The organism is Pseudidiomarina marina (genome assembly GCF_044807045.1).
Lineage (GTDB): Bacteria > Pseudomonadota > Gammaproteobacteria > Enterobacterales > Alteromonadaceae > Pseudidiomarina > Pseudidiomarina marina.
Genome location: NZ_CP085233.1, coordinates 2014975 through 2072645, shown reverse-complemented (window position 1 = coordinate 2072645; position 57671 = coordinate 2014975). Strand labels below are relative to the sequence as shown.

The 57671-nt window shown below is 46.8% G+C and carries 58 protein-coding genes and 7 tRNA genes (2 of these 65 only partly in view); 31 read left to right on the top strand and 34 right to left on the bottom strand.

What is annotated here, in order from left to right:
- Window positions 1–73, top strand: partial view of a M48 family metallopeptidase gene (locus LG272_RS09975; RefSeq protein ID WP_404408287.1) — the 3' end only. The gene continues 740 nt to the left of window position 1, outside the view; the window shows 73 of its 813 coding nt (coding positions 741–813); the start codon falls outside the window, past its left edge; the stop codon is at window positions 71–73.
- 102 nt (window positions 74–175) lie between these two features.
- Here the strand turns inward: LG272_RS09975 and LG272_RS09970 are convergent, their stop codons facing one another.
- Window positions 176–490 carry a multidrug efflux SMR transporter gene (locus LG272_RS09970; protein ID WP_126759168.1) on the bottom strand — a complete coding sequence of 105 codons (315 nt, stop codon included), beginning with the start codon at window positions 488–490 and terminating at the stop codon, window positions 176–178.
- Between the two features lie 287 nt (window positions 491–777).
- Here LG272_RS09970 and LG272_RS09965 point away from each other — a divergent pair, with 287 nt between their 5' ends.
- The 5 genes from LG272_RS09965 (at window position 778) to greA (ending at window position 7929) form a co-directional block, all read left to right on the top strand.
- Window positions 778–2019, top strand: a complete 1242-nt coding sequence (locus tag LG272_RS09965) for a dicarboxylate/amino acid:cation symporter (RefSeq protein WP_126759167.1) — start codon at window positions 778–780, stop codon at window positions 2017–2019.
- A gap of 23 nt (window positions 2020–2042) precedes the next feature.
- Entirely contained in the window at window positions 2043–2846 is an 804-nt protein-coding gene (dapB, locus tag LG272_RS09960; RefSeq protein WP_404408285.1) for a 4-hydroxy-tetrahydrodipicolinate reductase, read from the top strand.
- 243 nt (window positions 2847–3089) lie between these two features.
- Window positions 3090–4229, top strand: coding sequence for a glutamine-hydrolyzing carbamoyl-phosphate synthase small subunit (gene carA / locus LG272_RS09955; protein ID WP_126759165.1), 1140 nt, complete (start codon window positions 3090–3092; stop codon window positions 4227–4229).
- A 2-nt stretch (window positions 4230–4231) separates the two neighbouring features.
- On the top strand, window positions 4232–7456 hold the full coding sequence (carB, locus tag LG272_RS09950) for a carbamoyl-phosphate synthase large subunit (RefSeq protein ID WP_126759164.1): 3225 nt from the start codon (window positions 4232–4234) through the stop codon (window positions 7454–7456).
- On the top strand, window positions 7453–7929 hold the full coding sequence (gene greA / locus LG272_RS09945; RefSeq protein WP_126759163.1) for a transcription elongation factor GreA: 477 nt from the start codon (window positions 7453–7455) through the stop codon (window positions 7927–7929). Before carB ends, greA begins: the two co-directional genes overlap by 4 nt.
- Window positions 7930–7952: 23 nt before the next feature.
- Here greA and LG272_RS09940 read toward each other — a convergent pair whose 3' ends face one another.
- Window positions 7953–8222, bottom strand: a complete 270-nt coding sequence (locus LG272_RS09940; RefSeq protein ID WP_126759162.1) for a helix-turn-helix domain-containing protein — start codon at window positions 8220–8222, stop codon at window positions 7953–7955.
- Between the two features lie 151 nt (window positions 8223–8373).
- Here LG272_RS09940 and LG272_RS09935 point away from each other — a divergent pair, with 151 nt between their 5' ends.
- Window positions 8374–8853 (top strand): helix-turn-helix domain-containing protein, encoded by a 480-nt coding sequence (locus tag LG272_RS09935; protein WP_126759161.1) that lies wholly within the window; start codon window positions 8374–8376, stop codon window positions 8851–8853.
- Window positions 8854–8863: 10 nt separating this feature from the next.
- On the opposite strand, the gene yhbY is transcribed toward LG272_RS09935, so the two are convergent.
- Window positions 8864–9172 carry a ribosome assembly RNA-binding protein YhbY gene (gene yhbY / locus LG272_RS09930; RefSeq protein WP_126759160.1) on the bottom strand — a complete coding sequence of 103 codons (309 nt, stop codon included), beginning with the start codon at window positions 9170–9172 and terminating at the stop codon, window positions 8864–8866.
- Window positions 9173–9253: 81 nt separating this feature from the next.
- On the opposite strand from yhbY, the gene rlmE reads away from it, so the two are divergent.
- The 17 genes from rlmE (at window position 9254) to LG272_RS09845 (ending at window position 26287) form a co-directional block, all read left to right on the top strand.
- Window positions 9254–9880 (top strand): 23S rRNA (uridine(2552)-2'-O)-methyltransferase RlmE, encoded by a 627-nt coding sequence (gene rlmE, locus LG272_RS09925; RefSeq protein ID WP_404408281.1) that lies wholly within the window; start codon window positions 9254–9256, stop codon window positions 9878–9880.
- A gap of 45 nt (window positions 9881–9925) precedes the next feature.
- The gene (gene ftsH, locus LG272_RS09920; protein ID WP_126759158.1) at window positions 9926–11851 is read left to right on the top strand and encodes an ATP-dependent zinc metalloprotease FtsH; all 1926 of its coding nucleotides are present in this window, start codon (window positions 9926–9928) and stop codon (window positions 11849–11851) included.
- A 59-nt stretch (window positions 11852–11910) separates the two neighbouring features.
- The gene (gene folP / locus LG272_RS09915; protein WP_126759157.1) at window positions 11911–12729 is read left to right on the top strand and encodes a dihydropteroate synthase; all 819 of its coding nucleotides are present in this window, start codon (window positions 11911–11913) and stop codon (window positions 12727–12729) included.
- Complete coding sequence (glmM, locus tag LG272_RS09910; RefSeq protein ID WP_404408278.1) at window positions 12726–14066, top strand: phosphoglucosamine mutase; 1341 nt, start codon at window positions 12726–12728, stop codon at window positions 14064–14066. Before folP ends, glmM begins: the two co-directional genes overlap by 4 nt.
- 90 nt (window positions 14067–14156) lie before the next feature.
- On the top strand, window positions 14157–14921 hold the full coding sequence (tpiA, locus tag LG272_RS09905; RefSeq protein WP_404408276.1) for a triose-phosphate isomerase: 765 nt from the start codon (window positions 14157–14159) through the stop codon (window positions 14919–14921).
- A gap of 3 nt (window positions 14922–14924) precedes the next feature.
- On the top strand, window positions 14925–15251 hold the full coding sequence (gene secG / locus LG272_RS09900; protein WP_126759154.1) for a preprotein translocase subunit SecG: 327 nt from the start codon (window positions 14925–14927) through the stop codon (window positions 15249–15251).
- 26 nt (window positions 15252–15277) lie between these two features.
- Window positions 15278–15362, top strand: a tRNA-Leu gene (locus tag LG272_RS09895).
- A 65-nt stretch (window positions 15363–15427) separates the two neighbouring features.
- Window positions 15428–15504 (top strand) — tRNA-Met (locus LG272_RS09890).
- A gap of 159 nt (window positions 15505–15663) precedes the next feature.
- Entirely contained in the window at window positions 15664–16122 is a 459-nt protein-coding gene (rimP, locus tag LG272_RS09885; RefSeq protein WP_126759153.1) for a ribosome maturation factor RimP, read from the top strand.
- 24 nt (window positions 16123–16146) lie between these two features.
- Entirely contained in the window at window positions 16147–17646 is a 1500-nt protein-coding gene (gene nusA / locus LG272_RS09880; RefSeq protein WP_126759152.1) for a transcription termination factor NusA, read from the top strand.
- Between the two features lie 23 nt (window positions 17647–17669).
- The gene (gene infB / locus LG272_RS09875; RefSeq protein WP_126759151.1) at window positions 17670–20342 is read left to right on the top strand and encodes a translation initiation factor IF-2; all 2673 of its coding nucleotides are present in this window, start codon (window positions 17670–17672) and stop codon (window positions 20340–20342) included.
- A 6-nt stretch (window positions 20343–20348) separates the two neighbouring features.
- Window positions 20349–20768, top strand: coding sequence for a 30S ribosome-binding factor RbfA (gene rbfA, locus LG272_RS09870; RefSeq protein WP_126759150.1), 420 nt, complete (start codon window positions 20349–20351; stop codon window positions 20766–20768).
- Window positions 20769–21710 carry a tRNA pseudouridine(55) synthase TruB gene (truB, locus tag LG272_RS09865; RefSeq protein ID WP_404408273.1) on the top strand — a complete coding sequence of 314 codons (942 nt, stop codon included), beginning with the start codon at window positions 20769–20771 and terminating at the stop codon, window positions 21708–21710. It begins immediately after the preceding gene.
- Window positions 21711–21831: 121 nt separating this feature from the next.
- Window positions 21832–22101, top strand: coding sequence for a 30S ribosomal protein S15 (gene rpsO, locus LG272_RS09860; RefSeq protein WP_092855684.1), 270 nt, complete (start codon window positions 21832–21834; stop codon window positions 22099–22101).
- A 178-nt stretch (window positions 22102–22279) separates the two neighbouring features.
- Window positions 22280–24403 (top strand): polyribonucleotide nucleotidyltransferase, encoded by a 2124-nt coding sequence (gene pnp / locus LG272_RS09855; RefSeq protein ID WP_404408271.1) that lies wholly within the window; start codon window positions 22280–22282, stop codon window positions 24401–24403.
- 147 nt (window positions 24404–24550) lie between these two features.
- Window positions 24551–25447, top strand: coding sequence for a lipoprotein NlpI (gene nlpI, locus LG272_RS09850; protein WP_404408269.1), 897 nt, complete (start codon window positions 24551–24553; stop codon window positions 25445–25447).
- Between the two features lie 12 nt (window positions 25448–25459).
- Window positions 25460–26287 (top strand): hypothetical protein, encoded by an 828-nt coding sequence (locus tag LG272_RS09845; protein ID WP_404408267.1) that lies wholly within the window; start codon window positions 25460–25462, stop codon window positions 26285–26287.
- On the opposite strand, the gene LG272_RS09840 is transcribed toward LG272_RS09845, so the two are convergent.
- From LG272_RS09840 to LG272_RS09730, 23 genes are all read right to left on the bottom strand, one after another.
- Window positions 26268–26669: an MAPEG family protein gene (locus LG272_RS09840; protein WP_126759145.1), complete on the bottom strand. Its 402-nt coding sequence runs from the start codon at window positions 26667–26669 to the stop codon at window positions 26268–26270. The genes LG272_RS09845 and LG272_RS09840 overlap by 20 nt on opposite strands.
- On the bottom strand, window positions 26666–27631 hold the full coding sequence (lipA, locus tag LG272_RS09835) for a lipoyl synthase (RefSeq protein ID WP_126759144.1): 966 nt from the start codon (window positions 27629–27631) through the stop codon (window positions 26666–26668). The genes LG272_RS09840 and lipA overlap by 4 nt, the downstream gene beginning before the upstream one ends.
- Window positions 27615–28280: a lipoyl(octanoyl) transferase LipB gene (lipB, locus tag LG272_RS09830; RefSeq protein WP_404408264.1), complete on the bottom strand. Its 666-nt coding sequence runs from the start codon at window positions 28278–28280 to the stop codon at window positions 27615–27617. The genes lipA and lipB overlap by 17 nt, the downstream gene beginning before the upstream one ends.
- Entirely contained in the window at window positions 28270–28536 is a 267-nt protein-coding gene (ybeD, locus tag LG272_RS09825; RefSeq protein ID WP_126759142.1) for a DUF493 family protein YbeD, read from the bottom strand. The genes lipB and ybeD overlap by 11 nt, the downstream gene beginning before the upstream one ends.
- Before the next feature lie 3 nt (window positions 28537–28539).
- Window positions 28540–29388 carry an aminotransferase class IV gene (locus LG272_RS09820; protein ID WP_404408261.1) on the bottom strand — a complete coding sequence of 283 codons (849 nt, stop codon included), beginning with the start codon at window positions 29386–29388 and terminating at the stop codon, window positions 28540–28542.
- Between the two features lie 23 nt (window positions 29389–29411).
- On the bottom strand, window positions 29412–30584 hold the full coding sequence (locus LG272_RS09815; protein ID WP_126759140.1) for a serine hydrolase: 1173 nt from the start codon (window positions 30582–30584) through the stop codon (window positions 29412–29414).
- Between the two features lie 132 nt (window positions 30585–30716).
- Window positions 30717–31520 (bottom strand): septal ring lytic transglycosylase RlpA family protein, encoded by an 804-nt coding sequence (locus LG272_RS09810; protein ID WP_404408259.1) that lies wholly within the window; start codon window positions 31518–31520, stop codon window positions 30717–30719.
- Between the two features lie 3 nt (window positions 31521–31523).
- A complete protein-coding gene (mltB, locus tag LG272_RS09805) occupies window positions 31524–32510 on the bottom strand; it encodes a lytic murein transglycosylase B (protein ID WP_404408257.1) in 987 nt (328 codons plus the stop codon).
- Between the two features lie 20 nt (window positions 32511–32530).
- Complete coding sequence (rodA, locus tag LG272_RS09800) at window positions 32531–33640, bottom strand: rod shape-determining protein RodA (protein WP_126759137.1); 1110 nt, start codon at window positions 33638–33640, stop codon at window positions 32531–32533.
- Window positions 33627–35501, bottom strand: coding sequence for a penicillin-binding protein 2 (gene mrdA / locus LG272_RS09795; RefSeq protein WP_404408255.1), 1875 nt, complete (start codon window positions 35499–35501; stop codon window positions 33627–33629). Before mrdA ends, rodA begins: the two co-directional genes overlap by 14 nt.
- A 1-nt stretch (window position 35502) precedes the next feature.
- Window positions 35503–35973 (bottom strand): 23S rRNA (pseudouridine(1915)-N(3))-methyltransferase RlmH, encoded by a 471-nt coding sequence (gene rlmH, locus LG272_RS09790; RefSeq protein ID WP_404408253.1) that lies wholly within the window; start codon window positions 35971–35973, stop codon window positions 35503–35505.
- Window positions 35973–36296, bottom strand: a complete 324-nt coding sequence (rsfS, locus tag LG272_RS09785; protein ID WP_126759134.1) for a ribosome silencing factor — start codon at window positions 36294–36296, stop codon at window positions 35973–35975. Before rsfS ends, rlmH begins: the two co-directional genes overlap by 1 nt.
- Window positions 36297–36379: 83 nt before the next feature.
- The gene (gene nadD, locus LG272_RS09780) at window positions 36380–37009 is read right to left on the bottom strand and encodes a nicotinate-nucleotide adenylyltransferase (protein WP_126759133.1); all 630 of its coding nucleotides are present in this window, start codon (window positions 37007–37009) and stop codon (window positions 36380–36382) included.
- The gene (holA, locus tag LG272_RS09775; protein WP_126759132.1) at window positions 37006–38025 is read right to left on the bottom strand and encodes a DNA polymerase III subunit delta; all 1020 of its coding nucleotides are present in this window, start codon (window positions 38023–38025) and stop codon (window positions 37006–37008) included. The genes nadD and holA overlap by 4 nt, the downstream gene beginning before the upstream one ends.
- Before the next feature lie 5 nt (window positions 38026–38030).
- Entirely contained in the window at window positions 38031–38519 is a 489-nt protein-coding gene (gene lptE, locus LG272_RS09770) for an LPS assembly lipoprotein LptE (RefSeq protein ID WP_126759131.1), read from the bottom strand.
- A 3-nt stretch (window positions 38520–38522) separates the two neighbouring features.
- A complete protein-coding gene (gene leuS, locus LG272_RS09765; protein ID WP_198678573.1) occupies window positions 38523–41108 on the bottom strand; it encodes a leucine--tRNA ligase in 2586 nt (861 codons plus the stop codon).
- A gap of 43 nt (window positions 41109–41151) precedes the next feature.
- On the bottom strand, window positions 41152–41343 hold the full coding sequence (locus tag LG272_RS09760) for a hypothetical protein (protein ID WP_126759129.1): 192 nt from the start codon (window positions 41341–41343) through the stop codon (window positions 41152–41154).
- Between the two features lie 63 nt (window positions 41344–41406).
- The gene (lnt, locus tag LG272_RS09755) at window positions 41407–42924 is read right to left on the bottom strand and encodes an apolipoprotein N-acyltransferase (protein ID WP_404408249.1); all 1518 of its coding nucleotides are present in this window, start codon (window positions 42922–42924) and stop codon (window positions 41407–41409) included.
- A complete protein-coding gene (gene corC, locus LG272_RS09750) occupies window positions 42925–43803 on the bottom strand; it encodes a CNNM family magnesium/cobalt transport protein CorC (protein WP_126759127.1) in 879 nt (292 codons plus the stop codon).
- An 18-nt stretch (window positions 43804–43821) separates the two neighbouring features.
- Entirely contained in the window at window positions 43822–44304 is a 483-nt protein-coding gene (gene ybeY, locus LG272_RS09745) for an rRNA maturation RNase YbeY (RefSeq protein WP_126759126.1), read from the bottom strand.
- On the bottom strand, window positions 44301–45290 hold the full coding sequence (locus LG272_RS09740) for a PhoH family protein (protein ID WP_126759125.1): 990 nt from the start codon (window positions 45288–45290) through the stop codon (window positions 44301–44303). The genes ybeY and LG272_RS09740 overlap by 4 nt, the downstream gene beginning before the upstream one ends.
- A gap of 15 nt (window positions 45291–45305) precedes the next feature.
- Window positions 45306–46748: a tRNA (N6-isopentenyl adenosine(37)-C2)-methylthiotransferase MiaB gene (gene miaB / locus LG272_RS09735; RefSeq protein WP_126759124.1), complete on the bottom strand. Its 1443-nt coding sequence runs from the start codon at window positions 46746–46748 to the stop codon at window positions 45306–45308.
- Between the two features lie 103 nt (window positions 46749–46851).
- Window positions 46852–47736: a DMT family transporter gene (locus tag LG272_RS09730; protein ID WP_404408246.1), complete on the bottom strand. Its 885-nt coding sequence runs from the start codon at window positions 47734–47736 to the stop codon at window positions 46852–46854.
- Window positions 47737–47780: 44 nt separating this feature from the next.
- Between LG272_RS09730 and LG272_RS09725 the strand changes: the two genes are divergently transcribed.
- Together LG272_RS09725 and LG272_RS09720 are read left to right on the top strand one after the other, a co-directional pair.
- Window positions 47781–48134, top strand: a complete 354-nt coding sequence (locus tag LG272_RS09725; RefSeq protein WP_126759122.1) for a DMT family protein — start codon at window positions 47781–47783, stop codon at window positions 48132–48134.
- A 13-nt stretch (window positions 48135–48147) separates the two neighbouring features.
- Window positions 48148–49272 (top strand): FAD-dependent oxidoreductase, encoded by a 1125-nt coding sequence (locus LG272_RS09720; protein ID WP_404408243.1) that lies wholly within the window; start codon window positions 48148–48150, stop codon window positions 49270–49272.
- Between the two features lie 123 nt (window positions 49273–49395).
- Here LG272_RS09720 and LG272_RS09715 read toward each other — a convergent pair.
- The 8 genes from LG272_RS09715 to LG272_RS09680 form a co-directional block, all read right to left on the bottom strand.
- Window positions 49396–49482 (bottom strand) — tRNA-Leu (locus tag LG272_RS09715).
- Window positions 49483–49500: 18 nt separating this feature from the next.
- A tRNA-Gln gene (locus LG272_RS09710) sits at window positions 49501–49575 on the bottom strand.
- Between the two features lie 30 nt (window positions 49576–49605).
- Window positions 49606–49680: transfer RNA gene (locus tag LG272_RS09705), tRNA-Gln, on the bottom strand.
- A 28-nt stretch (window positions 49681–49708) separates the two neighbouring features.
- Window positions 49709–49793, bottom strand: a tRNA-Leu gene (locus LG272_RS09700).
- A gap of 16 nt (window positions 49794–49809) precedes the next feature.
- Window positions 49810–49886: transfer RNA gene (locus LG272_RS09695), tRNA-Met, on the bottom strand.
- 148 nt (window positions 49887–50034) lie between these two features.
- The gene (locus tag LG272_RS09690) at window positions 50035–50751 is read right to left on the bottom strand and encodes an SIMPL domain-containing protein (RefSeq protein ID WP_404408241.1); all 717 of its coding nucleotides are present in this window, start codon (window positions 50749–50751) and stop codon (window positions 50035–50037) included.
- A 34-nt stretch (window positions 50752–50785) separates the two neighbouring features.
- A complete protein-coding gene (locus LG272_RS09685; protein WP_404408239.1) occupies window positions 50786–51451 on the bottom strand; it encodes an SDR family oxidoreductase in 666 nt (221 codons plus the stop codon).
- A gap of 9 nt (window positions 51452–51460) precedes the next feature.
- Window positions 51461–52846, bottom strand: a complete 1386-nt coding sequence (locus LG272_RS09680) for a class II fumarate hydratase (RefSeq protein WP_404408237.1) — start codon at window positions 52844–52846, stop codon at window positions 51461–51463.
- Between the two features lie 119 nt (window positions 52847–52965).
- Between LG272_RS09680 and LG272_RS09675 the strand changes: the two genes are divergently transcribed.
- The 5 genes in view from LG272_RS09675 to LG272_RS09655 are tightly spaced (at most 27 nt apart) and all read left to right on the top strand, a layout consistent with a single transcriptional unit that may run on beyond the window.
- A complete protein-coding gene (locus tag LG272_RS09675; protein WP_404408235.1) occupies window positions 52966–53640 on the top strand; it encodes a hypothetical protein in 675 nt (224 codons plus the stop codon).
- Window positions 53641–55947, top strand: coding sequence for an EAL domain-containing protein (locus LG272_RS09670; protein WP_404408233.1), 2307 nt, complete (start codon window positions 53641–53643; stop codon window positions 55945–55947). It begins immediately after the preceding gene.
- Window positions 55940–56791 (top strand): DUF3034 family protein, encoded by an 852-nt coding sequence (locus tag LG272_RS09665; protein WP_404408231.1) that lies wholly within the window; start codon window positions 55940–55942, stop codon window positions 56789–56791. The genes LG272_RS09670 and LG272_RS09665 overlap by 8 nt, the downstream gene beginning before the upstream one ends.
- A gap of 10 nt (window positions 56792–56801) precedes the next feature.
- Window positions 56802–57218: a group 1 truncated hemoglobin gene (locus LG272_RS09660; protein ID WP_404408229.1), complete on the top strand. Its 417-nt coding sequence runs from the start codon at window positions 56802–56804 to the stop codon at window positions 57216–57218.
- Window positions 57219–57245: 27 nt separating this feature from the next.
- Window positions 57246–57671, top strand: the beginning of a protein-coding gene (locus LG272_RS09655; protein ID WP_126759113.1) for a YfcC family protein. 951 nt of this gene lie beyond the right edge of the window; 426 of the gene's 1377 nt are visible here — the first part of the coding sequence; the start codon lies at window positions 57246–57248; the stop codon falls past the right edge of the window.

Genomic DNA, 57671 nt, shown 5'->3' with positions numbered 1-57671 from the left:
GTATGCGCCTAAGGTTCAGGAGCTTTATCAGCAGGCAGCATCACAGCGCCGCAAACCGCTCTGCACCCTTTAAAAGCAAGTACGATATTAGCTATTAGATATTAGCTATTAGCGCCTATGTATCGGCTATTTTGGGTTAATCTAATATCCAATAGCTAATATCCCTTTTGCATTTTTAGCTCGCGAGTTTCATTAGAATTAAGCCTGCGACAATCAATGCGGCAGCTAACAGCCTCAGGGGCGTGACAGGTTCGCCGAGAAACCAGATACCTACTGCAAAAGCGCCTACCGCTCCAATTCCTGTCCAAATTGTGTAGGCCGTTCCGAGCGGAATAGTGCGCATGGCTACGGCAAGTAGCCAGAAGCTAATGAGCATCGCAATAATTGTGATGGTGGTAGCGAAGGGGCGAGTAAAGCCAAATGATTGCTTCATTGCAAACGCCCAAATAATTTCAAAAACACCTGCAGTAAAAAGATAGAGCCAAGCCATAGGGCGCTCCTGTTTTCCAGCGCCAGGTCGTCCTGGTCAGTTATCCCTTAGATAATTCGAGTGGGCCCAGATTGGGAGAGGTCGTCCTCTGCTGAGAATTCTATCACTCGGTTATAAGTCAGTCCAAAATGAACTAAAGCACGTCTGCCAGCGTTAGTACAATACAGCGCAAGAACGATATTAGCTATTGGATATTAGATATCAGAGCTCATGTATCGGGTATTTGTGTTTTAACCAATATCTAATATCCAATAGCTAATATCGAAATTGAATTTTCAAGAGGTGTTATGTTTAAGGCTTGGTTTGCAATTCCATTTTGGCAGCGTGTACTTGGTGCTTTTGCGCTAGGTGTAATCATTGGTGTGGCGCAGCCTGAAGCCGCGCAAGCACTGCGTCCGCTAGGCACGTTGTTTATCAACGCGCTGAAAATGTTGGTGGCGCCGTTAATTTTCTTCGCCATTGTGAGTGCTATTTTGCAGCTTGGTAGCGGCGAAAAGGCTGGCAAAATCGGCGTGCAGACCATTGGTTTGTTTCTGCTGACGGCGGTCATAGCCAGTTTAATTGGATTATCTGTTGCGCAACTGTTAGACATTACCCCATCGCCTGATTTGGTTGCTGACAGTAATTACCAGCCTAAAGATGTGCCAGGGCCCATTGACGTATTTTTAAATTTTATTCCGACCAATCCAATTGCGGCATTGGCTGAAGGTAATGTCATTCAGATTGTGGTATTCGCTGCTCTTGTAGGTGTAGCAATTAATCAGTTGGGCGACGCAGCGAAGCCGTTTGGCGATGTCATGAAGGCTGGCGCTCAGGTGATGTATCGCATTACCAAGATGGTGCTTGAACTAACGCCGTTCGGCGTGTTGGGCTTGATGGCTTGGGTTGTCGGGCACTATGGATTAGCCAGCTTGACGCCGTTGGCGGCGTTTATTGGTGCGATTTATCTGGCATGTATTCTGCATATTGTATTGGTGTATGGCACCATGGTTCGTTTAGCCGGTATGTCGCCTTGGTTTTTCTTTAAATCGGTGTTCTCAGCGCAATTGGTCGCTTTTACAACCTGCAGTAGTTTCGGCACAATTCCGGCGGCGCACCAAGCGATTACGGAAAAATTGGGTGTTCAGAAAGAGTACGCTAGCTTTGTACTGCCCCTAGGTGCAACCATTAATATGGACGGTTGTGGTGGGATATACCCAGCGATTGCCTCTATCTTTATTGCACAAATTTACGGTATTCCGCTAGACTGGGCAGACTACATGTTGATTACGTTGACAGCTACGTTAGCGTCAGTGGGTACGGCAGGCGTACCTGGAACGGCGATGGTTATGTTAACAGTGACGCTGAACGCTATCGGATTACCGCTGGAGGGTATTGCGTTCATTGCTGCGATTGATCGCATTATCGATATGGCGCGAACCGCAACAAACGTGACCGGCGACATGGCTGTATCTGTCGTTCTCGGTAGAAGCAATCAGCAAGCACAGCCATCATCAAGCAACGCTCAACAAATAACCAATAACGATTAACGAATAACGATTAACGAGGAATTATGAAGCTAGGGATACTAGGTGCCAGCGGACGGATGGGGCAAGCCGTGATTGCCAACGCATCACGCCTCAACGCAACGGTAACAGCTGCGGTTGTCGGCGACCAATCTAGCCGCTACGGCGAGCCCATTTATCCCAACGTAGCTGAAGCTGGCGTGCGTTTTCAGCATGCCGGAGAGGTAAAGCCCGAGCAAGTGGATGTTTTTATCGATTTCTCGCTACCACAAGCGCTAGAAAATAATATCGCGCTAGCCAAACGACTTCGCGTTCCGCTTGTTGTTTGTACAACAGGGTTAAGCGAGCAGCAACATACGTTATTGGCGCAAGCTGGGCAGTCAATGCCAATTTTATATGCGGCAAACACGAGTGTAGGAATCACCTTGCTGCGACAATTGGTACAACTTACGGCAGCGGCTTTGCCGGATACCGATATTGAAATTTTTGAAGCTCACCACAGTGCGAAGCGTGATGCGCCATCAGGCACTGCGGTGGTACTTGGTGAAAGCGCCGCAGCGGGACGTGGTAAACGTTTATCAGAGCTCTCTGCTGGGGTGCGCGGCGATGGCGTGCGGGAACCTGGCTCTATCGGTTTTTCGGTGGTGCGTGCGGCTGATATTATTGGCGAGCACACGGTTTTGTTTGCGCATCCAGGCGAGCGTATTGAATTAACCCATCGTGTCAGTAATCGTCAAATTTTCGCGCGTGGTGCCGTGCAAGCTGCAGAATGGTTGAAAGATCAGCCTTCGGGCTTGTATAGCATGGCTGATATGCTGCAATTAAAAACACTTTTGAAACAATTAATCTAGTCGAACAGGCTGGTGCTAGGTCTTTGTACAAATCACCAATTTTCAGTTTACGAAACGGCCGATTTTCTGTAGAATACGGTCAATTTGCCAGTAACATTTCGGGCAAGCTGAAACGCGCACTCCACTGGTACTCAGAAATGCGATTTTTAAATCACAATTTTTGAATATCCGACGCTGGTGCAAGGTAATCAACGGGGAAGTCATTTTTTGATTCACCCGTTTTTTTATGTACGGAGGTTAACCTTGAGTATTCTAGCGAGCCACTCAGCAAGTAAAGCCATTTTGGTACTTGCCGATGGGACTGTTTTTCACGGCACGGCCATTGGCGCCGGCGGTACCGCAGTTGGTGAAGTTGTTTTTAACACCGCCATGACCGGTTACCAAGAAATTCTCACCGACCCCTCCTACGCAGAACAGATCGTTACCCTTACTTATCCCCACATTGGCAATTACGGCACAAACCACGAAGATGAAGAATCTAATCGCGTGTGGGCGAAAGGATTGATTATTCGTGAAATGTCGTTGAAAGCGAGTAACTTCCGTCGTGAACAGTCACTGGGAGATTACCTGCGTCAACGTAACGTTGTGGGTATTGCGGACATTGATACCCGCAAACTGACACGCATTTTGCGTGAAAAGGGTGCGCAAAATGGTTGCATCATGGCTGGTGAAATTGACGTGGAAAAAGCGCTTGAACTCGCGCAGAACTTCCCAGGCTTAAAGGGCTTAGATCTTGCGAAGGAAGTCACGATTCGCACACCAGTTGAATGGACCAGTAAAAGCTGGAAGCTCGGTCAAGGTTTTAGCGAGCTAACGGACCCGAAATTCCACGTGGTTGCCTACGATTATGGCTGCAAACGCAATATACTGCGGTTGCTCGCTGATCGTGGCTGTAAAGTGACAATGGTCCCTGCACAGACACCAGCAAAAGATGTGCTAGCGATGAAGCCCGATGGTGTGTTCTTGTCGAACGGCCCTGGCGACCCCGAACCGTGTGATTACGCGATACAAGCGATTCAGGAAATTATTGAAGCGCAAGTACCTATTTTCGGCATTTGTTTAGGTCACCAGTTGCTGGCTTTAGCAAGCGGTGCGCAAACCGTAAAAATGAAATTAGGTCACCATGGTGCCAACCATCCTGTGCAAGACTTGGCAAGCGGACGCGTCATGATTACCAGTCAAAACCATGGTTTTGCGGTAGATGAAACAACCTTGCCTGATAATCTTAAGGCGACCCATAAATCACTATTTGACGGTACCTTACAGGGTATTGAGCGAACGGATGTGAAGGCATTTAGCTTTCAAGGACACCCAGAAGCGAGCCCTGGCCCGAATGATGCGGCCCCGTTATTTGACCACTTTATTGAATTGATGAGCCAGTAACTATGCCAAAACGTACCGACATTAAAAGCATTCTAATTCTTGGTGCTGGTCCGATTGTAATCGGCCAAGCCTGCGAGTTCGACTACTCTGGTGCTCAAGCCTGTAAAGCGCTACGTGAGGAAGGTTACCGGGTAATTTTGGTGAACTCGAATCCAGCTACCATCATGACCGACCCTGAGATGGCTGATGTGACTTACATTGAGCCGATTCACTGGGAAGTGGTTGCGAAAATTATTGAGGTTGAACGCCCTGACGCCGTGTTACCAACCATGGGTGGTCAAACAGCGCTTAACTGTGCACTAGAACTTGATAAGCACGGCGTATTGGAAAAATATGGCGTCGAAATGATTGGCGCTAATGCGGATGCCATCGATAAAGCGGAAGATCGCGACCGCTTCGACAAGGCGATGAAATCGATCGGTCTTGAAACGCCAAACGCGAAAGTTGCGCACAATTTACAAGAAGCCTTTGAGATTCAAGAAGAGTTCGGCTTCCCATTGATTATTCGTCCAAGTTTCACCATGGGTGGCAGCGGCGGCGGTATCGCCTATAACCGTGAAGAGTTTGAAGAAATTTGCCGTCGCGGTTTAGATTTATCACCGACCAAAGAATTGCTCATTGACCAATCATTAATTGGTTGGAAAGAATACGAAATGGAAGTGGTACGTGACCGTGCAGACAACTGCATTATCGTATGTGCCATTGAAAACTTTGACGCCATGGGCATTCATACCGGTGACTCCATCACCGTCGCACCATCACAAACCTTAACCGACAAAGAATACCAGTTGATGCGTGACGCAGCGATGGCTGTATTGCGTGAAATTGGTGTTGAAACCGGTGGTTCAAACGTTCAGTTTGGTGTTTGTCCTGATACTGGTCGTATGGTCGTGATTGAGATGAACCCACGGGTATCACGTTCATCTGCGTTAGCATCGAAAGCCACTGGCTTCCCAATTGCGAAAGTTGCAGCGAAATTGGCTGTTGGTTATACCCTTGATGAACTTGAAAATGAAATCACGGGTGGTGTGACGCCAGCTTCGTTTGAACCTGCGCTAGATTATGTTGTTACCAAAATCCCTCGCTTCAATTTCGAGAAATTTGCAGGCTGTAATGACCGCCTAACCACCCAAATGAAATCGGTGGGTGAAGTGATGGCCATTGGTCGTAACCAGCAAGAATCATTGCAAAAAGCGCTGCGTGGTTTGGAGATCGGCGTATCAGGGTTCGACCCGATGGTCGACATTAACGACCCTGAAGCCCGCGGAAAAGTGATTCGTGAGCTGAAAGAACCAGGTGCCGAACGTATTTTCTATATTGCCGATGCATTTCGCTTAGGCATGACGGTTCATGAAGTATTTGAGCTGACGCGCATTGATGAATGGTATCTCATTCAGATTGAAGAGATTGTGCTGCTTGAAGAAGAAGTACAAAAGCTCGGCATGGCAGGCTTAGATGCTCATGCCTTACGTTTATTGAAGCGTAAAGGCTTCGCTGACAAGCGCATCGCGGACTTACTCGACGTGGCCGAAACAGAAGTTCGTCGACGTCGTAATGAACTGGGGATTCACCCGGTTTATAAGCGCGTGGATACTTGCGCGGCAGAATTCCGCTCAGACACGGCGTATATGTACTCAACGTATGACGAAGAGTGTGAGGCTGCGCCAAGCGACAAAGATAAAATCATGGTTATCGGTGGTGGTCCAAACCGCATCGGCCAAGGTATTGAGTTTGACTACTGTTGCGTGCACGCAGCCCTAGCGTTACGTGAAGACGGTTACGAAACAATTATGGTGAACTGTAACCCTGAAACCGTTTCAACCGATTACGATACGTCGGACCGTTTGTATTTTGAACCAATTACTCTGGAAGACGTGTTGGAAATTGTGCGCGTCGAAAAACCAAAAGGTGTGATTGTTCAGTACGGCGGCCAAACGCCATTGAAATTAGCGCGTGAACTTGAAGCGAATGGGGTGCCAATCATTGGTACGTCGCCGGATGCAATTGACCGCGCAGAAGATCGTGAACGCTTCCAAAGTGCCGTACGCCGTTTAGGTTTAAAACAACCAGAAAATGCGACAGTTACCAAAGTTGATGAAGCGTTACGTGAAGCTGAACGTATTGGCTATCCGTTAGTTGTGCGTCCGTCATACGTGCTAGGCGGTCGTGCAATGGAAATTGTCTATGACGAGAGCGACTTATTACGTTATTTGACTGATGCTGTAAAAGTTTCGAATTCAGCACCAGTATTACTCGATCGTTTCTTAGATAACGCGATTGAAGTAGACGTTGATGCGATTTGTGACGGCAAAGATGTGCTCATTGGCGGTATTATGCAGCACATTGAACAAGCGGGTGTTCACTCTGGTGACTCGGCCTGTTCGTTACCGCCGTACTCATTAAGTGACAAGATTCAAGATGAGTTACGCGAGCAGATGAGTAAGTTAGCATTTGAACTCGGCGTAAACGGCCTGATGAACGCTCAATTTGCCATTAAAGATGACGAGATTTACCTCATTGAGGTGAATCCGCGTGCTGCTCGTACAGTACCGTTTGTGTCGAAAGCAACTGGGCTACCACTAGCTAAAATTGCGGCTCGCGTTATGGTCGGCCAGTCGTTGGCTGAGCAAGGCTACACCGAAGAAGTGATTCCACCGTATTACTCAGTGAAAGAAGTGGTGATTCCATTTGCGAAGTTCCAAGGTGTCGACCCAATTCGCGGACCCGAAATGCGCTCGACTGGTGAAGTTATGGGCGTTGGCGAGAGCTTTGAAGAAGCTTACGCTAAAGCGAATCTTGGAGCTGGTGAAGCTTTAGCGAAAGCTGGTAAGGCATTATTGTCGGTACGTGACGGCGATAAAGCGCGTTTGTTTGATTTAGCGCGCGGACTCATCGGTTTAGGCTTTAACCTCGAAGCCACTCGCGGTACAGCAAAATTGCTGAACGACGATGGCATCGCCTGTTCCGTCGTGAACAAGCTACAAGAGGGGCGTCCGAATATTGTTGATGCAATTAAGAACGGCGAGTACAGTTACATTATTAATACGGTTGAAGGGCGTCAGGCAATAGAAGACTCGGTTTATATTCGCCGCGAAGCGCTCTTGAATAAAGTAACGTATACCACAACATTAAATGCAGCGTTTGCCACAGTGAAAGCTAACACCGCCGATGATCGTGCGCGTGTGAATTCACTTCAATCATTGCACAAAAGGGTTTTAGAACGATGAATCAGATTCCAATGACCACCCGTGGCGCGGAGATGCTGCGGGAGGAATTGAAGCGCTTAAAAACTGAAGATCGACCGCGTATTATTCAAGCGATCGCCGATGCGCGTGAGCATGGCGATCTTAAAGAAAATGCCGAATATCATGCAGCGCGTGAGCAGCAAGGCTTTTGTGAAGGTCGAATTCAGGAAATTGAAGCGAAGCTTTCCAATGCGCAAATTATTGATGTGACCAAAGTGCCGAATCAAGGCAAAGTGATTTTTGGTGCAACGGTTACGGTGTATAACACAGTTACCGATAAAGAGATGACCTATCGGATTGTCGGTGACGACGAAGCTGATATAAAACAGAATCTTATTTCAATCAATTCACCGATTGCGCGTGCGCTTATCGGTAAAGAAATTGATGATGTTGCTCGTGTAAATACACCTAACGGCGAAGTTGAATATGAAGTTGTGAAGGTTGAATATATTTAGCGACCGGTACCAAGTTATATCAATTAGTCTTTTAACAGCGCGACCAGTTCGCGCTGTTTTTGTTTGCGCTGTTCCGCTGTCATCGGCTGGTGATGATACGCATCGATATCTGGAAATACCTCATCAATCTCCATACCCAATGCCTTCGCAATCGCTAATGCAACGGGCTGGGAGCGCGCTTTACGCGATGCTACCTTAGAGACCAGTGATGGGCTCTTACCCAACGCTTCTGCGATCATTGAAAAATCAAAACCGCGACGCATTAATTCCTTTTTGATTTGTTTACTGTCCATCAGGTATAGTGCTTATCTGTTCAAGTGTAGTGAATTACAAGTTCACAAAGAACTCTAAAAACAACTCAATTTAAGGTTAAATCTGTCATTTGATATTAAAAATGAAGCAAAACCACTCAAATGACAGGTTGGATAAAATAGACCACAGACTATGGCTAAAAGCAACTTTGATTTGCCAGACATTGATACCTGCATCGAGCGTTTAAAGCTGGTATCTAAACAGACTACAGCGAGCGCTGTTATGCGTTGGTTAGGGCTACCGGAAAGCACCTACAGTAATTGGAAGCGCCGAGGTTCAATCAATTACGATCGAGTCATTGAAGGTTTGTTGCGACAGAATGTGTCGTTAGATTGGTTGTTTGCACCCAATGTCGAATTGTTTTACCCCAATGTGAGTTTAACGGTCACAGAAAAGGATGGGGTGGCGTACTCGACCCCGTCGGTAGCTGATACTCTAAAAGCGCTGGAGTTTGTTGAACCGATAATGGAACAGCATCAGGTTCCAATGACCGAACAAAACCGTCAGTTCATGGCTGAAACCTTTTTTAAAAGGCGTGGTGATGCCATGTTATTAGAGACAGCGCTGCACCAAGTTGCATTAGCTCTCGCTACAGCGCAAAAAGAGAAGTAATAACAAAAAATTATGCGCGAGGTAGCTGAATTTTTGCAGCAGGACTTGGCTTATACATGGTCAGAATTTTCCCGACCACTTGTACTTTTGTAGCGCCGGTATGCGCGATAATCGTCGCATAAATTTGCTCACGCAATTCGCGATCTTCATCCGGCACCTTTACTTTAATTAATTCGTGGTGTTCGAGCGCCAACTCAATCTCTGCCATCACGCCCTCTGTAAGGCCATTAGCGCCTAATAACACCACTGGTTTCAGTGAATGAGCCAATGATTTTAAGTGCTGTTTTTGTTTATTGCTTAAGGTTACGGCCGTTGCCATGTAATATATCCCATCGAATGACTTGAATTTCCGCTATTCTACCGCCATCTGGGTAGAAGAAGCCAGTTTGGTAAGAGAAACATGACGAAAAAACGCTCCGCCAGCAGCAAACGTTGGCTCCAAGAACATTTTAGCGACCATTATGTGCAAAAAGCACAGAAAAAGGGGTATCGCTCACGTGCTGTATTTAAAATAGAAGAAATACAGCAGAAAGATAGAATTTTAAAGCAAGGGCAAACCGTGGTCGATCTCGGGGCGGCGCCTGGTGGCTGGTCGCAGTTTGTGGTGGATTCGTTGCACGGGAACTGTGAAGTCATTGCGTGCGATATTTTACCGATGGACCCAATCGCTGGTGTCGATTTCCTAGAAGGTGACTTTCGCGATGAGGAAGTTTTAAAGGCGCTATTGAGCCGAATCGGCGGCAAAAACGTAGATGTAGTCTTGTCAGATATGGCACCAAATATGAGTGGGAATGATAATGTTGATCAGCCACGTTCCATGTATCTCGTTGAATTAGCGTTGGATATGTGTCATCAGGTATTGAAACCAAATGGCAGTTTTGTCGTCAAAGTATTCCAAGGTGAAGGTTTTGAAGAATTTTTGAAAAACGTCCGTGCTGCATTTAAAACAGTGAAAACGCGTAAACCAGATTCATCGCGAGCCCGTTCACGAGAAGTGTATCTGGTAGCGACCGGTTACAAACTGTAGTACCCTGTAAGGCGTGCTACAAATGCAAACAAGAGGTAGTCAGCTTTGAGCGATATGGCAAAAAATCTCATTTTATGGCTGGTCATAGCCGTTGTTTTAATGACTGTATTCAACAATTTCAGTCAAAGCGGCGCTAATGGTCAACAAGTCGCGTACAGCCAATTCATTAACCAAGTTCACAATGGTGGTGTACGTTCGGTTGATATTGATGGGCGGATGATCACGGCACAATCGCGCAGTGGTGAACAATTTACCACGGTTGTCCCAACGCAGTACGATCCAAAACTATTGGATGACTTGCTCGAGAACAATGTTGAAGTAAACGGTAAGTTGCCAGAAGAACCAAGTGTATTGGCACAAATCTTTATTTCATGGTTCCCAATGTTGCTGTTGATTGGTGTGTGGATATTCTTCATGCGTCAAATGCAGGGCGGTGGTGGCCGTGGCGCGATGTCGTTCGGCAAGAGCAAAGCGCGTTTGATGAGCGAAGATCAAATTAAAACTACTTTTGCTGATGTTGCAGGCTGTGATGAAGCAAAAGAAGAAGTAAGTGAGTTAGTTGATTACCTGAAAGATCCAACCAAGTTCCAACACCTCGGTGGCAAAATTCCGAAAGGTGTCTTGATGGTCGGTCCTCCAGGTACTGGTAAAACATTGCTTGCGAAAGCGATTGCCGGTGAAGCGCGAGTGCCATTTTTCTCGATTTCAGGTTCTGATTTCGTCGAAATGTTTGTTGGTGTCGGTGCGTCACGTGTTCGCGATATGTTCGAGCAGGCGAAGAAAGCCGCACCATGTATCATTTTTATCGACGAAATAGATGCAGTGGGTCGTCAGCGTGGTGCCGGTTTAGGCGGTGGTCATGATGAGCGTGAGCAAACCTTGAACCAAATGCTCGTTGAAATGGATGGCTTTGAAGGCAACGAAGGTATTATCGTCATTGCTGCAACGAACCGTCCGGATGTTCTTGACCCAGCGTTATTGCGTCCAGGCCGTTTCGACCGTCAAGTTGTTGTCGGTTTGCCAGATGTGCGTGGCCGTGAACAAATTTTGAAAGTTCATATGCGTAAAGTTCCGCTTGGCAAAGATGTTGATGCATCGGTTATTGCCCGTGGTACACCGGGTTTCTCGGGTGCCGATTTGGCGAACTTAGTGAATGAAGCGGCGTTATTTGCAGCGCGCGGTAACAAGAAAGTTGTTGCCATGGAAGAGTTCGAGAAAGCCAAAGATAAGATTATGATGGGTGCGGAGCGCCGCTCCATGGTGATGACCGAAGAAGAGAAAGCGATGACCGCCTATCATGAAGCTGGGCACGCCATTGTTGGACGTTTAGTGCCAGAGCATGACCCTGTGTATAAGGTATCGATTATTCCACGTGGACGCGCGCTTGGCGTTACCATGTACCTGCCAGAACAAGATCGCGTAAGTCACTCCAAACAACATTTGGAAAGTATGATTTCGAGTTTGTTTGGTGGGCGAATTGCCGAAGCATTAATTTATGGCGATGAAAAAGTGACGACCGGAGCATCGAATGATATCGAGCGGGCAACGCAAATTGCACGGAAAATGGTCACCCAATGGGGTCTATCTGAGAAAATGGGACCGTTGCTTTACGCTGATGATGAGAACGAGGTATTTTTAGGTCGTTCGGTAACGCAACACAAACACATGTCGGACGAGACCGCACGAGCGATCGACCAAGAAGTGAAATTGTTTATTGATCGTAACTACGATCGAGCAAAACGAATCTTGGAAGAAAACATCGATATCTTGCATACCATGAAAGATGCGTTGATGAAGTATGAAACCATTGATGCGGATCAAATTGATGACTTAATGAACCGCCGCGATGTGCGTGAGCCACGAGATTGGCAAAAACGCGATAATAATAAGTCGGGCGGCGACGATGGCAAGGCTGAGGATAGCCAACCAGTGTCGACGAGTAAACCAGCTGGTGATACACCGGCAAGTTAATCAGTTGATAAAGCCCCGTCATGCGGGGCTTTTTTTTGAATAAAGTTAAGGTATGACTGATGGCTGACACACGCACACACATAGAGGTGATGGGCATTTTAAATGCCACACCCGATTCGTTTTCAGATGGCGGTAAATTTTATCACGTTGACCATGCGTTAAGGCAGGCTGAACAAATGGTTCAAGATGGCGCGGCTTGGTTAGACGTTGGTGGTGAGTCGACACGTCCCGGCAGTGAAGGGGTAAGCGTGGCGGAAGAGCTAGATCGCGTATTGCCCATCATTGAAAGATTACAAGCCAATTTCGATGTGCCAATTTCGGTGGATACTTGTAAAACGGCCGTGATGGCTGAAGCGCTGAAATTAAACATTGCAATGATAAATGACATTAACGCGTTGCGCGACGAGGGTGCAGAGCAATTATTAGCATCAGCGCCTGATGTAAAGGTTTGTCTGATGCACATGCAGGGTGAGCCACGTACAATGCAGCACGAACCGCGTTACGATGACGTTGTCAATGATGTGAAGCAGTTCTTGGATGGCCGCGTGAGAGCGTGTGTGAATGCTGGAATACAAAAAAATAACATATATCTCGATCCAGGCTTTGGCTTTGGTAAATCAGTCAGGCATAATTACCAGCTGCTACAAAGACTGCAGGCATTCCACGATATGCAATTACCATTACTCATTGGAATGTCACGTAAGTCAATGATCGGTCATGTGACTGGGCGTGAAGTGAGTGAACGCTTAGCAGGTAGTATTGCCGCGGCAACGATTGCCGCAATGAAAGGGGCACAGATTATTCGTGTGCATGATGTCAAGGAAACGGTTGATGCAATGAAGGTTGTTGCAGCAACCTTGGCGGGAGAATTCGCTTGAGTCAGCGTAAGTATTTTGGCACCGACGGTGTACGTGGTCGCGTCGGTGATTTTCCGATTACACCAGATTTCGCTGTGAAACTTGGTTGGGCAGCCGGCACGGTATTGTCGGCTAGTGGTAATCAGCGTGTATTAGTTGGTAAAGATACCCGTTTATCGGGTTATATGTTGGAGTCAGCGTTAGAAGCCGGATTATTATCGGCGGGCGTGAGTGTCGAGTTTCTAGGGCCAATGCCAACGCCGGCAGTCGCTTATTTAACACGTAATTTCCGTGCAGCTGCAGGAATCGTGATTAGCGCATCACACAACCCTTATTACGATAACGGTATCAAGTTCTTCTCTGATTCAGGGAGTAAATTACCTGACAGTGTTGAGGCTGAAATAGAGCGCCTCTTAGATGAACCTATTCGCTGCGTACCTTCAGAAAACATGGGGCGCGCAAGTCGAATAGATGATGCGCCGGGTCGATATATCGAGTTTTGTAAGAGCGTATTCCCATCTGATTTATCGCTAAAAGGGCTACGAATTGTTGTGGATTGTGCGCATGGCGCAACTTACCATATTGCGCCCGATGTATTGAAAGAGTTAGGTGCCGATATTTGGGAAATTGGGACCGAGCCGAATGGCGTCAACATTAACGAAAAATGCGGCGCGACCCATCTCGATGCATTGCGCGATAAAGTTATAGAAGAAAAAGCCGACCTTGGCTTTGCGCTTGACGGTGATGGCGACCGCATCATGATGGTTACAGCCAGTGGTCGCATTGTTGATGGTGATGATATTATTTACATTTTGGCGCGTGCAGCCCAGCAAGATGGCTTGTTACAAGGCGGGATTGTTGGCACCTTGATGAGCAATTTTGCACTGGAAAAATTCTTCACTGACCGCCGTATTCCGTTTGTTCGGGCGAAAGTTGGTGACCGTTATGTAATGGAAGAACTGGTAAAGCGCGATTGGCGTATCGGTGGTGAAAATTCCGGGCATATAATCAATCGTCAGTTCCACAGTACCGGTGACGGCATTATCGCAGGTTTGCAAGTACTAACTGCGATGCAGCGTGAAGGGCGCACCTTAGATGAATTGCTGGAAAACTTTGTTAAATTCCCACAGGCGTTGGTGAATGTACGATTTAACTCGGACTCTGATCCGTTAGAAGACGACACGGTGAAAGCAGTCGTTCAAGAGGTAGAACGTGCGTTGGGTAACAATGGTCGGGTGTTATTGCGTAAGTCAGGTACCGAGCCACTGATTCGCGTTATGGTGGAAGGCAAAGACGCAAAAACTGTACGCAAATTCGCCGAAGAAATAGCCAGCGAAGTTGAAGCGGCTAGTAATTAACCAGTGAAGCATTATTTCCGCATTCACTGCTTGTAAGTTGCGGCGAGGTTATGTAATATCTCGCCGCTCTCAACGAAGTCAGAGGTTTAGATGCAACGCCAACCGTTAGTTATAGCTAACTGGAAAATGAACGGTGACCGTCAATTGGTCACGGCCATGGCTGAAGCACTTCGCGACAGTTCAGCGCAACATGCGGATGTTAGTGTGGTGGTATGCCCACCGGCCGTATTATTGCCAGCTTGGCAACAAGCTGCGTTTTACGACAACATCCAACTTGGTGCTCAAGATGCCAATGAGAACGCAAGCGGCGCCCATACGGGTGAACACAGTTTAGCGTTACTGGCGGAAGCCGGCGCAAGTGTTGTGTTGGTTGGTCACTCTGAACGTCGTCAATTCTACGGCGATAACGCGCAACGAATTGCTGCCAAAGTGAATCAGATTCTTGATGAGTCTGCAATGACGGTGGTGCTTTGTGTTGGTGAGAGTGCAGAGCAACGTAAGCAGCAGCAAACGTTTGACGTGGTTGCAGCACAGTTAGCCGAAGCATTGGCTGCGCGTAGCAACTGTGAGCGTTTAGTGATTGCTTATGAACCAGTTTGGGCAATTGGAACCGGTTTAACCGCGAGTCCTGAACAAGCGCAAGAAGTGCATGCTTTTATTCGTAACTGGTTAAGTGAAAAATTCGGGCCTTCAGGCATTAACCTACAGATATTGTATGGTGGTAGCGTGAAGGCTGACAATGCCGAGCAGTTGTTTGCTCAGGCGGATATTGATGGTGGTTTGATAGGCGGCGCTAGCTTAGTCGAAGATCAATTTGTTGCGATTTGCAACGCTGCACAAGCCCGGAGTAAATAAGTTATGTACGAAATTTTATTGATTGCATACTTAATTGTTGCCTTAATTCTGATTGGTTTCATCATGATCCAACAGGGTAAAGGAGCTGATATGGGCGCGTCATTTGGTGCTGGAGCATCGAATACCGTGTTCGGTTCAAGCGGCTCAGGTAACTTTTTAACCCGTACGACTGCAATTTTAGCTGTTGTTTTTTTCATTCTTAGTTTGGTGCTCGGTAACCTGTCTTCAGGTAACGGCGATACCAAGAGTAACTTTGATGAAATTGAAGTGCCGGTTGAAGAAGTTCCAGCTGTTCCAACGAACGACAGTGACGTTCCTGGCGGCAATTAATTAAACGCTTTTAGCGTTCAAGTTTTGCGGATGTGGTGGAATTGGTAGACACGCTATCTTGAGGGGGTAGTGCTTTCGGGCGTGCGGGTTCAAGTCCCGCCATCCGCACCAAATTAGCAACCGGCCACGGTTGCGGTTTCAAGTCGAAACCCTTATAATATGGACACGTTTTCGGACGCGGGGTGGAGCAGTCTGGTAGCTCGTCGGGCTCATAACCCGAAGGTCGTAGGTTCAAATCCTGCCCCCGCAACCAATTACAAAAGGGTCCAGTGTTTTAAAAGCCCCGCAGCAGTTCGGGGCTTTTTACTATGTGACCTTTGCTGCGGCAAACTAATTTTGATGTATTAGTTTGAGTTGGCAGTCAATAACACTGGGCGTTTACGCCCTTTTTTGTTTTTAGGAGTTAGCAAACTTGGCTCGAATGGAAGACCGTTTATTTGACATGTTAGAACCGGCAGTTGCCGCCTTAGACTTCACCTTATGGGGTGTTGAATTCGTGCGCGCCGGCAAACACTCAACATTACGCGTATACATTGACCACGAAGATGGGGTCAGTGTGGATAATTGTGCTGACGTTAGTCATCAGGTTAGTGCAATTTTGGACGTTGAAGATCCAATTAAGAGTGAGTACTTCCTTGAGGTCTCCTCGCCAGGCATGGAGCGTCCGTTCTTCAAAGCCAGTCAGTATGCTGACTATTTAGGCGAAACGGCAGCGGTTGAGCTGACGATGGCGCAACAGGGAAAACGTAAATTTAAAGGCGTAATTGCCGCAGTAGATGGCGATTATATTGAATTCAATATTGATGGCGAGACGCTCAAAGTAGCGCAATCATCAATTAAGAAAGCTCATTTAGTTCCTCAGTTCAACTAAGGATTGCGTAGGCGAGGCAAAACAATGGCAAAAGAAATTTTATTGGTTGCAGAAGCGGTTTCAAACGAAAAAGACGTGTCAAAAGAGAAAATCTTTGAGGCGCTTGAATCTGCGCTTGCGCACGCAACTAAAAAGAAATACGAAGGTGATATCGATGTTCGCGTGAGTATTAATCGTCAAACGGGCGAATTTGATACGTATCGTCGTTGGTTAGTGGTTGACGACAGTGAGCAACCGCTAGAGCACCCATATCGCGAAATTAGCTTAGCTGCAGCTCAGTATGAAGATGAGACAGTTAACGCCGGCGATTATGTTGAAGAACAAATTGATTCAATTGAATTTGACCGTATTACCACGCAAACCGCAAAGCAAGTCATCGTACAAAAAGTACGTGAAGCTGAGCGGGCAAAAGTTGTTGACGAATACCGCGACCAGGTCGGTGAATTGGTTAGCGGTATTGTAAAGCGCGCGACGCGTGAACACGTGATTCTTGATTTGGGTAACAACGCGGAAGCGATTATTTATCGTGAAGAGTTATTGCCACGCGAATCATTCCGCGCTGGTGACCGTGTACGCGGTTTGTTGTATGACGTGCGTCCAGAAGCTCGTGGTGCGCAATTATTTGTCAGCCGTACACACCCAGACTTCTTGATTGAGTTGTTCCGTATTGAAGTGCCAGAAATTGGCGAAGAAATGATTGAAATTCGTGGCGCAGCGCGCGATCCAGGATCACGTGCAAAAATTGCTGTGAAAAGTAACGACCGCCGTATTGACCCTGTTGGTGCGTGTGTCGGTATGCGTGGTGCACGAGTTCAAGCGGTATCGGGAGAGCTTGGTGGTGAGCGCGTTGATATCGTATTGTGGGATGATAACCCAGCGCAATTTGTTATTAATGCGATGGCACCTGCTGAAGTTGCGTCAATTGTTGTTGACGAAGAAGCCCACACCATGGATATCGCGGTAGAAGAAGGTAATTTGGCACAGGCTATCGGTAAAGCTGGACAGAACGTGCGTTTGGCTAGCCAGTTAACTGGTTGGCAGTTAAACGTGATGTCAGTTGATGAATTCACCGAGAAGAACCAAGCTGAAGCGCAAAAAGTTTTAGATTTGTTCACATCGAAACTCGATATCGATGAAGACTTTGCTTCTGTACTTGTAGACGAAGGCTTCTCGACACTTGAAGAAATCGCTTATGTACCAGTCGATGAGTTATTAGACATCGAGGGTATGGATGAAGATATCGTTGAAGAATTGCGTACTCGTGCGAAAGCCGTATTAACGACGCAAGCATTAGCTAACGAAGAATCATTAGAAAGTGCTGAACCAGATGAAACGTTGTTAAACCTTGAAGGTTTAGATCGCCATTTAGCTTATGTGTTCGCAAGTCGTGGCGTCATTACCTTGGAAGACCTTGCTGAGCAAGGCATCGATGATTTAGCCGGAATTGACGAGTTAACCGAAGAGCGAGCAGGCGAGCTGATTATGCAAGCACGTAATATCTGCTGGTTCGGTAACGAAGAATAAGATCAACGGGGGTACTAGAGACTATGGAAGAAGTAACGCTGGATAAACTAGCTAAAGACGTCGGTACGACAGTTGATCGTTTGGTGCAACAGTTTGCGGAAGCAGGCATGAAAAAGCAGCCAGGCGACCGTGTCAACGAAGATGAAAAACAGGCCCTGTTAGCCCATTTAAATAAATCGCATGGTGGTAGTGGTCCAAGTGAGCCTGCCAAGATGACGTTGAAGCGAAAAGAAAAAAGCACGTTAAGCATTGGTGGTGGCCCAGGCCGCAGTAAATCAGTGCAAGTTGAAGTGCGTAAAAAACGTACTTACGTGAAGCGTTCTGCGCTTGAAGAGCAGCAAAAAGCGGATCAAGAAAAAGCAGAGCAAGAGCGTTTAGCGGCTGAAGCGAAACGCAAAGAAGAAGAAGCAAAAGCTGCAGCGGAAGCGAAAGCAAAAGCTGATGCGAAAGCTGCAGAAGAAAAAGCGAAGCAGGAAGCTGCACGTAAAGAGAAAGAAAAAGCGAAGGCGAAAGCTGAAGCTGAAAAACGTGCGGCAATGACACCTGAAGAGCGTAAGAAAGCTGACGAAGCAAAAGCAGAAGCTGAGCGTTTACGTAAAGCGCAAGAAGAAGAAGCGCGTAAAAAAGCTGAAGCAGAAGCGGCACGTCAAGCTGAAGAAGCGCGTCGCTTAGCAGAAGAAAACGAAGCGCGTTGGCAAGAAGAAGAAGCCAAACGTAAAAAAGCTGAACAAGAAGAAGTTCACTTTACCACCTCACAGACGGCGCAAGCCGCTGAAGATGAGCAAGACGAAGGTGAAGAACGTCGCGCGCGTCGCAATAAAACGAAACGTCGTGGCAAAGACGATGAACGTGATGAAGCACCGCGTCGTGAAAAGCGTCGTAAAGGTTCTAAGCGCTCGTCGTTGCAGCATGGTTTTAATAAGCCAGCGGCACCAGTTGAGCGTGAAGTGAAGCTTGGTGAAACCATTACTGTTGGTGAGTTAGCGAACCGTATGGCGGTGAAGGCTGGCGAAGTGATCAAAACCATGATGAAAATGGGCGAAATGGTCACGATTAACCAAGTATTAGACCAAGAAACGGCCTCTTTGGTTGTTGAAGAAATGGGTCATAAAGTGGTGTTGGTGAGCGAAAACGCGCTTGAGCAAGAAATTCTTGCCGACCGTGATGAAGATAACAACCAACATCAGGTTTCACGTGCGCCAGTTGTTACTGTGATGGGTCACGTTGACCATGGTAAAACGTCATTACTTGACTACATTCGTAAAGCGAAAGTGGCAAGTGGCGAGGCCGGTGGTATTACCCAGCACATCGGTGCATACCACGTTGAAACTGACCACGGCATGATCACATTCTTGGATACCCCAGGTCACGCAGCGTTTACTTCAATGCGTGCTCGTGGTGCCAGTGCGACCGATATCGTTATCTTGGTTGTTGCCGCGGATGATGGCGTGATGCCACAAACTTTGGAAGCAATTCAGCACGCAAAAGCTGCTGGTGTTCCAGTTGTGGTTGCAATCAACAAAATGGATAAGCCAGAAGCCGATCCTGACCGTGTCAAGAATGAACTAGCGCAACGCGATGTAATCCCTGAAGAGTGGGGCGGTGACGTGATGTTCGTACCTGTATCTGCACATAGCGGTGAAGGTATTGAGCAGTTACTTGAATCCGTCTTGTTGCAAGCTGAAGTGCTTGATCTAAAAGCTAACGCGAGTGGTATGGCAAAAGGTATTGTGATTGAGTCGCGTCTTGATAAAGGGCGCGGTCCGGTTGCCTCAGTGTTGGTTCAAGAAGGTACTTTACGCCAAGGCGATATCGTTCTTTGTGGTCTTGAATATGGTCGTATTCGAGCCATGCGTGATGAAAACGGTAAAGAAATTAAAGAAGCCGGTCCATCGATTCCGGTTGAGATTCTCGGCTTATCGGGCGTACCGCAAGCTGGTGATGAAGCGACCGCTGTAAAAGATGAGCGTAAAGCACGTGAAGTGGCAAATTATCGTCAAGGCAAATATCGTGAAATTAAGCTAGCGAAACAGCAGAAAGCGAAGCTAGAAAATATGTTTGCGAATATGGCTGAAGGCGACGTGAAAGAATTGAACGTTGTATTGAAATCAGATGTACAGGGTTCTTTGGAAGCGATTGCCGATTCATTGATGAAGCTATCAACGGACGAAGTGAAGGTAAACATTATTGGTAGCGGCGTTGGTGGTATCACAGAAACTGACGCATCGTTAGCAAGTGCTTCCAACGCTATCGTTGTTGGCTTTAACGTACGTGCTGATGCTTCAGCGAAACGCGTCATTGAGCAAGAAGCCGTTGATTTACGCTACTACAGCGTTATCTATGATTTGATTGACGAAGTTAAAGCGGCCATGGGTGGCATGCTTTCGCCTGAGTTCAAGCAGCAAATCATTGGTTTGGCAGAAGTTCGCGATGTATTTAAGTCACCGAAGATTGGCGCTATTGCTGGTTGTATGGTTACTGAAGGTGTCGTGAAACGCTCAGCACCAATTCGTGTTCTTCGTGATAACGTGGTTATTTTCGAAGGCGAGCTTGACTCGTTACGTCGCTTCAAAGATGACGTACAAGAAGTTCGTAACGGCATGGAATGTGGTATTGGCGTGAAGAACTATAACGACGTGAAAGTCGGCGACCAAATTGAAGTATTTGAAACAGTTCAAGTAGAGCGGAGCCTATAAACCAATATGGCAAAAGACTTTAGCCGTACTGACCGAGTGGGTCAGCAATATCAGCGCGAAATTGCGATGATATTGCAGCGTGAAATTAAAGACCCACGCGTGTCAATGGTCACAGTATCCGACATTGAAGTGTCACGAGATCTTGCTTATGCAAAAGTATTCGTGACCTTCTTTAACGACGATGAGGCCTATGTAAAAACAGCATTGAAAGTGCTGAATGATGCGTCAGGCTTTATTCGTTCGTTGTTAGGTAAGCGCGTGCGAGCGCGTATTACCCCTGAACTGCGTTTTGTGCACGACCCTTCACTGAATGAGGGGATACGCATGTCGCGTTTGGTTGACGAAGCAATCCGTCGTGATTCGCATCGCAGCGATGATGCCGATGACGGTATTGAAACCAAACCGGATTCAAACGGAGACGAATAAATGGGACGACGTAAATCGGGCCGCAATGTTAGTGGCGTGATTTTGTTAGATAAGCCCCGTGATATCACATCAAACGCCGCACTCCAGCAAGTGCGGCGTTTTTTTAATGCCAATAAAGCGGGGCATACTGGTGCTTTAGATCCTTTAGCAACTGGTTTGTTACCATTGTGCTTTGGTGAGGCGACAAAAGTATCTCATTTTGCGTTAGAGGCGGATAAAACCTATCGTGTTGTCGCACAATTAGGTGCGAGAACAACGACCAGTGATGCTGAAGGTGAAGTGGAATGGCGCTGTGAGCCTTCTGCGTTAGAGTCACTAACACAAGCGCAAATAGAAAAAGCGATAGCCCATTTTGTTGGTGAACAAGCGCAGTCACCATCGATGTATTCAGCTTTAAAGCATGAGGGGCGGCCGCTGTATTGGTATGCTCGCCAAGGCATTGAGGTGCCGCGTAAAACACGTCAAATCACCATTCATAAAATCAGTTTTGTTGAATGGGTTAATCATCAACTGACGTTGGAAGTGACCTGCTCCAAAGGCACCTATATTCGTACGCTTATTGATGACATGGGTCAGTTTTTGGGGTGCGGTGCCTATGTTCAAGAACTGCATCGAAGCTGGATAGAGGGTGTTGAAGGGCCAATGTTGAGCTTAGCCGAAATTACTGAAGTTGCTCAGCAAACAAATCGTGAAGCCGGCGACTACGCTGCTCTTGACGCGTTATTGCAACCGAATGATTGTGTAATACGGCAAATTCAAGCGGTTTCAATTGATGCTGAAAACGCGATGCGATTTCAAAGTGGTAATCCGGCCAAAGTGTCCCTAGATGCGCCTACGAGCGCCGCGGCTTGGCGAGTTTTTCATGCTGATAGTGGTGAGTTTCTTGGAATCGGCATCTGGCAAAATGGGGTTCTTTCACCGAAGCGCGTACTGAACTTGTAAAACCGAGTTTAACCGTTGTTGGCATTGCGTTTGAGCACATTCATGCGTATAATCCACAGCGATTTCGTCGGTGCTGAATTAGTGATTGGCACTGACATTCTTAAACAATCAGGAGTAATATATGTCACTAACTGCGGCACAAAAAGCGGAAATCGTTAAAGAATACGGTCAAGGCGAAAACGACACTGGTTCTCCAGAGGTTCAAGTTGCTTTGTTAACTGCGAACATTAACGAGCTGCAAAGCCACTTTAAAGAACACGCAAAAGATCACCACTCACGTCGTGGTCTGTTACGTATGGTTAGCCAACGTCGTAAATTGTTGGACTACTTGAAGCGTAAAAACAATCAGCGCTATGCAAGCCTGATTGAGCGACTCGGTTTACGTCGCTAAGCACTGTTCGAGCAAAGGGGCCTGTTGTGGCCCCTTTTTTGTTTAATGAAAAATCAAAGCGATATTGGATATTAGATATTGGATATTAGAGAAGCGAGCCGGCATTTAGCTAGTATCTAATATCTAGTAGCTAATAGCGCTTTAGAATTTAAAGAGAAAGAAGAAAGGAAAATAACACGTGAATCCGATTACAAAGAAATTTCAGTATGGTCAGCATACAGTAACATTAGAAACCGGCGCGATGGCGCGTCAAGCAACAGCAGCAGTACTTGCAAGCATGGACGACACCACCGTATTGGTTACCGTTGTCGCCAAGAAAGATGCGAAAGAAGGTCAAGATTTCTTCCCATTAACTGTAAACTATCAAGAGCGTACGTACGCTGCTGGTAAAATCCCAGGTGGTTTCTTCAAGCGTGAAGGCCGTCCTTCAGAAAACGAAACTCTAACGTCGCGTTTAATCGACCGCCCAATTCGTCCATTATTCCCTGAAGGTTTCAACAACGAAGTACAGGTTATTGCGACCGTTGTTTCAGTAAACCCACAAATTAACCCTGATATTGTTGCGTTAATTGGTACGTCTGCAGCGCTAGCTATTTCTGGTGTGCCGTTTGCAGGTCCAATTGGTGCGGCGCGAGTCGGTGTGGTTAACGATGAGTACGTACTCAACCCAACCATGGACGAACTGACAACATCGAAGCTTGATTTGGTTGTTGCTGGTACTTCAAGTGCTGTATTAATGGTTGAATCTGAAGCGCAGTTATTATCTGAAGATGCCATGTTAGGTGCAGTTGTTTATGGTCACGACCAAATGCAAACTGTTATCGATGCAATTAACGAATTTGCAGCTGAAGCTGGTAAAGAGAAGTGGGACTGGCAAGCGCCGGCAACCAATGATGGGTTGTTGAACAAGATTAAAGAGCTTGCGGAACAGGGTATTGGTGACGCTTATCGTATCACTGAGAAAGCACAGCGTTATGAGCAAATTGCAGCACTGAAAGCTGAAGTAACCGATAAGCTGGTTGCGGAAGACGAGACGCTGGATCCGAAAGAAATCGGTGATTTGTTCCATTCACTTGAAAGTAAAGTTGTGCGTAGCCGCATTATCGCTGGCGAGAAGCGTATTGACGGTCGTGACCCAGATATGGTTCGTGCATTGCACATCGCAACTGGCGTGCTTCCACGTACTCACGGTTCTGCTGTATTTACCCGTGGTGAAACACAAGCGTTAGTTACAGCAACTTTAGGTACAGAGCGTGATGCGCAGATGATTGACGACTTAACGGGTCGTACCGATAGCCGCTTCATGTTGCATTACAACTTCCCTCCATACTGTGTTGGCGAAACTGGCATGGTAGGTTCACCGAAGCGTCGTGAAATTGGTCACGGTCGTTTGGCGAAGCGCGGTGTACAGGCTGTTATGCCTTCGCAAGAAGAATTCCCATATACCATTCGTGTGGTTTCTGAAATTACCGAATCAAATGGCTCTAGCTCAATGGCGTCAGTTTGTGGTGCTTCGTTAGCGTTGATGGATGCTGGTGTTCCAATCAAGTCATCGGTGGCAGGTATTGCCATGGGCTTGGTGAAAGAAGGCGACAAGTTTGTTGTTCTTTCAGACATTTTGGGTGATGAAGATCACTTGGGCGACATGGACTTTAAAGTAGCGGGTAGCACAGAAGGTGTTACAGCGTTGCAGATGGATATTAAGATTGACGGTATTACCCGTGAAATCATGGAAATTGCATTAGCACAGGCAAAAGCTGCTCGTTTACACATTTTGAATGTGATGGACGATGCAATTTCAGGTGCGCGTACTGAGTTATCAAACTACGCGCCACGTTACACTACAATCAAAATCAATCCTGATAAGATTCGTGATGTCATTGGTAAAGGCGGCGCGGTTATTCGTGAATTAACTGAGAGCACCAATACCAACATTGAAATCAATGATGATGGTACCGTTCGTATCGCAGCAACTGACCAAGAATCTGCGGATGCGGCAATTGCTCGTATTGAAGAACTTACTGCCGAAGTAGAAGTTGGTCGTATTTATCAAGGTAAGGTTGCTCGCATCGTTGATTTCGGCGCGTTCGTGACGATTCTTCCAGGTAAAGACGGCTTGGTTCACATTTCACAAATTGCTGAAGAGCGAGTGAACGATGTGAATGAATACTTGAAGGTTGGCGATGTTGTACCAGTTAAAGTACTTGAAATAGACCGTCAAGGACGTGTTCGTTTGAGCATGAAGGATGCGGCTGACAAGCCAGCTGAAGCGCCTGCTCAAGAGACCTCAAACGACGAGTAAGCTTTTGGGTACTTAGTGATTGAAAAAGCTGTGTTTGGGCGACCGAACACAGCTTTTTTTATTGATGTTTCTTAACATTCAATTTTCGTTTTTTGGTGCAATCTACGTTATTATGCTGTTAAGAGTTTCACAACAAGGTAGTCGTTCATGAAAATCCGTTTCGGGCTTGTTATTGCGCTGATGATGCTGTTGAGTGCGTGTGCGCAAACTGGGGAATCATCAGATTCGACACTGACTAATTTATTTGTGGTGACGCCACAAGAGCCCGATGCCCGCTATCAACTAGAAATAGCGAAGCTGAACGAAATTGTTGCCCGTGATTTGGAATTACCACAAGAAAGTCGTGCGGAACTTCTTTACCGTCGCGGTTCTTTGTACGATGCGTTGGGTTTGGTAACACTCGCCCGCATTGATTTTAATCACGCGTTAGAATACAACCCGCGCTTGGCCGACGCCTATAATTATCTCGGTATTCATTACACCCAAATGGAAGAGTTTAGCTACGCCTACGAAATGTTTGATGGTGTTTTAGAGCTCGAACCGGAACATCCGTATGCGGTGCTTAATCGCGGAGTGAATGCCTATTATGATGAACGTATCGACCTTGCTATTGACGATTTTAAACGATTCTTTGAGGCGCAACCGGATGATCCTTATCGGGTAATCTGGCTATTTTTAGCCGAAGTAGAAAACGATCCGACAGCTGCCCGTTTGAATTTAGCAAAACGTCGTGTTGAACATGGCAACACCGAATGGGGGTGGAGCCTTGTCGACTTAATGCTTGGGGCGATTGATGAGCAAACATTTTTGAATGGGTTTGCTGTTCGCGATTTAAAGCCTGATGAGACGCTGGCAGAGCGTATGTGTGAAACTTATTTCTATTTGGGTAAGTTAAAACAATTAGATGGTGATTTCTCTGCGGCATCTGTTTACTTTCGTCTGGCGATGAGTACAAATGTTTTTATGTTCTTGGAATATCGCTATGCAAATTTGGAGTTGCAACGCAGTAAACAAGCATTAGAAGTCAACTCACAGTCTAATTAATGGTCATTAACTGTGAAGCTATATAGCGCTTTGATTCTATCGATACTACTGAATCAAACTGTCAACGCAGCGAATCCACACGAACTTGCGGTAGACGCTATTACCATGCCAGCACACCGTATTTCGATGCAACAATGCGGTGTTATGGCACCTGTGACACTCTATCTACCCATGGCCCATGAACAACAGGTGCTCAATAACTTGTCACAGTGGCATCGACATCCCTTGGCTCAATTTGTTAACTGTTTTTCGGTGCAAACCTACCAATCTGAGCAGCTGCAGTGCGAGTTGACTGGAAGTCGTCAACGCATGTCGTGTGAATGGCATGCGGACGAAGATAGAGCAAATCGAGTGATTGTTTTTGTCACTCATCAGCAAGGTCTCGCAAGTAGTACCTCGACTCAAATCATACTTCCTGTAGAGGCATCATTATCACTCTTGGCTCATGAGATTGGTCACTGGTTAGGTTTGGTCGACGAATACGCAATGGCGCCTGAACTTGCTCGAAATTTCTGTCTGGGGCGGTATGAACATGATAGCGCCAACGTCGTCATTACTGACGAAAAATTCATGTCTGAAGTGCAATTACAACAGTTTTGGCGTCAACTTCCCTGGCACTTTGCCGTAGATGATTGGCGCCACTTAGCGACCGAGGTTGATGAAAACCGTTGGCGTCTAGGAACTCGCGGCAATGCAATCGGGTTACACCCAGTCGCCACTTGCGATGCTGTAGAGGGAAGGTACGCATGGCGTCCAGTTGCGAACATGACGCCAATGCAGTACTACGATATCAATCAGTGGCCTGAATTATATCTTGAGCTTATTGCACACTCACGGTAATTGCTGTTTGCGCAATCATTAATACGGGGCAGAGCAGGGCGAAGAGCCATACTAAACTACGTAATTTGTCCCAGTTAGCGAGATAAAATACATGGTATGCAATACGAAACCCAATAAAACTAATGGCAAGCGTGGTGTTAAGTTCTGTGATCTGATTGGTGACGAGAACTAACAAAATGGCAGCCGCATAGAGCGGGAACGCTTCATAAGCATTATAGTGACCGGCAACGGCTCGTGCTCCAGCTCCAGTTAGGCGGCTTTGTTGTGCACGAGGATGGCGATTATCATAGCCTTTATCACGATTCTGAAAATAAACCACAGGGGCTTTTGCCGCAATTGGCAATAGCCCTGCAATTAGTAAGCACCAAATGAGCACACTCATTTGACTTCCTTACCGGCGGCTTGCATATCCGCATGATAAGACGAACGAACCAGTGGACCAGAAGCAATGTGGGTAAAGCCCATTTTCTCGCCTTCTTCACGGAACATATCAAATTCAGCTGGTGTAACATACCGAGTAACCGGTAGATGATGACGGCTCGGTTGTAAGTATTGACCAATGGTTAACATATCCACGTTATGAGCTCGCAAATCGCGCATCACGTCGAGAATTTCGTCATTCGTTTCACCTAAACCAACCATTAAACCGGATTTCGTACGAACGTCAGGACGTGCCTCTTTATAACGCTGCAACAAATCGAGCGACCATTGATAGTTGGCTCCTGGACGTGCGGCTTTATACATGCGCGGAACGGTTTCGAGGTTATGATTGAACACATCAGGCGCTTCATCGGTAAGTATGTCCAGAGCAACGTCCATGCGGCCACGGAAATCTGGAACGAGTACTTCAACTTGAATACCAGGACTTTGTGCTCGAATTTCTCGAATGCAATCAGCAAAGTGCTGCGCACCGCCATCACGAAGATCGTCACGGTCTACTGATGTCACAACCACATACTTCACTTTCATATCACGAATGGTGGCACCGAGTTTAACAGCTTCTTCTGGATCCACTGGAAGCGGGCGGCCATGCGCGACGTCACAAAACGGACAACGACGTGTACAAATAGCACCCAAAATCATGAAGGTTGCTGTACCGTGGTTGAAACATTCGGCAAGGTTAGGGCAAGACGCCTCTTCGCAAACCGAATGTAAGCCATGTTTACGCATCGCTTGTTTGATTTCGTCGATACGCTGAGTCGAGGCGGGTAACTTCACCTTCAACCACTCTGGCTTACGCAACATTTGGTCGCGCTCAGTAGGGACTATCTTGACTGGAATCAACGCCATTTTGTCGGCGTCACGCAGTTTAACTCCAGGTTCAACTCTAACTGGCTTTGACATAATCTTTCGCGAATCCTGTTTCTTCAGTCGTGTGTTCATAACCCAATAAGCGAGCAAATATTTGGGTTACATGCTGAGCCGCTTCACTGACACTTTGCGGCCCATTCAAGTCTTTACATTGCACCATTTGCATCCCCGCATAACCGCAAGGATTAATACGCAAGAATGGTTCAAGGTCCATATCCACATTTAAGGCTAATCCGTGAAACGAACAGCCTTTACGTATACGCAAACCAAGCGAACAAAGTTTTGAACCATCGACATATACGCCGGGCGCATCTGGACGCGCTGCAGCCTCAACCCCATATTCAGCCATCATTGCCACAATTGCATCTTCAATGGCGTTTACGAGTTGACGTACGCCCATTTTGCGGCGGCGAATATCAAGCAAGAAATAGACCACCAATTGGCCTGGCCCATGGTAGGTAACCTGACCACCGCGATCAACTTTCACAATAGGAATGTTGCCTGGTGCTAAAATGTGTTCTTCTTTACCGGCTTGTCCTTGAGTAAAAACCGGGTCGTGTTCCAGCACCCAAAGTTCATCAATTGTCTGTTCATCTCGCTCGTCGGTGAACGTTTGCATGGCAGTCCATACAGGTTCATAAGGCTGTCGACCGAGGTGACGAATAATTAACTTAGAGGACATAACGAACTTCTTCAATATCGGCTAAGGCGCGATACAGCGTTTCAATATGCTGTTGGCTCGTGACTTGTACTTTGATCGATACTGAATGGTAATTACCTTTGCTACTTGGTTTAACCGTTGGCGAATAATCGCCTGGCGCATGCTGCTGAGCTACGGCGACAACGCTGTCTGGTAACTCCGGTACAGCAAGCCCCATCACCTTAAACGTAAAGTGACATGGAAATTCTACCAACTCATCAAAGCGTGTTTTTTGCATGCTTTACTCCTGAATGAGATGTCGTTTGCTGGCGTGAAACGCCTCAGCTATTTGTGCGGTAATCACGCCGCATTGACCATTGCCGACAATTATATCATCAATTTGGCCAACCGGCTGTACTTCGCGGCTCGAGCTCGTCAAGAACACCTCATCAGCGTGTTGCAATTGGTTGACATCACAGACGATTTCGAACACTTCGATACCTAATTGTCGAGCTAGTTGAATTACCCATGTGCGGGTGATGCCAGCTAAAATCAAGTGGTCAGCGGGAGGTGTGTATAAAGCCCCCTGTTTTACCAGAAAATAATTACACGAAGCACCTTCGGTAATGCGACCATTACGATGTAATAATGGCTCGAGTGCACCTTTTTTAGCCGCTTCGCGCTTCAACATAATGTTTCCGAGTAAACTGATACTCTTGATGTCGCATCGGTGCCAACGAATATCTTCTAACACGGCAACTTTTACTGGTGTCGGTGTGTTCCAGTGAACCTGGAGCGGGGACACACTGGCATAGATTGTCGATGTTAGTGGTTGGGTTGGTAGATGACTGCGTTGGCTGTCTGCACCAAAAGTTAATTGAATGTACACCAAACAGTCGTCAAGATTATTGCGATGTATCAAATCGCTTACAAGCTGATACCAAAACTCAGTAGCGATGGACTCAATTCCAATGGCTTCGGCAGAGCGTTGCAATCGCTGAATATGTAGATTGAGGAGAAAAGGGCGTCGCTGGTAGACGGGGACAACTTCATATACGCCATCTGCAAACAAAAAGCCTCGGTCAAAAACCGAGACTTTTGCGTTTTCATCGGCGACCCAGTCACCGTTTAAATAGACGAGGTTAGACACATTTGCTGCCTTAATAGAGGCGCTTAGCTTTCGCCTTCGCCACTAAATTGTTGTTTCGCCCAATCCATCAAACGCTTGAATACGCCACCCTGTTCAACTGAGTTTAGTGTCACCAGCGGGTAGCTAGCAATGTCTTCGCCTTCCAATTGAAGATAAACGGTACCAACTTGCGTCCCTTTTGCCAAAGGCGCTTCAAGCGTTTGGTTCAATTCAAAGTTTGCTTTCAAATTATTGCGTTGGCCCTTCGGTAAGGTAATCACAACGGGTTCAGTAACGCCGAGTTGAACAGTGTCTTGTTCGCCACCCCAAACGCGGTGATCAACAAAACTTTCGCCAGCTTGATATGCTGTAACGGTCTCATAATAACGGAAGCCGTAGTTGAGTAGCTTCTTACTTTCTACCTTACGAGCTTGTTCACTTGAAGTACCCATAACGACAGCAATTAAACGGGTGTCCCCTTCGGTTGCTGATGAAACAAGGCTATAACCAGCTTCATTGGTATGGCCGGTTTTGATACCGTCAACATTCATACTGCGATCCCACAGCAACGAATTACGGTTGTATTGTTTGATATTGTTATAGGTAAATGATTTTTCGGCATATAGCGAATATTCTTCTGGAACATCGCGGATTAAAGCTTGAGCCAGCGTCGCCATGTCACGCGGCGAGCTATATTGATCGGGATCGGGTAAGCCATGACTGTTCGCAAAGCTCGAGTTACTCATCCCTAATTCAGCGGCATAGGTGTTCATTAAATCGGCAAACGCATCTTCGCTACCCGCAATGTGTTCGGCCATGGCGACACAGGCATCGTTGCCTGACGAAATCACAATACCGCGATTAAGATCGGCAACAGAAACTTGTTTACCAACTTCAATAAACATTTTTGACGACTCAGGGAAGTTCTTGGCCCACGCGTTATTACTGATGGTAACCATGTCGTCATTACTAATGCGCCCAGATTGCAACTCGCGCCCGATAATGTAACTGGTCATCATTTTGGTTAGACTGGCCGGTGATAATGCTTCATCGGGATTTCCTGAAGTTATGACGTGCCCGGTGGTGTAATCAATCAGTATGTAACCTTTGGCGTTGACTGATGGGGCCGGGGGAACGATTGCGGCTTGCGCGACAGCGGTAAACGCTACTGCGGTTAGGGCAACTGTGCGAACAAAATGACGAAGTACACGACGCATGTTAACTCTTCTCTATTTTTGTATTCTGGATGAATAATAAAGGGCGCTGAATATAGCATAAATTTCACTGCTGTAGCAGTCGCCGGGGCGATTCTGCCATAGCTTGCTATTTATTTCCGACCAACGTTGGTATCACGGAACTGCCACGCGAAAAGCATCGGGGTACCCAGCATTCCGTAACTGTTCAAGCAACTTATTGGTTTGTGGTTCAGCTAATGGACCTAAAACTACACGATATAGACCATTGTTTGGCTGAGTAGTTGCAGGTACTTGGTATAAATTCTGTAAGCGTTCTGCTTCAGCTTGTAATCGCTCTGAATCACTACCGGCATGAACTTGAATATAGAATTGTTCGATTGCGTCCATCTTAAGCGGCGGTGTAACGGCGAGCGCTTCGTTTCCTGAACTTGGTTGCAGTGCCTCGACTTTGACCCGAGCTGTACCTGATTTAAGCATATCGAGTTTGTATGCTGCGACATACGACAAGTCGATGATACGGTTGCCATGAAACGGACCACGATCGTTAACACGAACAACAACACTTTTGTTGTTGTCGAGGTTGGTGACACGAACATATGTTGGCAGAGGGAGGGTCTTGTGCGCGGCACTCATGGCGTACATATCGTAAGTTTCGCCGTTTGAAGTGAGATGACCGTGGAACTTTTCACCGTACCACGATGCGATACCTTCTTGATTGAAATCACTTATGTCATCCAAAATATGCCACGTATTGCCGAATAGCGAGTAGCTTCGGTTGCCTTGGCGACTTGGTGGTTCAAAGCTCGGTTCAGGCTCCACAAGCTCGTCCGCGGTGGGCAGCCGAGATGGAATTGAATCATATTTCTGACTGTAGCGTGAGTTCGTTGATGAACTTGAACACGCACTCAGTAGAACAATAATCACCGCTGTAAGAGTAAACCGAAAACCTATCATCATGTCTTAGCGCGCTTGTTTTAGTTGTTGACTAAGTTGGTAGACGGCCATAGCGTATAACGGGCTATGGTTATATCGGGTAATAACATAAAAGTTATTGAATCCCAGCCAGTACTCATGGCCTTCCGCTAACTCAAACTCAAATACTTTGGCTTTGGCTTGCGCCGTCACGGCACTATTTTCTGGTAATTCTAGACCCTTCTGTTTCAATTCTGCAACTGAAGATTCTGGCTTTAACCCTTTATTCACCAGCTGTGCATGAGTTGGCGATGTGGCTAATTTTATCGCCACAGGCTCATTTTTCTGCCAGCCATGTTCAGCGAAGTAATTGGCAACACTACCGATAGCATCCGTTGGATTACCCAAAAGGTCACGGATATTATCGCCATCGAAATCAACTGCATAATGCCGATATGATGATGAAATAAATTGCCCATAGCCCATGGCTCCCGCGTAGGATCCCATTAGGTCGCGCGCTGGCAACGACTCTTCGCGGGTTAACAGCATAAATTGCTCGAGCTCAGAGCGAAAAAACTTTGCGCGCGGCGGATAATGAAAACCTAAAGTATAAAGTGCATCTAATACACTGTATTTACCGCGATATTCGCCATAAAACGTCTCGACGCCAATTATCGCTACAATAATTTCTGCCGGTACGCCAAATTCTTCTTCAGCACGAGTGAGTGTTTGCTGATGTTGCTGCCAGAATTTCAATCCAGCCTGCAAACGTTTCTCGGTGAGAAAAATTGGATAGTATTGGTACCATGGTTTGGCTTCCCATGGTCGCGCAATGGCTTCAAGAATAGTTTCATTACGCGACGCCTGTGCGAGCAGTGATTCAACTTCATTGCGCTGAAAACCATGCTTGGAAACCATTTGTTCGATAAATTGCTGACGTTGTTCTTGGTAATCGGAATTTGCCAACGCAGAGTGGCTGATAAAACTAAGCGCACTGCAAAAGGTGAGTGCCAGTGCTTTGCTGAAATTACCCATGAATTGTATTCCTTTTGTCGCTAATCATGCATGACTAAACGTTTATTCGTCGCAATCGCCATCAGTAAACCAAAACCTGCTAGCAAAGTCACCATGGAGGTGCCTCCGTAGCTAATCAGCGGTAAGGGTACACCAACAACTGGCAATAAGCCTGATACCATGCCGATATTTACAAGAACATAAACAAAAAACGTCAAGGTTAAACTGCCAGCAAGTAATTTTTGATAGACTCGTTGTGCGCGCATCGAAATAATCATGCCGCGAAAAATGACGAATCCATAGAGTAAGAAAAGGCCGATAACACCAACCAGACCAAATTCTTCACTAAAGACAGAGAAAATAAAGTCGGTATGGCGCTCAGGAAGAAATTCGAGTTGCGATTGCGTTCCTTGAAGCCACCCTTTGCCTTCAACACCACCCGAGCCAATGGCAATTTTGGATTGGATAATTTGGTAGCCAGCACCTAAAGGGTCGCGTTCAGGGTCTAAGAACGTCAACACACGTTGGCGTTGATATCCATGCATCAGAAAAAACCAGAGTACCGGAATAAATGCACCTAACGCCGCAGCAAAAAATGTGATTAAACGCCAGCTGATTCCAGATAAAAACAGGACGAAAACACCAGAACTTGCAATCAGGATTGACGTACCTAAGTCTGGTTGTTTGGCTATCATCAGGGTTGGTACCATCAATAACAAAAAGGCAGCAGCCATGCGACGTTTGGTCGGTGGAATACCATGTTCAGCAAGAAACCAAGCAATGGCCATGGGTACGGCAAGCTTCATTATTTCGGAGGGTTGAATTGTTACAACTCCGAGATTTAACCAACGTTGTGCTCCTTTACTGGACTCGCCGAACAAGAGTACACCAAGTAGTAATACGACACCGATGGCAAATAGCGGAAGGGAGAAACGTTCAACAACACCAAGCGGAATCTGCGCAATTACCAGCATTGCTGTGAATGCAAGGCCAATGCGGATGACTTGTCGCTCGGTCATCGCAAGGTCTTGGCCACTCGCTGAATAAACGGTGACTAGACTCAGAATAGCCAAGGCGAGCAGCCCTAAAAAGAGCGGGCCATCAATATGAAAACGTTGCAGCCAATTGTTATTTTGCTCATTGCTGCGCATAACGTTGTTCCTGTTCGAAGTAGAAATCGAGTAACTTACGAGCCATCGGTGCGGCAACGCTGCCACCACCGCCGATGGTATTTTCCACGGCAATAACAACAACTAACTCAGGATCCTCAGCTGGCGCATAACCAACATACATCGCGTTATCGCGATATCGTTCATCAATTTCTTCGGCGTTATATTCTTCTTCTTGCCCAATGCTTCGAACCTGTGCTGTGCCCGTTTTACCGCCGCTTGTATACGCTGCGTCTCGGAACGAGCTATGAGCGGTACCCTTAATTGAACTGACAGTTAAATTCATCGCGCGTAATGCTACGTCCCAATTACGAGGGTTGGTTAAGGTAACGGGTTCACGATTCTCAACAACTGCAGGTAGCACCACTTCGCCCTCTTGGATAGCGTGTAGCAAGCGTGGCACGGGTCGTTCCCCTTTGTTAACTAAAACCGATGTACCAACAGCTAACTGTATTGGTGTGGTTGTCCAATAACTCTGACCAATGCCAATCGAAACTGTTTCACCCGCGTACCAAGGTTGATTGAAGCGAGCACGCTTCCAGCCTCTTGACGGCATCACTGCGGCTGATTCTTCAGCGATATCAATACCGGTGCGTGCACCAAATCCATACCGAATCATATCGTCATGAATCGTATCAATACCTAGTTTTAAAGCTAAGTCGTAATAGAACGTATCACAACTTTCAACAATCGCGTCGGTGACGTTAACCCAACCATGTCCCCAAGCTAACCAATCGCGATACCGATGATCAACGCCGTCGATTTGAAACCAGCCGGGATCCCAAATTTGAGTTGTGGGTGTAATTGTGCCTTGCTCAAGTCCCAATACAGCAAGCTGGGGTTTGACGGTAGATGCCGGAGGGTAACCACCTTGAGTTGAACGATTCAGTAGCGGTGAATGATGTGAATTAAGTAAGCTTTGGTACTGCGCGAACGAGATACCTTGGGCAAACCAGTTCGGGTCATAGCTAGGCTTACTCACCATAGCGCGAATGGCGCCATCGCGAGGATCCATCAAAATGATCGAACCGCGATCGTTACCCAAAAGGTCGAATGCGTATTGCTGTAATTCCACATCAAGTTCGAGGTGGAGATCTTGTCCCGGTATTGGGGGCTCAACAGAAAGTGTTCGAATATTTCGTCCGTGAATATCAACTTCTACTTGTTGATATCCAATGGTGCCGTGGAGTAATTCTTCGTAGTAGCGCTCAATTCCAAGTTTACCAATCACTCGAGTAGCAGCGTAGTTGGCTTGCTTGTCTTCTCCACGTAATTTAGTTAAGTCATTACGATTAATTTTTGCAACGTATCCAAGGGCGTGCGTAATCGCTTCGCCGTAAGGGTAATGTCGAACTAGACGAGCCTCAATACTTACCCCTGGAAACTCATGCTGACGCACAGCAAACCTTGCAGCCTGCTGTTCGGTCAGCCTATCTAATAAAATAATCTGATTAAAGCGTCGCTCGCGCCGTCTGCTTTCATGAAATTCATCAATCGTTTCTTGATCTATTTCAAGCAATTGTTGCAGTGCAGACAGTGTCTGATCCAAGTTTTGGACTTTCTCAGGGGTCACCTCGAGGCTCATAACCGGACGGTTTTCTGCGAGTATGCGACCGCGACGGTCGTAAATTAAACCTCGATTCGGGGCTAACGGAACAACTTTTATTCGATTGTCGTTTGAGCGCGTCTGAAAACTTTGGTGGTCAACTACCTGTAGGTGATACATGTTGGTAAATAACACGCCAAAAGCGATAACGACGATAATTAAACTAACAAAAACACGACGCCCAAACAGCGCTGATTCAGCATGATGATCTCGAATGGTGACGCGTTTTTGCTTCATATTACTCGCGATGATAAGGGTGGTTAGCTGTCACACTCCATGCACGGTACAAGCTTTCGGCAATCAGCACACGTACGAGAGGGTGTGGTAGAGTCAGCGCTGATAAAGACCAACGCTCGTCAGCTGCTGCGATACATTCAGGAGCCAAACCCTCTGGCCCGCCGACAAGCAGACTGACGTCACGTCCATCCATGAGCCAATATTCCAACCGCTGCGCTAATTGCGGGGTGGTCCAGCTTTTTCCCGTCACTTCCAACGTGACAATGCGATCGCCTTTTCCAACCGCCGCTAACATGGCTTCGCCTTCTTGTCTAAGAATGCGTGGAATATCAGCGTTTTTCCCGCGTTTACCTGCAGCAATTTCAATCAGTTCAAGCTGGCAATCAGCGGGAAAACGTTTGGCGTAGGTTTGATAACCGGTGCTGACCCAATCGGGCATTTTTTGCCCAACAGCAATCAGCCGAATACGCATTACTTACGCCCCCAAAGCTTCTCAAGCTCATAGAAGTCGCGAATAGATTCTTGCATGATATGGACAACCACGTCACCGAGGTCAACAAGAACCCACTCTGAGTGCTCGTGGCCTTCAACACCAAGTGGGGCGACGCCGTGGTGTTTCGCTTCAGTTGCAACATAGTTGGCGATACTACGTACATGAGTTTTTGAGTTACCTGAACAGATGATCATATATTCAGCAACATCAGTCTGATCGTGAACATCAAGTACTTTAACGTCACGGCCTTTAAGGTCTTCAACTTTTTCTACAACGAAATCGCGTAATTGTTCTGCTTGCAAGAGTTCCACACTCCAATAAATCGGCTAATAAAATAATGACATAAAACTGGCGTAGTTTACCACGAAGCGATAGTAAAAATCAGCTAACGATAGAGTTGGTGTGTTTGAATATAGTTTGCAACCGAACTTGGCACGAGATGTTGCCATGGCTGGTCAATTTGAATCGCGTTACGAATTGCCGTTGCTGATATATCAAACGCTGGCGTTTCAGCGAGATAGACACAACCGCTGGCGCGTTGATGAAGTGATTCTGGTTGCTTTACTTGTACCTTGTTTAACCACCGTTGCAGAGATTCGCTAAAGACGTTATGCGAATGAGGGCGCCGCATCACCACGAAGTGGGCGTGATCGAGCAAATGCTCCCAGTTGTGCCAACTTTGTAAACCGGCAAAAGCATCTTCACCAAGAATAAATACCAAGGTATCTGTTGGCCAGCGCTGATGAAATTGTTCTAAGGTTAATTGGGTGTACGATTTTCGTGATTGCAGTAGTTCCCAATTATCGGCGGAACAACTGGGAATTTCGGTAGCTGCTAGCGTTGCCATAGCGAATCGTTGTTCAGCGGTCGCTCCAGGATAACTTCGATGCGGTGGCTGGGCACTAGGTAACAAAATTAAGTGGTCACTATGTATTTGTTCACAGACGTTGGTGGCCGAACGCAAATGTCCCCAGTGAATCGGATCAAACGTGCCCCCCAAAATAGCTCGCATCATTGTGGAAGCCTACTCACTGCATCGGGGTGACAGTATAGAGTGACTAGGTGCGTTGCCAAGGTTCCATAATCTTCCCCAGAATCGCGCTTGAATGCGTACTCAAGGCGCGCCAATAACTCTGCGGCCTTACTGATTGCCTGTGGTGACATGCGGTGACAAAAATTTCGATAGGGAGCTTCTTGATTACGCCAAACGCCATTTCTACGACAGGTATCGGCAAAATTATCAGCGTGCTTAAGCGTACAAACGAGTTGCCATTCGCGTTGTAACATCCAGTTGAGTATGGCTTCTTCAACGTCGTCTTCAAGCAATCGAGCAAGGCGGTGAAGGGCATTGCTGAGATCGGCATGCAATATTGCCTCTTGCAGCGCAAACACGTTAAAACGACTTTGATCTTGCGCAGCTTGTTGAATCGATTCAGCTGAAATTGGCTGTGGTAAATCGGTCAGTGCCAGCTTTTGCAATTCTTGATCGAGCGCTAATAAGTTGCCTTCAAACCAATTGGCGAGTAATTGGTTGGCTTCTGGTTGCAATTGCAAATTGTAGCGTTGCGCACGCTGTTGAACAAACCTTGGTAGGCTGGCGCGATCAGGGCTATTAGCATTAACTACTGGACCAGCTGCCGTTAAATCTTTATACCACTTAGACTTAAGTTGCTCTTGCTTTAATTTGGGCCCGATAACAATCAGTATCTGCTCATCAAGAGGCGCTTGAGCATATTGTCGCAGTGCATCTGCGCCTTCGCGACCGGGTTTGCCCTCAGGTAACTCCAGTTCAAGGAGCTTTTGGCTTGAGAACAAACTCATGCTGGCGCTTTGATCGGCTAGCAGTCGCCAATCAAACTGGTTATCTTGAACATGTCGTTGCCGTTCATCGATGCCGTGCTCGCGCGCAATTTTTCGTAGCTGTTGTAGCGCATCATCGATTAACAATGGCGCATCACCAAACACACTGATTACTGCCGGCAAACCTCGCTGAGAAAATTGGTCATGCAGTTGTGCTGGTGTGAGTTGCATCGAGGCTACTCCGTTAGGTGTGCAATTGTTTGACGTAATAGCAACCGAGCAGCTTCTTCACGCATTTCTTGAACGAGAATTTCACGCTCGCGAGTTTTCGCTAAGGCAAAGTTAGGGTCGTCTTGATAATCGCGATAGACATCAACTTGCTGTCGGCCAGACGCTTCACCTTGTTCAATGAGCTGATAGTACACAGTGTAAATCATCTCATACTCAGCAACTTGGCCTGATTGTGACAACGATAGCGTGCGACGGTCGAGAGTATCATCAAGAATTTCAATGACTAGACCGTTTTGCTGCGAGGCTCCAACTTGCGCGCCAGCGAGGTTTAAGCGACGCTCTAAAACTTGTTTAAACTCACTAAAAGCGGGCGCTTCGATGCTTATCGTTTGCATTGCAGGTGGCAACTGATAATTATCACGTAACTGAAAGCCACAGCCAGTTAAGGCTGTGGCAATAAGTAAGATGGCTAATTTCAGTATCAAATGACGCATCAGTTAGTTCGCCACAATGTTGAACAGTTTGCCGGGAACGTAAATTTGTTTTCTAATCGTTTTCCCATCGATGAATTTCTGAACGTTTTCGTCGGCTAATGCAACCTCAGTAACTTGTTCTTGAGTGGCATCAGCAGGCACTGTAATTTTACTGCGAACCTTACCGTTCACCTGAACGACAACCAGTATCGACGTTTCAACTAATGCTTCTTGGTCAAACTCTGGCCAAACGGCAAAGTTCACATCGTCTTTGTGGCCAAGGGCTTGCCATAGTGCTTCGCTCAGATGCGGCGTCACCGGTGCTAGCATGAGTACCACTGCGTCAAGCGCTTCAGCCATAATGCCGCGATCTAAATCACTCTCAAGTGGCGCTTTCTGCAGGCGATTCAATAACTCCATTACGGCTGCAATGGCGGTATTAAAGTGCTGGCGACGACCCATGTCATCAGTTACTTTAGCTATCGTGCGATGGACTTCACGGCGTAACTCGCGTTGAGTCTCGTTTAACTCGCTCCATGCTTGGCTACGCGGTTGTTCAGCAACCTCTACGAAATCTGCGACGAGGCGCCAAACACGACGCAAGAATCGTTGTGCACCTTCAACTCCAGAATCCGCCCATTCCAACGTTGCTTCTGGTGGTGCCGCGAACATCATGAACAAACGTACAGTGTCTGCCCCGTATTTGTCGATCATCACCTGAGGGTCAATGCCGTTGTTTTTTGATTTTGACATTTTAGTCATGCCGCCATGCTGCACTGGCTGACCATCGGTTTTCAAAATCGCTTTTGTAATACGACCTTTTTCGTCACGGCTAATTTCAACATCCAGCGGTGAGTACCAAGTGATTTTGCCGGATGCATCTTCACGGAAGTAGCTGTCGGCCAACACCATGCCTTGGGTTAATAGACGCTTGAACGGCTCATCTGAGCTCACTAACCCAGTATCACGCAACAGTTTGTGGAAGAAGCGAGCGTACAATAGATGAAGAATCGCATGTTCGATACCACCGATGTATTGATCGACGGGTAGCCAATAGTTTGCTTGTTCTGGATTCAGCATGCCATCGTGGAAATTGGCGCTACAGTAACGCGCGTAGTACCACGAAGATTCCATGAAGGTATCAAAGGTATCGGTTTCATGTTCCGCAGGCTCGCCGTGATAGGTTGTTTTACGCCAATTCTCATCAGCCTTAATGGGCGACGTAGTGCCATCCATGACAACATCTTCTGGTAAACGCACAGGAAGTTGATCTTCAGGAACCGGTACAGACTCGCCGTTTGGCAAGTTTAACATTGGGATTGGGGCACCCCAATAGCGCTGGCGCGAAACGCCCCAATCGCGCAGGCGATAATTTACTTGGCGACGACCAATACCACGTTGCTCTAGGTGTTCCGCAATGGCATTAAAGGCATCGTCGCTGGATAAACCGTTGTAGTCGCCTGAATTAATCGTTGTGCCCTTCGTCGTAATCGCACCCGAGTTTATGTCTTCATCACCAGATGTCGGATCGATAACGACCTGAATTGGCAAATGGTAAGCCGTAGCGAACTCCCAATCGCGTTGGTCGTGCGCTGGTACTGCCATGACTGCACCAGAGCCATAGTCCATTAACACAAAGTTGGCGACCCAGACCGGAATCGCTTCGCCTGTCATTGGATGAATAGCGCGTACGCCAGTATCCATGCCTTTCTTATCGATGGTTGCCAGCTCAGCTTCAGCCATCTTTGTGTTCTTAATGGATTCGATAAACGCGGCAAGTTCGGGGTTGTTGGCTGCTGCTTCTTGGGCCAGTGGATGCTGTGCCGCTACCGCCATATAGGTCACCCCAAAAAGCGTATCTGGACGTGTGGTGTAGACGGTTAACTGACGCTCACTATTGGCAATTGAAAAGTCAATTTCAACACCCTCTGAACGGCCAATCCAGTTGCGTTGCATGGTTTTCACTTGCTCAGGCCAACCTTCGAGTTGGTCAAGATCAGCCAGCAATTCTTCCGCATAGTCAGTAATCTTAATAAACCACTGTGGAATTTCTTTCTGCTCGACAATCGCCCCTGAACGCCAGCCGCGACCATCGATAACTTGCTCGTTCGCTAGTACCGTTTGATCGACTGGGTCCCAGTTCACTGTTGCATTTTTCTTATATACCAAACCTTTTTCGAATAGCTTGGTGAAAAACCATTGTTCCCAGCGGTAATACTCAGGTGTGCAGGTGGCAATTTCACGCGACCAATCATAACCAAAGCCCAAGGACTTTAATTGATTACGCATGTAGTCAATATTTTGATAAGTCCATTTCGCCGGTGCGGTTTGATTTTGGATAGCTGCATTTTCTGCGGGTAAGCCAAACGCATCCCAACCCATCGGCTGTAATACGTTTTTACCTTGCATACGTTGATAGCGGGCCACCACGTCGCCAAGCGTATAGTTACGTACGTGACCCATATGTAACTTACCGCTTGGGTAAGGGAACATTGATAAGCAATAAAACTTCTCTTTGTTTGGGTCTTCAGTAACATTAAATACTTGGTCACGTTCCCAACGTTGTTGAACGGCTGGTTCAACAAGCGCTGGATCATATTGTTCCGCTATTTTTTTTGACATCTGGCTATCCATTCAACTGCTTATTATTTGATTAAAGTGCGTACCACATCATGAGCATGACAACGATACCGACAACGCCAAAGAATGCGTACTCGAGACGCTCACGCTGTTGCTCGTCACGATTCTCGTTACGGTGAAAAGCGAACATACCCAAACTGGTTAAACCGAGTGAGCCTGCACCAACTAAAACAGCAAATAATAAAGCGGCAATAAAGTTTTCCATGGCGATTCTCCATGCTGAGATTGATAAAAGTTTAATACACGAGATTGAATGAGCTTAGTTTACTTATTTTGAGCGTGCTTGACTACGACGAAGTGCTATCAACGTACTGACTAATGCCGTTAAAACAGCGATTAACCATGCTCCTATAGAACCAAACAGTTGATACAGCGTTTGCCCACGAACCATCGGCACTTCGGCACTTAATGCGGTTGAGGTAAACTGAGGTGCACGAGCTAATTCGTTTCCAAAGGCGTCGACTACTGCTGTAATACCGTTATTGGTTGCCCGCAACAAAGGGCGGCCCAACTCAAGTGCGCGCATGCGGGCAATTTGCATGTGCTGTGCCGGACCATGCGAGGCACCAAACCACGTGTCATTGCTCACCGTTAAAATATAGTCGGTACTGGCGGAAACGTTGGCACGCACTTGCGCAGGGAAAGCAATTTCATAACAAATAGCACCCGCGAGGTGGAATCCTTTGGCGCGTAAATTCGCCTGTTCATAATCGCCGCGAGTAAATGAACTCATCGGTAAATCAAACAGCGGTGCCAACGGTCGTAATAAATCTTCAAATGGAACAAACTCACCGATTGGCAGTAACTGATGTTTTTGATAACGATTGGTGTGACCGTGCGCGTATGGTTCAACTGGTTGATAAGGCGCATCAAGCCCCAATACAATCATGGTATTAAAATACTGACTGTTCTGGTAATCAATAATACCGGTAATCAACGTAGTATCCGTGTCTACCAACGCTTTGTGAATATTCTTTAGAACATCGTCGGTGTACGGCTCTGGCATCGTAACGGCCGATTCTGGCCAAACGATGATGTCATGGGTTGGATAATGCGGACGACTCAAATCCAAGTAAGTCATGAGTGACTGCCAATGCTGGTCAGGATTCCACTTAACAGACTGTTCTATGTTGCCTTGCACTAACAATACCCGAGCTTCTTCACCGGTTGTTTTAATGGGGCTAACCCACGGAAGGGCAAATGGAATAATAAGTAAGCCAAAGGCGACGAGTCCAAACTCTTTGCGTTGCTGTTCAAACCAGCAAAACAGTGAAATTGCAATCGACCACAGGATAACCGTAATTCCGACGCCACCTAACCATGGCGCATAATTACCAAGCCAGGCGTCGGTTTGTGTGTACCCGAGTTCAAGCCACGGGAAGCCGGTGAGAAACCAGCTGCGAATCGATTCACTAACGAGCCATGTGAGCGGTAGAATTCCTATCGCAAATACGCCAAGCCAGCGCTCAAAATATTTCCAAAGAAAGAGTGCGAGGGCAGGGAACAGGCTTAAATACAGAAATAATACGGCTAGCACCGCAATGGAGGCAATAACCGGCAGACCGCCAAATTGATCAATACTCACATAAATCCAACTTAGTCCGGTACTAAACCAGCCCAAGCCAAAGTAAAAGCCGATGCGCCATGCCATGTAAGGTGTCGCATGACGAGTTGTCAGTAGTAACCCGAATAGAACAGGTAGTACCAACCAAGCTTGTGAGAAAGGTGCGTAACTGAATATAAGGCTGCCACCGAGCAGCAACGCAACAATTCGGCGAGTATTCATCTAGTCGGCATCTACAACGTTAGTGGCATCCGTCATGGTTACCTGAAGTTGTTGAATTCGACGCTTATCAGCACCGGTGACTTTAAATAAAATACCACCTAGCGTGAGTTCTTCACCAACTTGCGGCAAATGGCCAAATCCGTGCGCAACCATGCCACCAATGGTGTCATATTCTTCATCGCCAAAAGTTGTATTGAAGTAGTCATTGAAGTCTTCAATAGTCGTTAGAGCCTTGACGGAATATCGGGATTTATTAATACGTCGGATATCAGCTTTATTATCTTCGTTGTAGTCAGTTTCGTCTTCAATTTCACCAACTATTTCTTCTAAGATATCTTCAATGGTTACTAGGCCTGACACACCGCCGTATTCATCGACAACAATGGCCATGTGATAGCGTTGAGAACGGAATTCTTTCAACAGCACATCAACGCGCTTACTCTCGGGAACAATCACCGCCGGTCGGATCACTTCAGATAAGGCAAACTCATGGTCGGTCATCCCAAATCCGTAAGCGAGCAAGTCTTTGGCGAGCAATATGCCTTCGACGTGATCTTTGTTCTCACTCACAACCGGGTAGCGGCTATGCTGCGAGTCAATCACGATAGGCAGAAACGATTCGACGCTTTGATTGATATCAATGGTCACCATTTGTGACCGCGGCACCATAATATCGCGAACTTTAAGCTCGGCGACATCAAGTACACCTTCGATCATCTCTTTGGTGTCGTTGTCAATTAAGTCGCGTTCTTCGGCGTCTTGGATTAAATCAACTAACTCTTCGCGGCTGTTCGGCTCTCCGGTAAAAAGTTGCAACAATTTGGTTGCCCACGTTTTACGCGCAGAACCGTTGGTAGAGTGTGGATTATCATCGCTCATGTGCTGTTTTTGCTCCATTTAATGCTGGTCGTCAGCGTGGTCATCAGCGTAAGGGTCAGCATACCCTAGTGCTGCTAAAATGTCTCTTTCGAGCTGTTCCATATGCTCGGCTTCGTCGTCTTCAATATGGTCATAACCTAGCAAATGCAAGGTTCCGTGTACAACCATATGCGCCCAATGTGCGATTAACGGCTTATTTTGTTCTCTCGCTTCCTTGGCAACCACTTCGGCGCAAATCACTAAGTCGCCCAATAAGTTGATAGGCAACGGAATCGGCGATTCGAACGGAAACGATAACACGTTGGTTGCGTAGGTTTTGTTTCGGTACTGTTGATTTAGCGCAAGACCCTCTTCCGGATCAACAATGCGTAAGGTCAGTTCGGTTTCTGTGGTGCTGTTTAGATGATGCAACACCGCTTCAACCCATGCCTCAAAAGAAGCTTCTGACGGCAATTCGGCTGCATCGCAGGCAATTTGCACGTCGATAGTTACGTGGTTCATGAGTTTTCGTCAAACGCCTCATAGGCCTGCACAATACGTTGCACCACTGGATGGCGCACAACATCAGAAGCTTGGAAGAAGGTGAAACTAACATCATCGACGTCTTTTAATACCTCGATGACGTGACGTAACCCTGATTTTTGGCCGCGTGGTAAGTCTACTTGGGTGATATCACCGGTAATAACGGCACATGAATTAAAGCCAATACGGGTGAGGAACATTTTCATTTGTTCACACGTGGTATTTTGGCTTTCATCAAGAATAATAAACGCGTCGTTCAGAGTGCGGCCGCGCATGTAGGCAAGCGGCGCAACTTCAATGACGTTTCGTTCAATCAGTTTTTCGACTTTTTCAAAGCCAAGCATTTCAAACAACGCGTCATATAACGGGCGTAAATAGGGGTCAACTTTTTGTGCTAGATCGCCTGGTAGGAAACCAAGCTTCTCGCCCGCTTCAACTGCTGGACGCGTTAATAGAATGCGACGGATTTCTTGACGTTCCAAAGCATCAACGGCACAGGCGACGGCCAAATAAGTTTTACCGGTACCGGCAGGACCCACGCCAAAGTTCACATCATGAGTCAAAATAGCGCGTACATACTCAGCCTGATTATGATTGCGCGGCTTAATTAACCCACGTTTGGTTTTAATGTGGGTCATTTTCTCTGCCGCGGGGTCGTTATCAGGCGATTGCTCGAGCACTTTGGCTTGTTGTACTGCTAGATGTACCATCTGGGGTGTTACTTTGCCTTCCTCGCCTTTAACCGTCGCTGTTTCGACATAAAGGTCGCGCAGAATTTTAGCGCCTGCTTGCACCGTATGATTCGGTCCAATCAAACGAAATTCGTTGTGGCGATAACTAATTTCAATGCCTAGGCGACGTTCAATATGCTTTAAATTTTCATCTAAAGCGCCGCAAAGATCAGCAATACGGCGATTGTCGGCTGGTTCTAAATCAATGTCTAACGTACTAACAGTTTGACTCAAGGTTACCTCGTTAATTTAATTGGCTTGTGGCGGCACAAAGGTGGCGACACCCAATTCATCAGGCTGAGTTTTTGTCTGACGTGCGAGTATAGCTTGCGGCGATGTATCGACTCGTAAGCCCATATCGGACTCAACGCGCAAGACGTCACCACGCAGCGAGTTTACAAATACATCAGTGATTTTCACATCAACAAATTTACCAATCATATCTGGCGTACCGATAAAGTTCACAACGCGGTTGTTTTCGGTGCGGCCACTCAACTCCATTGGGTCTTTTTTCGATGGTCCAGTCACCAAAATACGCTGTTCAGTACCCAGCATTCGACGGGCGTGCGCATGCGCTTGTTGGTTCAAGCGTTGTTGTAACAATTGTAGGCGCTGTTTCTTGGTGTCTTCGCTAACGTCATCTGGTAAATCAGCTGCAGGTGTACCAGGGCGCGCACTGTAGATGAAGCTGAAGCTCATGTCATAATCAATGGCTTGGATTAAATCCATTGTGGCTTCGAAATCAGCATCAGTTTCACCGGGGAATCCAATAATAAAGTCGGAACTCATGGCGATGTCTGGGCGAATTTTTTTCAGCTTACGGATCTGAGATTTATATTCGAGCGCCGTGTGACCGCGCTTCATTAATGTCAGAATACGATCAGAGCCACTTTGTACGGGTAAGTGTAAATGGCTTACCAGTTCTGGAATGGTTGCGTAAGCTTCAATGATATCGTCAGTAAACTCGACCGGATGAGATGTGGTGTAACGAATACGATCGATGCCATCAATAGCTGCCACAAGGTGCAATAGCTCGGCGAAACGGCAAACCGTTCCGTCATGATGCTCACCACGGAACGCATTCACGTTTTGTCCAAGTAGGTTCACTTCACGAACGCCTTGCTCAGCCAATTGTGCGATTTCAAATAATACGTCGTCAACTGGACGACTTACTTCTTCACCGCGAGTGTAGGGCACAACACAGAAGGTACAGTATTTGCTACAACCTTCCATAATTGACACGAACGCCGTCGGACCATCCGCTTTTGGCTCTGGTAAGCGGTCAAACTTTTCAATTTCAGGGAAAGAAATATCAACCATTGGTGTGTGGTTGGTTTGCACTTGTTTGACCATTTCAGGTAAGCGATGCAGAGTTTGCGGACCAAAGACGATATCAACGTAGGGCGCTCGTTGACGAATATGGTCACCTTCTTGCGATGCCACACAGCCACCAACACCTATGACGAGGTCAGGATTTTTATCCTTCAGGGTTTTCCAGCGTCCCAACTGATGGAACACCTTCTCTTGCGCTTTTTCGCGAATTGAGCAGGTATTGAGCAGGATCAAGTCAGCCTCTTCTGGCTCTGCAGCGACATCATAACCGTGAGTTGCTTTAAGTAGATCAGCCATTTTCGCTGAATCATACTCGTTCATCTGACAACCCCACGTTTTAATATATAACTTCTTACTCATAAACCTCTGCGCTCATCTACTTCGTTGCGTCGCTTATCGAATTGATACGACCACAAACGGACACCACATCTTAAAAGGGTAGCTATTTTAGCTTGAACCAAGCCTAACTGCCAACTTTGTGACCAGTTTCTGCCTTACGACGTGTACGAATTGCTAAATATCCAGCAACCGTAATAATCGAGGCGCCTAAAATCATACTCATGGTAATGGGTTCATCCCAGAACCAGTAACCCATGAGCGCCGCAAATATCACGGAGCTGTACGTGAATACACCAACGCGCGCGGCCGGTGCTAAGGCAAAAGCCTTCGTCATGCCAAGCTGACCGGCGACTGCCAGACCACCCATGGCGGTAATACCTAACCAATGTTCACTGGCAATAGATTCGCCCCGCCAAATGAGTGGAATTGCTGAAATCACAGTCGCTAGCGTTGAGAAATAAAAGACAATTTTACTCGATGACTCTGTTGCTGACATCTGCCGGATCAATGTTTTGGTAAATGCGGCTAAACACGCTGCGATGAAAGCGACGCCAATAATGGGAGATAACTGAGCTTGAGCGGGATTCAAAAAAATAAATACGCCGATAAAACCAATACCAATAGCAATCCAAGTTTGCGTGATCACGCGCTCGTTTAACCAAACTCGGCCGATAATTGGGATAATAAATGGCGACAATAATAAAACTAGAGTTGCTTGCGCGAGCGGTAAGTTTGCAATGGCGTAAAAGAATAAATACATTGCCGCAAGACCAGCTAAACCGCGAGTTAAATGAAAACGCCAGGCTTTGGTTTTAAATGCGCTTGGACCTTTGCGCCATAACCATGGTAACAATACGACAAACGCCATTAAATTTCTGAAAAACACTAATTGTTCAGAGGGTAAATCAGTGCTCAAATATTTCACCAATGCACTGACACCTGCAAAACAAAGTTCGGCGCCAAGCACTAACGCAGAAGCAATGATCACCGTTCGTTGTGGGGTGTCCATAGAGTCCTTACGCGGTGTCTGAACCGCACCCAGAGAGAAGAATAATGAACCGTTATCTTATCACGATCACTTTACTTACGTTGAGCAATGTTTTTATGACTTTTGCGTGGTATGCACATTTAAAAAACATGGCTGATAAACCGTGGATTATGGCTGCTTTTGCGAGTTGGGGTATTGCCTTGGTTGAATATTTACTGCAAGTGCCAGCTAATCGGATTGGTTATGAAGTCATGAATCTTGGTCAATTAAAAATACTACAAGAAGTGATCACGCTTTCAGTATTTGTGCCATTTGCCTTGTTTTACATGAAAGAAAAGTTAACGTGGGATTATTTATGGGCTGGGCTGTGTATTTGTGGTGCGGTATTTTTTATTATGCGCAGTAAGTTAACCGGTTAAATAGGGATTTTTTATGAAAGTGGTCATTGTCGGCGGTGGTATGGTGGGCGCTGGTGCTGCTGTTTCCTTAGCGAAACAGGGGTATGAAGTAACTGTCATAGAAGCGGGCAAGGCCGTATCGAGTGGTGGTGACTGGGATCTGCGTATCTCATCCATTCACCTGCGTAATGTCGAGTGGCTTCATGAATTGGGTACGTGGTCAAATATTCGTGCTGAGCGGAAATTGATGTATACCGATTTGGCGGTGCAAACAGTGGATGGGCAACGCTTGCAGTTCTCAAATCTAGACGCTGATGCGATAGCACTTGGCGCCATGGTTGAAAATAATGCGTTGCAAGAGGCGTTGTGGGAGCAATTTTCGGAGCACAATATTAGGGTATACAGCGAAACACGCGTCGAAACTTTTGACCTAGCTGATCGCAGTGTGACATTAAGCAACGGCGAAAAACTCTCATATGATTTGTTGTTGGGAGCCGACGGCGCACAATCGCAAGTGGCATTGGCCGCCCACATCGGTCAACGTGGTTGGGATTACGACATGCGCTGTCTGTTGGCGATTGCAGAGGTTGAGCAGCCCATACCGGCAGCCACATGGGAAATATTCCGTAGTGAGGGACCGTTTGCACTATTACCGTTGAGTACTCATCAAGCGTGTTTAATCGACTACCGTTCAGAGTCGCAGTGGCAAGAGTTTAGCGGGAATAGCGATGCGGTAAAGCAAAGTTTGAACGAAGTTTTTGAGCCACATATTGGTCAACATACCGTCACGAAATTCGCGAGTTTTCCATTACGTCGACAGCGTGCCTTGCGCTATATCAGTCATGATTCGGTTGCCTTGATCGGTGATGCGGCGCATAGCATTCATCCGCTAGCAGGGCAGGGTGTGAACTTAGGCTTTGCTGATGTTCAGGAACTGACACGGCAACTCGTTAAACAGCCGATTTCGCAGGCATTAGTTAATTATGAGCGGGTGCGTATGCAAGAGAATCAACAGATGATGCGAGCGATGGATGCGATTCACGTAGGTTTTCGTTCACAACATTTGTTGCCGCGAGGTTTGGTTGCGTTTGGTTTGGCGTTGGTCGGGAAAGTCGCACCGCTTAAACACGCGCTAGTACGCAAAGCCATCGGCTTTTGAAGAGCAAAAGCGATATTAGATATTAGATATTAGGGAAACAAAAAAAGCTATTGAATTTTAGCTAATATCGAATAGCTAATATCTAATAGCGTTCTTGCTGTTCATTGCGGTTCACCACCGAGGTGGTGCGGAGGGGGGGACTTGAACCCCCACGAGCGTTAGCTCACTAGCACCTGAAGCTAGCGCGTCTACCAATTCCGCCACCCCCGCAATACACAGGGGAAAAAGTGGCTGGGGTATCAGGATTTGAACCTGAGAATGGCGGGATCAAAACCCGCTGCCTTACCGCTTGGCTATACCCCAACACTGGGTGCATCAAGAAGAGAGTGGCGATGGCTGGGGTACCAGGATTTGAACCTGGGAATGGCGGGATCAAAACCCGCTGCCTTACCGCTTGGCTATACCCCAACTGAATATACCGCCTGACAGTTTGAGTTGGTGCGGACGGAGAGACTTGAACTCTCACGCCGTGAGGCACTGGAACCTAAATCCAGCGTGTCTACCAATTCCACCACGTCCGCCCAAAGGGAATTTGATTGGTGGCTACGGCGAGATTCGAACTTGCGACCCCAGCATTATGAGTGCTGTGCTCTAACCAGCTGAGCTACGTAGCCAACATCAAATTTTTATCAAACTGCACTCGTTGAGTGCGGCGCGTATTATGCAAATCAGGGGCGAAAGCGTCAACCTCTTTTTCTCAAAAAATCCATGATTTCTGCGCGATTGCTTAAAAAACGGATAGTTTGCTTATTTATTCGGCGACTAATCGACCAGTTGATACGAAACAGTGGATACAACACGCACTATTTTTAGGTGCGGCGTATTTGAGTCTCGATCATAAATACTGAATTGTCCCTGATTGGCACTGCGAATTTTGCCTAACTGACTTTCAGAATGTTCAGCGAAGCGTAATGCAACCTCTCGTGCATTGCGTGCGGATTCTTCAATCATACTTGGTTTAATAGCATTTAACCCGTTGAAATGATATTCGACGGCGCTTTCATAATTATTTCCGCTTAAGCTAACTCCCTGTTTACCAAGCTCCGATAATTGCTGACGCAATTCACGAACCCGATCGACTTTTTCAGTATATACCGTCAGTGTCTGTTCGCCGGTATAGCGCAAACCGACGTCTTCAGTAGCCCAACGCTCGGCAAGTTTATCGAGTACATTCGGTGCAGACACTGACAACTCTGTTTCATCGAAACCATTAACTAAGAGAAAAGCGCGAATGGCTTGGATATCTTTATCAAGTTCTTCATATATCGTGTTTTGAGTGTTGCCAGCACGAACCACTTTCAATGGCCATATAGCGGTATCGGCTTTAACTTCTCGCTCAGCTAATCCTTTCACTTCAACCACGCGATCGAAACTCCGGAAGTTTTGCACACTATTACTCAGTCCATAGCTGAGCAGACCGGCACTGATAATTGCACCGATGGTAAATATAACGGCATTGCTGGAACGAGAAGTTGTCATCGCTTTATCCTAGTCAGATTAGGGGATGGTGTGGTTACCACGGCAGTGAATCACCGTTGCTATGCCTAAATTGACCTGTGGTTTCAATGGATAGTTCATCGATACGTTGAATTAATCGTTCAGCTGCCGTATCAGCACTTATATCGCCCGCATTGTTGACCATCTCGGTTTGTACGAAGCCCGGATGTAGCATAGCGACAGCGATACCATCTTCTTTCAAGTCGTTTGCTAGTGACACGCCTGCTGCATTCAAGGCAGCTTTGCTCATACGATAACCATAATAAGCGCCAGAACCATTGTCGGCCATTGATCCCATGCGACTTGTGATCATGATGACTTTGCTGCCTTTGTGAAGGTTGTTTCGCAGTGCATCAGTCACTAACAGAGGCCCCATGGCATTCACTTTGAATTGAGCTTCGATGGTTGATGTTGAGAGACTGCCAAGTTGTTCGCGTTCAAGCAGGCCTGCATTATTCACTAACGTATCGATGGGTTGTCCCTTAAACTGTTGACTCAGCTCGATAATACTTTCTGGGTTAGTCACATCGATATTCTCAATAATTGAAACGCCGAGTGCTTTGAGTTCGCCAGAAGCTTTACGGCAGACAGCGGTTACTTTGTTGCCGCGTTGCTTAAATTGTGTTGCTAAAGCTAAGCCGATGCCTCGGTTGGCGCCAGTAATTACAATATGCTGTGTCATTGTTACTCCTTAAATTAAGTTTTTAGGATTCAGCAACTGCTCGAGTTTTTCTTTTGGGATATCAGTCATTTCAAGAGCCACTTCGAGAATAGGGCGCTGTTGCTGATAGGCTTGTTTGGCAATTTCAGCCGCTTTGTTGTAGCCAATTTCTCTATTCAAAGCGGTTACGAGTATCGGATTTTTTGCCAAGGCTTCATTTAAACGGTTGTGATTCACCGTAAATTCAGCAATAGCGCTGTCGGCAAGTGCATGTGCTGCGTTGCTAAGTAATTCGATGCTTTGCAATTGGTTAAAGGCAATCACTGGTAGCATCACGTTCAATTGAAAATTACCTTGCTGAGCGGCAATCGAAACGGTGTGATGGTTACCAGCAACCTGCGCGCAAACCATCGCTACAGCTTCGGGAATAACAGGATTTACTTTGCCAGGCATGATGCTACTACCAGGTTGTAAAGCTTTTAAACTAATTTCACCGAGCCCCGCCAATGGTCCGCTATTCATCCATCGCAAATCATTACTTATTTTCATCAATACAGCACTTAGTGCGTTGAGTTGGCCGCTTAGCATTAGGTTGACTTCCTGTCCGGCAATGCCCGCAAATGGGTTGCTGCTTGCTCGGAATTCGGTTGCGGTGCGCTGACTCAAGAAACGGCAAAACCGTTCGCCAAAATGTTCAGGTGCATTGATTCCTGAGCCAATCGCAGTGCCACCTTGAGGCAAGTTGCTGGCAAGCGATACTGCTTGATTTAAACCGCTTTCAACATGTTCAAGTTGCGTGCTCCAAGCGCGTAACTCTTGCGCCATGCTTAAAGGCATCGCGTCCATCAAATGAGTGCGACCGGTCTTAATGGTCTCAGTGAGTGTTTTCGCCTTACTTTCTATGGTTTGCTTTAAATGTGCCAGTGCGGGTAGCAAGCGTTGTCGCAGACTAAGTACACTGCTGACTAATATTGCAGTTGGAATAACGTCGTTGCTGCTTTGGCTGGCATTGACATGATCGTTCGGGTGAATTTGTTCATCGCAGAGTTTTTCAGCAAGTGAGGCTATTACCTCATTTATATTCATGTTGGTGCTGGTACCCGAGCCAGTCTGAAATATATCAAGCGGAAAGGCATTGTCGGCTTGCCCCGATATTATGGCCTCAACGGCCTTATGAATTGCGTTGGCTTGCTGCTCTGAAATCACTTTGGCTGCAAAGTTTGCGTCAGCAGCCGCGGCTTTTATATGGGCGAGAGTATGAATAAACGCAATGGGGAATTGCAGATTGCTTAACTGGAAATTCTGTCTCGCACGTTCGGTTTGGGCTCGCCACAGTGCGTCTTTGGGGACTCTAACTTGGCCCATGCTATCGCTTTCAATTCGCGTATCTGTGTGTTGATTGTTACTTTGTTGCATGTTTTACCCCTGTGGGTTAACAAATGTAGTGCATTTGTTGAAGCCGATCAGTTAAGCTGATCTCAATCGATTAATTTTAGTACTTAATAGTAACCTTATCCCTAAAGCATGGGGTCACAATGACCAAGTTTCAAATCGTTTTGTTAATCACAGTATGGTTCACGCACAGTTGTTCGCCCGTTTCTGCGCAGGAGACCATGGCAAATGATACGTTGACGGTCACGGTGTTAGATCGTAATCAGCAACCACTGGCGCTTGCTGTGGTTAGCATCAACGGAGTTGAAAGTGCCAACCAAACATCAACAGTAGCGATTATGGATCAGGTTGATCGCTTGTTTGTGCCCTACGTGTTAGTGGTTCGAGAAAACTCTCAAGTTAAGTTCCCAAATAGCGATAATATTCGCCATCAAGTGTATTCATTTTCAGAAGTAAAACCGTTCGAGCTGCCGTTATATAGCAACCGAGAAGCGCCTGAAATTCGATTCGAACAATCAGGCATTGTTGTGCTTGGTTGCAATATTCACGACCACATGCAGGCTTATATTTATGTGAGCCCTCATGAATTGTCTCGACAAACAGACGATGCCGGGCAGGTGATGTTGCCCGCTGGCGCAAGTAACGTGCATATTTGGTATCCATCGCTCACCGATACGGTGACTGACGAGATGGTCGTGCCGTTAGTTGAGGGACAAACGCAATTGACAGTAAAGTTGCCAATACAAGCGCAACAACAAAATCCGCCGCCAGTGTCGGCACTGCAGCAGCGATTTAATCGTCGGAAAAATAATAACTAAATGAAAATAAAAAGTTTTCGCTCTCGACTCTTACTGGTATTTACCGCGCTTGCGAGTGCGGTTTTATTGTTTGCGCTTATTGCGATTTGGTTAGCTACATCGCAACAATCTGAGCGAACGTTAGAGCGTGAACTCGAAGTCAGCGAACGGGTTTTTGCCGAGCTCGTTGATGTTCGAGCTCAGCAGTTACAGCAAGCGGCCGAGGTATTAACGACTGATTTTGGGTTTCGCGAGGCCATTGCAAGCAGCGATGAAGATACCATTATTTCAGCGCTGGTAAATCATGGTCAACGCATCGGCACGGATCTGATCGTTGTGCAATCGCCCAAAGGTGAAGAAATCGCCGCAACACACTCCCCACAATTACTACCATCGCTGTCACTGTTAACAGACGCGCCAGTTAAAGCTCAATTCGTTACTGTTAACGAAGAAATTTTTCAAATCGTTACCGTGCCTGTCCGGGCGCCAAATTTAATTGCATGGGCAACGCTGGGGTTTGCCGTGGATGACGACTTTGCTGTTCTGATGCGGCAATTAACTCATGCTGATATTACATTTTTAAATCTGACTACGGGCGTTGTCTACGCGACGAGTTTAGCGACCGAGCAGCGGCAAATGATGGCGACAAACTCAAATAATTTACAACAAGCTTTAGCTGCCAATAATGTCGCAGCCCATGTATCGCTATTTAACGGCGATAGTGCCGCGCTCAATACTGAATCAAACTTGATGATTGTTTTCAGTACCGACAAGCTCGAGGCGACACAAGAGTTTTTAACCTTGCAACGTCAATATATTGGTATTGCTGTGGCAACATTAATATTTGCTGGACTGCTGGCGACAGTGACGGCGCGAAAAATAAGCCAACCGATAACCACACTAACTGATGCAGCAAAAAAACTTGGCGCAGGTGACTACCGCGAAGCCGTGACCATACAGCGCGCTGACGAATTTGGCGCGTTAAGTGATGCTTTTGAGGGCATGCGTCAAGGAATCGCTGAGCGCGAACAACAAATTATGTTTCAACTGGAGCATGATTTACTAACAGGTTTGCCAAATCGGGTTTCTATCCGAGCATCACTGAAACGTGCGATTGAATCGTCAGAAAGTGGTTATGTTGTCTTGTTGAATGTTGCCCGATTCGGCGAGGTTAATGATCGCTTTGGGCAGCAAGTGGGTGATGAACTTTTACGTATGATTGCACATCGTCTTCGTGATGCTGTGACGGCGAATTGGATAGTTGGTCACCTTGGCGGCGATGAGTTTGTTTTGGTTGGTAGGCAGCAAAGCGAGCCACAAGTAAACTCACTTATTACCGTGTTAAAGTCTGAGTTGAGTTCGCCTTGGTGGTATGAAGAAACCAGCTATTTGCTCGATTTCCATGCGGGGTACTTGGCCTATCCTCATGCTGCAGATGATGCTGATAGTTTACTACGTCGCGCGCAGCTTTGTGCGCGTCAGGCAAAACGAGAAAACGTTTTTGCGGTAGTCTACAGTCAGGGAATGGATGAACAATATCTACGGCGTTTGCAAATTGTTCAAGCGTTACCGAGTGCGGTTCGCGAACAGCGTCTTCAATTACATTTTCAACCAAAACTTTCCTGTCAAAACGGGCAGGTTCTGGGCGTCGAAGCGTTACTAAGATGGCGCGATGAACAACTCGGCGTTGTACGGCCTGATGAATTTATTCCGTTGGCAGAACAGACCGGCGAAATTCAACGTTTAACGCGCTGGGTTTGCGGCGCTGCTTTAGATCAATTGCAGCTGTGGCATGAACAGGGGCTGCAACTGAGTTTAGCGATTAACTTATCAGCACTTGATCTGCAATGGCATGAATTAGTTGCCTTTGTCACGGACGCGGCTAAGCAGCGCGGTTTGTCGGCAGCATCGATTACTTTGGAGGTTACCGAGAGTGCGGTGATAGTTGACCCAGAGCAAGCTATTTTGCGGTTAGGAGAGTTGCGTCAGGCTGGATTTAAAATTGCAATTGACGATTATGGCACAGGATACGCTTCGTTGGCGCAACTCAAGCGGCTACCAGCTGATGAATTAAAACTGGATCGTTCGTTCATTCAGAACATTGCATCGTCAACTGCCGACCAAACCATTGTGCGCTCAACGATTTTACTGGCGCACGAACTCGAATTGACAACGGTTGCTGAAGGTATTGAAGAAGATTCGGCTTGGCAGGTATTAAAGCAATTAGGATGCGACACAGTGCAGGGTTTTTACTTCAGTCGACCGCTTGCGGCGGCGCAGTTCGAACAGTGGTTGCATCGTTACCAAAGAGAGATTAACCATGCGTAAATTAACTCGGGTTGCTGCGCCGGCTTTAGCCGTTGCCACGTTGTTCGTTAGTCATCATGCGATGGCTGATTTTGGCCGAATTATTGCAACTGGCGGATTAACCACTGTTGAAGGGAGTGGCGGTGGTGGTCTAGTGCCTTGGGCAACGCTTTCGAGCTATGCCGAAGAAGGGCAGTGGGGCGGAACAATCGCCTATAATCAAGTGAACCTTGATGACTACAAGTTAGCAGTAAAAGCCGCAACGATTTCTGTTGATAACCGTTGGGAATTTAGTATCGCCAAGCAGCAGTTTGATTTATTAAGTCTTGGGGGCAGTCTGAAACAGGATATCTATGGCATCAAATATCGCCTCGGTGGTGATGTTTTGTATGGTGCAATGCCGCAATTTACTGTTGGCCTCCAGCATAAGCGAAATCAATCGTTTGACTTACCACAAGCGGTTGGCGCAAAAGATGATACAGGTACGGATATCTATTTCAGTGGCGCCAAAGTTTGGTTGGATGGAATATGGCATCGCACTTGGTTGGCGAACGTAACGTTACGTGCGACTAAAGCAAACGAAATGGGCCTACTTGGATTTGGTGGTGATGCCAACAACAGTTATGAGCTGCAAGGTGAAATTGCTGTCGGCATGTTTATTAATCGAAACTGGGCCGTTGGCGTTGAGTATCGGCAAAAACCAAATAATCTAGGGTTCGCAGAAGAACATGATTGGTACGATATTTTTATTGGTTGGTTTCCGCATAAGCGCATTGCGTTTGCGCTTGCCTACACACAGCTAGAATCAATCGCCGGTGCCGATGGCCAAGATGGCATTTATGGTTCGCTACAGGTCACATTTTAAGGGGGCGACGATGGCTCGAATATTTTTAGTAGCGATATGGCTGTTGTTAGCGGTTCCAGTTGTTGCCATGGAACGGACGCTGTACGACGAACTTGGTCAAGAACAAGGGATCAGCCAGCTGATGGAGGCCTTTATCCTTGAAATTGCCGAAGATGACCGGGTTATTCATCATTTTGAAAATGTCGATATCGATCGCTTTCACCGCATGCTGTCTGAACATATTTGTGAGCTTTCCGGGGGACCCTGTAGGTATTCGGGGGAATCTATGGTAACGGTTCATACCGGAATGAATATTTCGCGGGCTGAATTTAATGCGGTGGTCGAGAACTTGATGACAGCCATGGATCAGCAGCAACTGGCAGTTAGTACACAAAACCGATTACTTGCTATACTCGCTTCATTCCATAAGGAAGTGATTTACCAATAACAAAAGAGAGAGCAGGTTTTCCCCGCCATGATAAAAATTAAAATACCGCACACCTTGGTGCTGATGCTGTATATGATGATTGCAGCATTGATTCTGACTTGGATAATTCCAGCTGGCGAATTTCAGCGTACCGTTAATGATATTGGGCAAACCGTTGTCCAACCTGGCACCTATAGCGTTCTTGAAGAACAACCACTGCTGAGTCCGTTAACTCTGTTTACGGTCATTCCGCAAGCCTTAGGCGATGCTCAAGCCGTTATCTTCTTTGTTCTATTGATTGGCGGCGTCATGGGTATTTTACGTGCTACCGGTATGTTAGATGCGCTGATTGGCTTATTGCTAAAGAAGTTTGCTGATAAAACAGGATTATTAATTCTCGGCGGTATGCTGACATTCGGTATTTTCTCGGCATTAATCGGTGTTGCTGAAGAGTATTTGATTTTCGTTGCTATG

Bases quoted from the DNA above. Each gene is read 5' to 3' on its own strand.
- LG272_RS09675 (WP_404408235.1), top strand. From the start codon at position 52,966: ATGACCAAGTTTCAAATCGTTTTGTTAATCACAGTATGGTTCACGCAC.
- miaB (WP_126759124.1), bottom strand. From the start codon at position 46,748: ATGAGTAAGAAGTTATATATTAAAACGTGGGGTTGTCAGATGAACGAG.
- LG272_RS09685 (WP_404408239.1), bottom strand. From the start codon at position 51,451: ATGACACAGCATATTGTAATTACTGGCGCCAACCGAGGCATCGGCTTA.
- dapB (WP_404408285.1), top strand. From the start codon at position 2,043: ATGAAGCTAGGGATACTAGGTGCCAGCGGACGGATGGGGCAAGCCGTG.
- infB (WP_126759151.1), top strand. From the start codon at position 17,670: ATGGAAGAAGTAACGCTGGATAAACTAGCTAAAGACGTCGGTACGACA.
- folP (WP_126759157.1), top strand. From the start codon at position 11,911: ATGGCTGACACACGCACACACATAGAGGTGATGGGCATTTTAAATGCC.
- tpiA (WP_404408276.1), top strand. From the start codon at position 14,157: ATGCAACGCCAACCGTTAGTTATAGCTAACTGGAAAATGAACGGTGAC.
- LG272_RS09970 (WP_126759168.1), bottom strand. From the start codon at position 490: ATGGCTTGGCTCTATCTTTTTACTGCAGGTGTTTTTGAAATTATTTGG.
- rbfA (WP_126759150.1), top strand. From the start codon at position 20,349: ATGGCAAAAGACTTTAGCCGTACTGACCGAGTGGGTCAGCAATATCAG.
- greA (WP_126759163.1), top strand. From the start codon at position 7,453: ATGAATCAGATTCCAATGACCACCCGTGGCGCGGAGATGCTGCGGGAG.
- nlpI (WP_404408269.1), top strand. From the start codon at position 24,551: ATGAAAATCCGTTTCGGGCTTGTTATTGCGCTGATGATGCTGTTGAGT.
- ybeD (WP_126759142.1), bottom strand. From the start codon at position 28,536: ATGCAAAAAACACGCTTTGATGAGTTGGTAGAATTTCCATGTCACTTT.
- LG272_RS09840 (WP_126759145.1), bottom strand. From the start codon at position 26,669: ATGAGTGTGCTCATTTGGTGCTTACTAATTGCAGGGCTATTGCCAATT.
- lnt (WP_404408249.1), bottom strand. From the start codon at position 42,924: ATGAATACTCGCCGAATTGTTGCGTTGCTGCTCGGTGGCAGCCTTATA.
- ybeY (WP_126759126.1), bottom strand. From the start codon at position 44,304: ATGAACCACGTAACTATCGACGTGCAAATTGCCTGCGATGCAGCCGAA.
- LG272_RS09935 (WP_126759161.1), top strand. From the start codon at position 8,374: ATGGCTAAAAGCAACTTTGATTTGCCAGACATTGATACCTGCATCGAG.
- LG272_RS09940 (WP_126759162.1), bottom strand. From the start codon at position 8,222: ATGGACAGTAAACAAATCAAAAAGGAATTAATGCGTCGCGGTTTTGAT.
- LG272_RS09730 (WP_404408246.1), bottom strand. From the start codon at position 47,736: ATGGACACCCCACAACGAACGGTGATCATTGCTTCTGCGTTAGTGCTT.
- truB (WP_404408273.1), top strand. From the start codon at position 20,769: ATGGGACGACGTAAATCGGGCCGCAATGTTAGTGGCGTGATTTTGTTA.
- yhbY (WP_126759160.1), bottom strand. From the start codon at position 9,172: ATGGCAACGGCCGTAACCTTAAGCAATAAACAAAAACAGCACTTAAAA.
- LG272_RS09965 (WP_126759167.1), top strand. From the start codon at position 778: ATGTTTAAGGCTTGGTTTGCAATTCCATTTTGGCAGCGTGTACTTGGT.
- LG272_RS09690 (WP_404408241.1), bottom strand. From the start codon at position 50,751: ATGACAACTTCTCGTTCCAGCAATGCCGTTATATTTACCATCGGTGCA.
- holA (WP_126759132.1), bottom strand. From the start codon at position 38,025: ATGCAACTCACACCAGCACAACTGCATGACCAATTTTCTCAGCGAGGT.
- LG272_RS09760 (WP_126759129.1), bottom strand. From the start codon at position 41,343: ATGGAAAACTTTATTGCCGCTTTATTATTTGCTGTTTTAGTTGGTGCA.
- rlmE (WP_404408281.1), top strand. From the start codon at position 9,254: ATGACGAAAAAACGCTCCGCCAGCAGCAAACGTTGGCTCCAAGAACAT.
- carB (WP_126759164.1), top strand. From the start codon at position 4,232: ATGCCAAAACGTACCGACATTAAAAGCATTCTAATTCTTGGTGCTGGT.
- LG272_RS09815 (WP_126759140.1), bottom strand. From the start codon at position 30,584: ATGCGTCGTGTACTTCGTCATTTTGTTCGCACAGTTGCCCTAACCGCA.
- lipB (WP_404408264.1), bottom strand. From the start codon at position 28,280: ATGTCCTCTAAGTTAATTATTCGTCACCTCGGTCGACAGCCTTATGAA.
- LG272_RS09660 (WP_404408229.1), top strand. From the start codon at position 56,802: ATGGCTCGAATATTTTTAGTAGCGATATGGCTGTTGTTAGCGGTTCCA.
- nusA (WP_126759152.1), top strand. From the start codon at position 16,147: ATGGCAAAAGAAATTTTATTGGTTGCAGAAGCGGTTTCAAACGAAAAA.
- lptE (WP_126759131.1), bottom strand. From the start codon at position 38,519: ATGCGTCATTTGATACTGAAATTAGCCATCTTACTTATTGCCACAGCC.
- nadD (WP_126759133.1), bottom strand. From the start codon at position 37,009: ATGATGCGAGCTATTTTGGGGGGCACGTTTGATCCGATTCACTGGGGA.
- LG272_RS09665 (WP_404408231.1), top strand. From the start codon at position 55,940: ATGCGTAAATTAACTCGGGTTGCTGCGCCGGCTTTAGCCGTTGCCACG.
- LG272_RS09720 (WP_404408243.1), top strand. From the start codon at position 48,148: ATGAAAGTGGTCATTGTCGGCGGTGGTATGGTGGGCGCTGGTGCTGCT.
- corC (WP_126759127.1), bottom strand. From the start codon at position 43,803: ATGAGCGATGATAATCCACACTCTACCAACGGTTCTGCGCGTAAAACG.
- mltB (WP_404408257.1), bottom strand. From the start codon at position 32,510: ATGGGTAATTTCAGCAAAGCACTGGCACTCACCTTTTGCAGTGCGCTT.
- rpsO (WP_092855684.1), top strand. From the start codon at position 21,832: ATGTCACTAACTGCGGCACAAAAAGCGGAAATCGTTAAAGAATACGGT.
- secG (WP_126759154.1), top strand. From the start codon at position 14,925: ATGTACGAAATTTTATTGATTGCATACTTAATTGTTGCCTTAATTCTG.
- LG272_RS09725 (WP_126759122.1), top strand. From the start codon at position 47,781: ATGAACCGTTATCTTATCACGATCACTTTACTTACGTTGAGCAATGTT.
- mrdA (WP_404408255.1), bottom strand. From the start codon at position 35,501: ATGAAGCAAAAACGCGTCACCATTCGAGATCATCATGCTGAATCAGCG.
- LG272_RS09810 (WP_404408259.1), bottom strand. From the start codon at position 31,520: ATGATGATAGGTTTTCGGTTTACTCTTACAGCGGTGATTATTGTTCTA.
- LG272_RS09670 (WP_404408233.1), top strand. From the start codon at position 53,641: ATGAAAATAAAAAGTTTTCGCTCTCGACTCTTACTGGTATTTACCGCG.
- rlmH (WP_404408253.1), bottom strand. From the start codon at position 35,973: ATGCGTATTCGGCTGATTGCTGTTGGGCAAAAAATGCCCGATTGGGTC.
- LG272_RS09680 (WP_404408237.1), bottom strand. From the start codon at position 52,846: ATGCAACAAAGTAACAATCAACACACAGATACGCGAATTGAAAGCGAT.
- lipA (WP_126759144.1), bottom strand. From the start codon at position 27,631: ATGTCAAAGCCAGTTAGAGTTGAACCTGGAGTTAAACTGCGTGACGCC.
- rodA (WP_126759137.1), bottom strand. From the start codon at position 33,640: ATGCGCAGCAATGAGCAAAATAACAATTGGCTGCAACGTTTTCATATT.